Below are 56060 nucleotides of genomic sequence, written 5' to 3'. Positions count from 1 at the left end.
CATGAAGAGGTTCATGGATAAGGGTGAGCAGCCGTAGCAGTGTCGGCGGGGCGGCTCGCCCCACATTTGCTCCTTTCGGATCAAATGCAAGTGTCACAGTGTTAAGGCGCTGCTGGGACATCTGCGTGGCTTGTAATGGATACTCAGGATGCAGCTGCATAGTCACAGCGCTGCCCGACCCCAATTTTTTCTCCAAGGCTCCGATTTTTAAATGAACATGGCCTTCAAGGACCAGCAGCATCAACAAAGGTGCGTGACCCAGTGATACCGATTTGTAGGGCTGGCGGATACTTAGTTGGGAAAAGGTGAACCGGAAGCCGGAGCTCAGAGCGTGCTCGGAGATTTCACCTTCCGCGATGATGGTTTGATCCGACCCGGCCTCGGTTTGCGAGATGTTGGGAAAGTGATAGTCGATGTCGAACTTCGCGCCAATTGCCCGAAAATCGCCAATGCGGTAAGTGCGGTGTTCAGCATGATCGTACATTTTTCCGAGCCTGAGGGATCGATTGCTGGGTCTCAATTTGCGCCATTCGCTCCTTGCGATGAACGCCGCAGGTTCCGCAATATCCTTCTTCTGGCAGTAGATATTTCAGGCAACAGCCCCGACGTTGAGGAATGGCGCACATGTGTTGGCTGAATTCCGCGGGGATCCAGTCAATATGGTTGTTGGCTTCGCAGTTAAACTGCGCTAGCCAGTGATTGGCTTGCTTACACAGAGCTTCTGGGTTCACCTGATTCCATATCATTGAATAGGGCGCGCCAAGCGCCAACCCGAAGCTGCTCCAGTATGCGCCGGGGCTGACTCCTAGCTCGTGGCGAAAAATCGGATACCAGTTCTGCAGCTGTTTGCTTAACCCGTGAATAAATGCGTGCGTCTCTAGCGGCTCAGAACTGTTGGCAAGGTGAAACCAAGTTAGATCATTGTCTTTCCAACATAGGAAAACCTGGTCTGGATTCAGGGCAATGGTATGACCGTCTCGGAACAGTCGGATAACCAAGGGCCAGATAATCTGTAGGGCAAGGTCCTGTTGCAGCACTGAAACCCGGGCTTTTCGGATTCGCGGGTGGTCGGCGTCCGGATAATTGTTCTGGATTGTTTGCCATATAAGGCCGGGGCTTTCTAATAGCTGTGCCAGCGAAAACAGCGTTGACTGAGGGTGGATATCCGATAGCGTGTCGCTTTTAAGCAATGCGCTCGGCTTGATGCCTTCGCTTGCGGCGAGATGGTGGTAGTCTGCCAGCCATTGGTGACCTGCTTCAGTTTTTACCATGACGACCCAGCCCCCAAAGAAAATATAAGCCGCCAACCAGAGCAGCCAGTAGCCCCGCGGGTAGTTGGTTCGGGTAAACCAGAATCCGAGCTAAGTAGTCCGCGATTGCGAGCAATAAACCACCAGCCAGCGCAGCGGCGATCAGCTGCTTCCCCACGGTTTGTTGGCCTAGGACGCGGGCCAGGTGAGGGGCAATGAGCCCCACGAAACTTAAGGGGCCGATGACGACCGTTGCGGCAGCCGTCAATGCGGCCGCGAGCAGCAACAGTAAAAGTCGTGCACGGGGTACCTGAAGGCCAAGAGCGGAAGCGGAGGTTTCCCCCAGAGGTAAGAGGGTCAGGGGGCGAAGAGTGAGCAGAGTCAGGCCACCAAGGCCGACTACCAAAGCTAACAGACCGAATGCCTCCATTTCGGAAATCAACCAAGTGGAGCCGTACATCCAGTTCAATAATTGTGAGGCAACGGTACCGCCGGTGGCCATAACGAGGCGCAGCCCAGCATCCATAAACACGTACAGTGCCAGGCCTCCCAATAGCAGTTGATTACCCGAGAAACGGTGTTTCCGAGCTAGTAGCAATAACAGTCCAAGAGCTCCACATGCACCGAGGGTCGCAGCTGCAAGTTGACCAGCGCGCCCCAAATCCAGTCCCGTCAGGGCGAGTGTCACCATGACTAAGGCGGCGCCACCGCTGATACCAAGCAGTTCGGGGCTACCCATGGGGTTCCCTGTCATTCTCTGGATTAATGTGCCAGCCATTCCTAGCGCCATGCCGGCCAGAATTGCTGCCATTAATCGGGGGCCCCGCCATACCCAAGCATCTGTCCATTGCGCAAAAGGGGTCCAGTTCCAGCTTTCCAATCCCGGTGACCAGCTCATTGAGAGAACAATTGTTATGACCAATAAAGCGGTTAGCAGCCCTGCTACCTGGAACGGATTACGACGAGGGGGTAATAAACCGGTGGGGCTGGCGTCATGGTCCGGCATATGGTGGGCGTTGCGGAATCCTTGTAACGCCAGAAGGATAATTGGTCCGCCTATAAGGGCTGTGGTGGTGCCAGTGGGCACGAGTGAATCGCCACTGAGAGACGTTGTCCAATACGCGAGGGTGTCGGCCGCCAGGAGAATGCCAGCTCCAGCCAGAGTGCTCCAGAATAGCCGTTCTGTTAGCGTTCGGGCGCCTAGCAAGCGCGCCAGCACGGGGGCAGCCAGCCCCACAAATGCGACGACACCTACCCTGCTGACCACGACCGATGTCATGGCCACTACCAGAAACAGGGCTGTTGCGCGTAGCAGTGATACTTTCGCACCTAGTGCGTTTGCTGACGTTTGGCCCAGCTGCAGCAGTTGCAGCGGGCGTATTAAGGTCAGCATCAGTGTGGCAATGATCAGTACCTTGGGTAAAAGGTCGAAGAAGGGAGACCAGTTATTCTGTGCAAGCGAGCCGGCCCCCCAAATAAATAGGTTGCCCAGCCATTCACCTTTGAGTAAAAGCAAGGCCATGTTGATGGCGCCCAGAAAGAACGTCACAACCAGTCCGGCCAGAATGACGCTCACCGGCGAGAAACCCAGTCGCCAGGTAAGAAGAATAACAAGGCCTATAGCAAGAAGGCCGCCGGCCACCGCGGCTATGTCTGGGCTCAAAGCCAGTAGGCCGGGGGCAAACAATGTCGCCATCGTGATTCCAAACTGGCCGCCGGATTCCACCCCCAAAGTGGTAGGCGAGGCAAGGGGATTGCCCAGTACCTGTTGGGTAACCGCCCCTGAAAGGCCGAGTGCGCAGCCGATCAGCAATGCCATGGATATTCTGGGTGCCCAGGAAAAATGCGCCAAGACCGAGGCGTATTGATCGCCGTCGTAGGTCCAAAAAGCCGAGACAAGTTGTAGGGGGGAGAGTTGCTGAAGCCACGGCAGTGCGCTGGCCAGAAAAGCCAATAAGCATAGCAGGACAACGGTTGCCGGAAGCCGGGTGGGCATTTTCGGACGACCCGGTGTTGTCAGGGTTGCTTCACCGGACATTGGTGCTGCCCCCTTTTAGCAGAGCGTCGGTGAGCGTTACGGCCAGGCTTTTGACCTGATGCACGCCACCAAAAGACCAAGCGCTGGGGATCTGATAAATCTGTTGGTTTCTTACTGGCGGAAGATAGGTCCAGAATGGGCTCTCTTCCAGACTATCGGCAAGCCCCGGTACAAGCGGTTCAATGACGACCAAGCGGCTGTTTGGAATTCGTGCCACGGACTCGAGACCAATGGACGCGAAGCCCCAGTAGTTGCCGTGATTCGGCCATGCATTAGTCAGCCCAAGGCTATCCAATGCTGCCTGATACAGGCTGTCTTTGGTGTAGATTCGCACATGACGATTGTCCTGAAAGCTAACGAGTGCAATCGGAATGTCCGTTACGTTTGCACGGTCCAACCGGTCGCGCTGTTGTTCCAATGTTTGGTTGATGTTGGCCAGAACGGTTTTAGCACGGCCTTCCCGGTCAAGAATATCGCTGAGGACCAGAAGCATTTCCCGCGCTTTTTCGAAGGGGCGGGAGTCGGGTTTGTATACGCTGATGACGTAGGTTGGAGCAATTTGCTCCAGCAGCTCGTGGGCGGGTGCGATTTCTGTACTGGTGACAATCAAATCCGGCTTCAGTTCGGCAATCGCTTCCAGGCTAGGCGCAACACGCGTGCCCACGTTGGCGACGTCGTCGGGCAGTTCCGGTTTGCTCACCCAAGTACTGTAACCCGTCTTATCGGCCACGCCGACGGGGGTGATCCCTAGTAAAAGAAGGGTCTCTGTGGCTGCCCAGTTTAGTGCCACAATGCGCTTTGGGGGAGCATCGAGCTTCAGCGTGCCTCCCTCATGATTCCAGGTCTGGCTCATCCCGAAGGCGGGTAGTGCGAGAAAAAGTGCCCCGAGTAGCAGCGTTTTTGGATTAATGGACATAGGAAACCCATTGTCCAGGGGCTCGCTCCATGACACCCATTTGCACACTGTAGATGGTTTCAAGAATTTGGCTGTTCATAACATCGGCCGGGGTTCCATCTGCTACGACTGCGCCTGCTTTCAGAGCAACCAGACGGTCACAGAATCGAGCTGCAAGATCAACATCATGCAGCACAACAATGACCGTCAAAGCTCGCTGTTTGGCCAACCGTTGTACCAATCGTAAGGTTTCCACCTGATGCTTTACGTCCAGCGCCGAAATGGGCTCGTCCAGCAGCAAACAGCGGGTTTGCTGGGCCAGCAGCATAGCGATCCAGGCGCGCTGACGTTCGCCGCCTGAAAGAGTATCCACAGAACGGTGTTCGAAGGGTTTAAGGTCCGTGTCGGCAATGGCCTGATCAACCAGCGTGTGGTCTTCCTCACTTAAACGGCCCAGAGGGCCTCGCCAAGGGTAGCGGCCCAGGGCAATCAGCTCCCTTACTGTAAGGCCATCGGTGCCCGGCGGATGCTGGGGAAGGTAACCCACGATTCGCGCAAAAGCTCGGGCGCCGAGGCTCTTGGCAGTCTTTCCCTCCAGCATGACCTCACCGGCATTGGCCGGGAGTTGTCTGGCCAATGTTTTCAGCAATGTCGATTTGCCCGAGCCGTTGTGGCCAAGCAAAGCGGTAACCTGGCCTTCATCAAAGGCCAGGTTGATTTCCTGGAGAATGGCGGTGGCGCCGATGCGGACGCCAAGATTTCGCACATCAAAAAATGCCGGCATTCAGATCCCCCTGTTCGTGTGCATGGGAGGGTAATCTAAATGATAATTGCTATCAATGAGTTTTAGTGTGAGGTGCTCAAATTTGCCCGGTTTGAACGCGCCACTGAGCCGCATAGGAACCGCCATCAGCGATCAGACTGTTGTGGTTTCCTTGTTCAGTGATCTGCCCGTTCTCGACCACGGCAATGGTGTCGGCATCCACAATTGTAGAAAGCCGGTGAGCGATCATAATAACGGTGCGGTTATGGCCGATGCGTTTTAATGAACGCTGGATGGCGGCTTCGGTTTCGTTGTCGACCGCACTGGTTGCTTCGTCCAGCACCAAAATCGGTGGGTTTTTTAATAGCGCTCTGGCGAGTGAAAGCCGCTGACGCTGGCCACCAGAAAGGCGAATACCACGCTCTCCAACTTGTGTCGCCAAACCGTCAGGCAGGTTCTCGATAAAGGACCATGCTTCCGCCGTACGCGCAGCTTCGATAATCTCGTCGTCGGTGGCGCTGGGCTTGCCATAGGCCAAATTGTCCCGAATGCTTCCTTCAAATAAGTAGACATCCTGACTGACCAGTCCGATGGCCTCACGCAGAGATTTCAAGCTGATCGTGCGAATGGGTTGGCCATCGATACGGATGTTACCGTCAGACGTATCGTAAAAGCGTAGCAGTAGTTTAATCAGCGTTGATTTTCCGGAACCGGTCGCACCGACCAGCGCCAGTGTGTGGCCCGCTGGTATGTTCAGGGTTATGCCGTGAACCCCCGCGCCATTGCTAGTATAACGGAAGCTCACCTGATCGAAGGCGACTTCCCCGCGCACCGGTTGTTGCAAGGGAGTATCAGCTTCATCCTGAACGCTCATTGGCTCAGCGAGCAGGTCGAGAATGCGCCGGGTACTGGCCATGGCCCGTTCAAATAGGTCGATCACTTCTGCAAGGCCGGTCATTGGCCACAACAGGCGTTGAGTAAGAAACACCAGTACCCCGTAAGCGCCCACATTTAGACTGCCTTCCAGTGCCATCATACCGCCCACTGTAAAGGTGGCCAGGAAACCCGCCAGTATTGCCATACGAATCACTGGAATGAACGCAGAACTGACCCGAATGGCGCGTCGGTTGGCTTGCACGTAGGCTTCACTGGCGTCTTTAAGACGCTTTGCTTCCCGTTGCTCTGCGGTGAAACTCTTGATGGTGGCGATGCCACCCAGGTTATTGGCCAGCCGGCTGGACAGATCGCCCACCTTTTCCCGCACGTCGGAGTAGAGAGGGCCGGCCTTGCGCTGAAAATAAAACGCTCCCCATATAATCAGAGGGATTGGGGTGAATGCCAGCAGGGCGATCAATGGTGATAATACGAGGAACACCGCGCCAACTGCCACAACGGTGACCCCTACCTGGATCATCGCATTGGCACCGCCATCCAGAAAACGTTCCAGTTGGTTTACGTCGTCATTCATGGTGGCGACCAGCTGCCCGGAGCTGTTGGCTTCAAAAAAACTCATATCCAGGCGTTGTGCGTGCTCATAGGCATCCTGCCTGAGGTCAGACTGCAGGCGTTGGGACAGGTTGCGCCAGAGAATTTGGTAAAGATATTCAAACAGCGATTCGCCAGCCCAAATAAAGAAGGTGAGCACCGCCAGAATTGTGATCTGCTCTTGTGCGGTGTCGAAGCCTAATCCGGCAACAAAGCTTTCCTCCTGGTTCACCACCACATCGATGGCAACACCGATGAGAATTTCCGGTGCGATATCAAAAAGTTTGTTGATGATGGAGCAAGCGGTGGCGGAAAGAATGTTTCGACGGTAGCCACGCGCGTATCTTAGCAGACGGCCGAGGGCTGAGAAGCTGCTGGAATGGCGGGCGCGTGTGGTCATGATTTGCTTCCTTCTCGGTGTCTGATTTGCAGCGCCGGGAAGCGTAACGAATTCCGCACCCATTTAAAAGAGAATGATTTTCAGTTGCGAGAGTTCCTCTGCAACCAACGATCCAGTTGATTGGCAAACTCCTTGCGATCTGCCTGACCAAACGGTGCCGGGCCGCCGGTCACCTGTCCCGCATCGCGCATTTCTTCCATAAAGTTCCGCATCGCCAAACGCTGGCGAATATTCTCTTTGGTAAAAGCTTGGCCCCGTGGGTTAAACACTGTTGCGCCTTTTTCGATGGCTTCTGCCGCTAGTGGAATGTCTTGAGTGATCACCAGATCACCCGTATTCATCTGATCCATAATCTCGTTATCGGCAACGTCAAAGCCCTGAGGCACCTGCCGACGGCTGATAAACGGGCTGGGTGGTAGGGTAATGGCGTGGTTTGCAATGAAGGTGGTTTGCACCTTCCAGCGGGTAGCCGCGCGGCAGATGATTTCTCTGACGGGCACGGGGCAAGCGTCGGCATCGACCCATATCGGCATGTTGGTTTCCTTTCGTTCATGGGATTACTTGGCAGTTTACCTGTTCCGGCCGCCCCAGTGAGAACAACTTTTGGCGTGATGTTATAATGTGAGTCTCATCCAATTAACAGGAAATGATAATGTCTCAATTGCCACCGTGTCCCCAGTGTAACTCCCAGTTCACCTATGAAGACGGTGTTCAGCTAGTCTGCCCAGAGTGCGCCCATGAATGGACCGAAGCCGAGCAGGCGGAGGCGGAAGTCGAAAAGGTAATTCGGGATGCTAACGGAAACGAACTTCAGGACGGTGATACGGTAACCGTGATTAAAGACCTGAAAGTGAAAGGTTCCAGCTCCGTTGTGAAAGTAGGCACTAAAGTGAAAAACATTCGCCTGGTGGAGGGCGACCACGATATCGATTGTAAAATTGACGGCATCGGACCCATGAAGTTGAAATCCGAGTTCGTCAAGAAAGCCTGACACTCCGCGGTTGAACAATTGCATCCCATCGTCTAAATATTAAACAGAGTGCCGGCTGGCACTCTGTTTGATCCCGCAGCGTGCAACCCACGCTAATAACAAGACGAGTACTCCAACGCTGGAAGTGTCCGCCATAAGCGGGCATAGGTTCAGTCGGGCTGATATCGCACAGCCGGAGGCAGGAGGATGGGATGAAAGAACGGCATGAGTTTCATGTGGATAGCACATGCTATCTGGATGAGGATGGCACACCATTCGGAGAGTTGCCGATCCAGGCCGAGAACACCGACAGGGTTCTGGCTGCCTACCGAAATATGGTGCTTGCACGCACCCTGGATTCCAAAGCGATCGCGCTTCAACGTACCGGGAAATGTGGGACTTACCCTTCTGTGCTGGGCCACGAAGTCATCGGTACGGCCATTGGCCAGAGCATGGCCAAGACCGATGTTTTCGTTCCCTATTACCGTGATCAGGCCGCCCATATTCTTCGTGGTGTGTCTCTGAAAGAGTTGCTGCTTTATTGGGGTGGGGACGAGCGTGGAAGCGCGTGGAAAAACTGCCCTGAAGACCTGCCCATTGCTGTTCCCATCGCCACCCAGTGTGGGCATGCAGTAGGCGTAGCATCGGCGTTCCGGATTCGGGGCGAGGATCGGGCTGTCGTTTGCTGCATTGGCGATGGCGGCACCTCGAAAGGCGACTTCATGGAAAGCCTTAACCTTGCCGGTGCCTGGCATTTGCCGGTGGTCTTCGTTGTTATTAATAACCAGTGGGCCATTTCCACCCCTCGCAGTCTACAAAGCGGGGCTGAAACCATCGCACAGAAAGCCATTGGCGCCGGTTTACCCGGCCACATTGTGGATGGCAACGATTACTTTGCCTGCGCCGAAGCCTTGGATAATGCCATCAAGCGCGCCCACGAAGGCAAAGGGGCGACGGTTATTGAGGCGGTCACGTATCGGCTGGGTGACCACACCACCGCCGATGATGCCACCCGCTACCGCAGTGCCGAAGAGCTCAAGGAGGCGTGGGAAAAGGATGGTGTAAAACGGCTTCAGAATTGGTTGTTCAACAACGAACTTTGGAGCCCCGAACAGGAAAAAGCCCTGCAGGCGGATGCGAAGAAAACCATCGATGAAGCCGTAGAAGCCTACCTGGCGACCGAGGCCGAGCCACCCACCGCGATGCTCGATTACCTTTTCGAAACCCTCCCCGCTGCGCTTGAAGGGCAGCGGGAACAGATCGCCAACAAGTATCGTGGAGGTCCGGCATGAGTAAGTCAGACGTTCGTGATGTGACTTTGGTTGAAGCGGTCAACATGGCCCTGCACTGGGAAATGGCGCAAGACGAAAACGTGGTGGTATTAGGCGAAGATATTGCCACGAATGGCGGGGTGTTCCGGGCAACTCTCGGCCTGAAAGACGCCTTCGGGTTTAAGCGGGTGATGGACACGCCGTTGGCGGAAAACCTGATTGCCGGCACCGCGATTGGCATGGCCACACAGGGCTTAAAGCCGGTGGCGGAATTTCAGTTTATGGGGTTTATCTATCCGGCAATGGAGCAAATCGTTTGCCACGCCAGCCGGATGCGCAACCGGACACGCGGCCGGTTGCATTGCCCGTTGGTGTTCCGCGCTCCGTTTGGCGGAGGTATTCACGCACCTGAGCACCACTCTGAAAGTACCGAAGCACTATTTGCCCATATACCGGGTTTAAGAGTGGTGATCCCCAGTTCTCCCCAACGTGCCTATGGTCTGTTGTTAGCGGCCATTCGGGACCCGGACCCGGTTATCTTCCTTGAGCCTAAACGGATATACCGGGCTGTGACCCAGCGCGTCGAAAACAACGGCGAAGCGCTGCCTCTGGATACCTGTTTTACCTTGCGAGAAGGTGACGATGTCACGCTGATTACCTGGGGCCCTTGTGTCATGGAAACGCTGCAAGCGGCGGATAAGTTGGCTGAACAAGGTGTGGGGTGTGAGGTGATCGACGTGGCGACCATCAGCCCGCTTGACCGGGAAACTTTGCTTTATTCCGTGGCTAAAACCGGCAGGGCGGTGATCGTTCATGAAGCGTGTAGGAACGGCGGTGTTGGGGCCGAGATTGCCGCATCTATTGCGGAATCCGCATTTTTGGATTTGCAGGCACCCGTGATCAGAGTCACCGGGTACGACACGGTAATGCCTTACTACCGGAATGAGCAGAACTACCTGCCAAAAATCGAAGACATCGTACACGCCGTTGAGCAGGTTATTGGGCTGTAGGAGCGACAATTATGAAAAATTTCAGACTCCCAGATCTGGGTGAAGGCCTGCCGGAAGCCGAAATTGTTGAGTGGCATGTAAACGTGGGCGACACCGTGAAAGTGGATCAGGTGTTGGTCAGTGTGGAAACTGCCAAAGCGATCGTAGAAGTACCTTCGCCGCAAGCTGGTGTAATTGCCAAACTCTACGGCGATGCCGGCGATATCATCCATACCGGCGAACCCTTGCTGGCCTATGAAGGTGAAGATGAGGATTCCGGAACCGTTGTGGGTAAACTGGAATCATCCGGTAAGAGTGAAGGGAGAGACGCCCAGCAAGATAGCTTCATTGTTGGTGCCGCTGCGTCCAGCAAACGGGCCCGGTCAAATCGTGCCACCCCGGGCGTTCGGGCACTGGCCCAGCAGCTTGGGGTGAGCCTGGAAAACATAAAAGGCAGTGGCCCCGGTGGTTTGATCACCAATGATGATGTCTACAAGCAAGCCAGCCACCAGAAACAGCTGGGTGATGCGGAAGCATTGCGAGGCACGCGCCGAACCATGGCCAAGAACATGGCGCTGTCCCATGCCCAGGTTGTGCCTGTGTCGATTTTTGAGGATGTGGATGTAGGCGAGTGGAAGAAAGGCACAGACACCACCATGCGGCTGGTGCAAGCTATCGGCAAAGCATGTGCAGCGGTTCCGGAGCTCAATTGTTGGTTTGACGGAGACAATCTGAGCCGACAACTGCTCAATGAGGTGCATGTGGGGATTGCAGTAGACACCCCGGACGGATTGTTTGTGCCGGTGTTGAGAGATATTACGCATCGCAGCTTAAAAGACTTGAGACAAGGCTTGGAGAATCTAAGAGAGTCGGTTGCCTCCCGAAAGATTCCCCCTAAGGAAATGCAGGGCGCGACGATTACTTTATCTAATTTCGGGACCATGACCGGGCAATACGCCAATCCCATTGTCAGCCCGCCCCAAGTGGCGATTGTTGGCGCAGGCCGCATGCGGGAAAAGGTCGTTCCCTATGAAGGGGCTGCGACCATTCGTCGCATTCTGCCCTTGTCGCTGACCTTTGATCACCGCGCAGCGACGGGCGGGGAAGCCTCGCGGTTCTTGGGTGCGTTGGTTGATGCGCTGAGCAAACCTAACTGAGAATCCGGCGAGCAGAGCGCCGTCGGTCAGTGTGCATGTCTTGCCAAATGCGCTGGAGACAACAACACTAGGGGCTCCAATAAAGTTACCTTCGACTGCGCGAGACATCATGATCCAACGGAAGACTCTGACAACCGCTTTTTTGCTGTCCTGTTCAATTCTGTCACCCCAGGCTTCGGCAGCAGATCATCAGCATCATGACGGCCACCAAACAACCGGTGCCATCGAAGTTCATAATGCCTGGAGCCGCCCTACACCTCCGGGCACGCCTATGGGTGTGGGCTACATGACGATCACCAACCACGGAGCCGACGAAGTGCGATTGGTTGCGGCTGAAAGCCCCAGAGCAGGCCATGTCTCTATCCACGAAACCTCCATGCATGACGGTATGATGCGTATGCAGCCCCTTGCCAACGGTTTGGAAATTCCGGCCGGCAGCACGGTGGAGTTAAAACCCCGCAGTTACCACCTGATGCTGGAACAGCTAACAAAGCCCCTGATGGAAGGTGAAACGATTCCGGTCCAGCTGGATTTCGAGGATGCCGAGAATATTACCGTCAAGCTGGTTGTTCAGCCGCTAGACGCTAAGGTTATGGACCACTCGCATCATTCAGGAATGGAGCACTGAGGCGGCAGCTGCGTGCCGCGTTCAAGCCTCAGAACCGTGCTGCCGGGAGTGACCTTCGCTATGCCCCAGAGAATGCTCCGGGGCGATCTGGTCGCGAACCAGCTGCTTCAGTTGCTTGATCTCCGGAAAACCGCCTTGTTCCTTGCGCGACCAGATTCGCGTGTTGTTCACCCAAACCTCGAATATCCCGCCATTGCCCGGTTTAAGGGTCAGCTCGTCAATCATTCCGTTAAAAGTGGTGAGCAGTTCCTGAGCCATCCAGGACGAGCGCAACAGCCAGTTGCAGCCGGTGCAATAATGAAGCGTGACACGCGTTGCCATACGGTAATACTTCCTGCAGGAATTAGTGGGAGATTCATGCTATCAAATAAAGGTGCGGAATTCTTAACAGAGGAGACGTAATGCCCCATTGGCTAGTAGATAGTCCAGAGTCCGGAGACGGGACCCGGAACGCAGATTTCTGGCTTGAACATTTGCGGGCTCAAGGGATTACCGATGTCGAAGTCTGCCACCTGGATGAGCAGCAGCACTGGCGCGAGAGGGTAGCCGAAGGCGATTGTCTGATGGCGGCCGGGGGCGATGGCACGGTTAATAGCGTTGCGAAAATTTGCCTGGAAACCGATGCCGTGTTGGCCGTTTTGCCATCTGGAACTGCCAATGATTTTGCCCGCAACCTGAACATTCCGGAACAGCCGGAACAAGTCGCCAAGCTTGTTGCAGAGCGGCCGGTGCAGCAGATTGATGTGGCAATGGCCGGTGAACGGATGTTTCTGAATGTGGCGCACATTGGTCTGGGTACGTTGCCTGCCCGAGAAGCGGATTCGCCGACTAAAAAATGGTTGGGGAAATTCAGTTACGTGGCGACGCTGTTTCGCCAGATCGGCGAGCAACGAGGATTTCACGCGGAAATACAAACGGATAAATCGGCTATGAAAGGCCGCTGGTTGTCGATTGCCATTGCCTCGGGTGCCTTTTTTGGGGGCGGCCACGAAATCCCGGAAGCCTCAGCCAATGATGGGCAATTGAATATTGTGGCCGTGAAGCCGAGGCCCTTACTGCAATTGCTGTTTGCGTTCTTGATGGTGCGGCTCAATGGGGAAACGCCTAGAAGAACCAGTACCGTGGTGCAGGTCAAAAGCCCGGTGTGTCAGGTGCTCACGCAACAACCCAAGCCAGTCACCGTTGATGGTGACGAAGCCGGCACCACGCCGTTTGAGGCGGTCTGTAAGCAAGGTGTGTTGCGAGTTATCGGTAGGGAGGTAGTGCAGGCCGGAAAGGCAATGTAATGCGCTTTCCGGCCCCAGCGAAGCAGTGCTTACAGACTACAAGCCGGCCGCTTTGGCGCGCGCGGCGTGCAGCTTCTTGTAGCTCTCGATCATCTTCAAGTGCCTGTCCAGACCTTCCAGGTTCATGCTGGTTTCTTCCAGTCCGTAGAAACGTACCGAACCGTCGATGGAGCCAACAACCGCGTCCATGACGTCGTTACCGAACATGCGGCGGAAGTTATAAAGGTAATCGTCCAGTTCCAGCTCTTCGTCCAGCGTTGCCTCCAGAGAAGCTTGCATGGCCTGATAGAACAGGCCGCGCTCGACCGTGTTGTCGTTAAACTGCCGGAACATTTCGACCAGTTCCAGAGCTTCTTCGAGCTCACCCAGTGCCAGATAAATAAGCAGTTTCAGTTCCAGAATGGTGAGCTGGCCCCATACGGTGTTTTCATGAAACTCGATACCGATCAGGGTGACGATCGTCATGTAGACATCCAGCTCGGCTTCTTCCAATCGCTCCACCAGGCTCGCTAACTCGTCGTCGTTCAAGCGGTGCAGATTGAGGATGTCTTTCCGGAAGGCCAGCGCCATGTTGGTGTTGTCCCAGACCAGGTCTTCTACGGGGTACACTTCGGAGTAACCGGGCACCAGAATTCGGCAAACCGGAGCGCCAAGGTCTTCAAAGACGGCCATGTAGCACTCTTTGCCCATGTCCGAGAGAATGCCGAACAGCGCTTTGGCTTCTTCTTCGTTAGTGCCGGAGAAATCCCACTCGACAAAGTCGTAGTCGGATTTGGCACTGAAGAAACGCCAGGACACGACACCGCTGGAATCGATGAAGTGTTCCACATAGTTGTTGGGTTCGGTCACTGCCATGGTGTTAAAGGTAGGCGCGGGCAGGTCGTTCAGGCCTTCGAAGCTTCGGCCCTGCATTAATTCGGTGAGACTGCGCTCCAGCGCCACCTGGAAACTGGGGTGGGCGCCAAAGCAGGCAAATACACCGCCGGTTTTCGGGTTCATCACGGTGACCGAAATCACCGGAAACTGGCCGCCCAGAGAGGCATCTTTAACCAGCACCGGGAAGCCTTGCTCTTCCAGAGCGTTCAGACCTTCCACGATATCCGGGTACTTGGCCAGAACGTCATCCGGCACGTCCGGTAGAGCGATTTCGTTCTCGATGATCTCTTTCTTGACCGCGCGCTCGAGGATTTCTGACAAACATTGAACCTGCGCTTCCTGCAGAGTATTGCCGGCACTCATGCCGTTGCTGAGGAACAGGTTCTCGATCAGGTTAGAGGGGAAGTAAACCGTTTCCCCATCTGACTGGCGCACGTAGGGAATGCTGCAAATGCCACGCTCAGGCGTACCCGAGTTGGTGTCGAACAGGTGCGTACCGAGTAATTCTCCGTCAGGGTTGTAGATGCCCAGGCAGTAGTCATCCAGGATGCCTTCGGGCAGTTCGCCTTCGGGCCCCGGCTGGAACCACTTTTCGTTCGGGTAATGTACAAACTCGCTGTTGCCAACGTCCTGACCGAAGTACTGGTCGTTATAGAAGAAGTTGCAGTTCAAACGCTCGATGAATTCACCCAGTGCGGATGCCAGAGCGGCTTCCTTGGTGGCGCCTTTGCCGTTGGTGAAGCACATGTGCGCAGCGGTATCGCGAACGTGCAAAGACCAGACGTGGGGCACAATGTTGCGCCAGGAGGCAATCTCGATCTTCATGCCCAGATCCGCAAGAATCCCGGTCATATTGGCAATGGTCTGCTCAAGGGGCAGATCTTTACCTTCGATGTAAGTGCTGGTGTTGTCGCTGGCGCCAACGTTGAGCAGGGCCTGAGCGTCTTCATCCAGGTTTTCCACCACTTCAATCTGGAAGTCCGGGCCGGTTTGCACCACCTTTTTCACGGTGCAGCGGTCGATGGAGCGGATAATTCCTTGGCGGTCTTTGTCGGAAATGTCTTCCGGCAATTCCACCTGGATTCTGAAAATCTGTTTGTAGCGGTTTTCCGGGTCTACAATGTTGTTCTGTGACAACCGGATGTTGTCGGTCGGGATATCCCGGGCATTGCAGTAAACCTTCACAAAGTAAGCGGCGCACATGGCTGATGAAGCCAGAAAGTAATCAAACGGGCCGGGGGCAGAACCATCCCCTTTGTAGCGAACGGGTTGGTCTGAGACGACGGTAAAGTCGTCGAATTTGGCCTCGAGCCTCAGGTTGTCGAGATAATTGACTTTGATTTCCATGGGCAGCTTACCGGATTCAGAAATATGAGCAGTTTACGCGGAATAGACGAGGTTATCCCCGATGCGCGGGATGGTCTCACAAAAACAGAGAGGACGATACTCTACGTCCTCAGTGAAACCCAAAAGGAACTGGGCGGGCGCAACGTGCCCACCGTGATGCTTTACGGCCGAGTGCTGGAATACGTGAACATCAGCGAGCAGGAGTTGCACCTGTATCTGGATCGGCTCGGTGTGAAAGGCGATGGTTGTTAATTTAGCGCACCACAAACACCGAGATTTTACTGTGCTTGACGATCTCTGCCGCGTTAGAGCGTAGCAGGTGCAAAGCATCGCCAATTCCCGGCGGGTGTGACGCCATAACCACCAAATCGGTACTCGTGTCTTTTATGGCACCGAGCAACTTGTCATCCAGTTCAACGGCTGTGTCGACAGACTCCAGTACTTTCGCGTAGGTCTGAATACCGTGTGATTTACCTTGTTCCTCGGCGAATGCTTGCAGCTTGTTTGCCAGTTCTTTCGGATTATGCGCGGCAGCACCGGGCGTGCTGTTCGTCACGGTCACGTAACAAAGCCTTGCCCCATAGTGCTTGGCCATATCGATGGCTGTATTGAGCGTTTTCGCCATCTGGTCCAGGTGCGCCAGATCAACAGGAACAAGAATGTTCTTGTACATGATCTAATCTCCTTCTGTTCAAAAAAATGAACTATTGATAGTGAGTCTGGACCATGATCTCCGTTAACCGCAAGTTTGAAGGGCGTTCCCTAGGAACTCGTTTCGAGGTAATGTGCGTGCTACCGAATACAGAGCTGAACACCAGCCAGTAATAAAAACATCTTAGGGACATACCTTTAAAGGAGTCACACCGTGTCGGAACTCGCCACCTACGAAAGCTTTAATATCGAAGTCAAAGACCACGTTGCACACGTTCAGTTCAGTCGCCCGGAGGCGATGAACTCCATGAACAAAGCGTTCTGGTTGGAGCTGCCCCGTTGCGTGCAGGACATCGAAACCAACACCAGTGCCCGGGCGATCGTAATTTCCTCTACCGGAAAGCACTTCTCTGCCGGCATGGATCTGGCGGTGTTTTCTGATCCGAAATCTGTGCCCATGAGTGGCGACCCGGGCCGTATGGCCGAAAATTTGCGCCGCGTGGTTTTACAGCTGCAAGACACGCTGACGTCACTGGAAAAAGTGCGTTTGCCTGTGCTGGCAGCGGTACACGGTGGCTGCATTGGTGGCGCGCTGGATTTGGTGTGTGCTGCCGACAGCCGCTACTGCACCAAAGATGCTTATTTCACGATTAAAGAAACCGAACTGGGTATGACCGCAGACGTGGGCACATTGCAGCGCTTGCCGAAGCTGATGCCTGAAGGCGTGGTGCGCGAACTGGCCTACACCGGCCGGAAGTTTGGTGCCGAAGAAGCCCAGCGTCTTGGTTTTGTGAACAGTGTGTACGACAGTCAGGAAAAAATGGTCGAGGCCGTGCTGGGGATCGCCGCACAAATTGCTGCCAATTCGCCGCTGGCGGTGACCGGCTGTAAAGAAATGCTGAACTTCAGCCGTGACCACAGCGTCGAAGACAGCCTGAAGTACATGGCTACCTGGCAGGCCGGTATGTTCCGCCCAACCGATATGATGAAAACCTTCCAGGCCAAGGCTCAGAAACAGGCTCCGGCCTACGATGACCTGTTTCCGATCAAGGATCTGTTCTCCAGCTGATTTATGACCCAGCGCCAAGGCTCCTCTATCTCGCCTGTCACCGCCTTGTTATTTCAGGGCGGTATTGGCGTCGTTGGAGCCTTCGCGCTTTGGCTGTTTGATATCCCGTTGTCAACGGGCGAGCTGGAATTGGCTAAAGCGGTTTTGTACGGCGTTGTTGGTGCCGCGATCACCTATCTGTTGCTGTTGCAGTTGACCAAACTCACCTGGCTGTTCCCGGATAACCTCAGTGATCAGATGCAGGCTTTGTACGAGTTTGCGGCCAGTTACCGTTGGCCAGCACTGGTGTTGTTGTCGTTACTGGCCGGTGTCGGGGAAGAGTTGTTATTTAGAGGCGCTGTCCAAGGCTGGTTGCTGCAGCACACAGGGCCTTGGACCGCAGTGATTGCCGCGTCACTGTTGTTTGGCTTGGTGCACTACGTTTCTTTAACGTACTTCGTGATGGCCACAGGGCTGGGCCTGATCCTGGGCACCGGTTATCAGCTCAGTGGGAGTATGGCTATGGTCATGGTTTGGCATGCCATTTACGATATGCTCGCCTTGTATTTCTTATTGAATTACCCCTCATGGTTCGGTGTTCGCCGATAATCTCTTTTGACTCGAGACGGTAGAGATAACCTGTGTTTGAAAGCTATGTAACCGGTTTGTTAGTGGGTGGTGGCCTGATCGTGGCCATTGGCGCCCAGAATGCGTATGTGCTCAGCCAGTCCATTCGCCAAGAGCATCACTGGTGGACTGCCGGAGTGTGCATGATCTCGGATATCGTGCTGTTCACTTTGGGGATGTTTGGCGTATCCGCTGCGCTGACTGCGATGCCGCAAGGCTTGGAGATTCTACGCTGGCTGGGTGTGGTGTTCTTGGGCTGGCTGGCGGTTCAGGCGTTCATTCGGGTTGGCTGGGGCCGAGCGGCACTGACCGCAAAGCAGCAAGAGCGACGCAGCTTGCAAGGCGTCCTGCTGACCACGCTGGCCGTGACGTTACTTAATCCACAGGTGTATTTAGACACCTTGCTGCTGGTGCCTTCAGTGGGTGCGCAACAACCAAGTACCAATGGGTTTTTGGTCGGCGCAAGCAGTGCATCTGTGTTGTGGTTCGGGGGGCTGGCGTGGTTTGGATCGTCGATGGCGCCGATTCTTTCACGCCCGAGAGTTTGGCGCGTTATCGATGGCTTGATCGGGTTGATGATGTTGGCTATTGCCCTGCAGCTTGCCTTAGTGGGCCTGGAATAATTCAAACGGTTGTATGAAATTAGGTTGAGTCTTCGATTATCTTGCAGGAAGATAGCGGGCTTTCGAACGCTTGCTAGCTACTCAATTTGTCGAGGAACTCTATGAATTCAACGATTCGCCGCTGGTTTGCCAGTGCCAGCTCGATGCGCCATGTGATGAATACCTTTGCGCCATACCTGGGTGCCGGCATCAAGGCGACCCATATCGCAGATGATTTCTCCACCGCCACGGTCGAAATGAAGCAACGTTGGTACAACACCAATTACGTGGGCACCCATTTCGGCGGTTCGCTCTACAGCATGGTGGACCCCATGTACATGCTTCTGCTCATGCGCAAGTTGGGCAACGACTATGTGGTGTGGGACAAAGCAGCGAGCATCGAATTCGTCAGGCCGGGTAAAGGCCGTGTGACGGCTCATTTTGAGCTGACTGAAGAGAGGCTGGAGGAAATCCGGCAGGCAACGGCAAGCGGTGATAAATACCTGCCGGAGTGGACCCTCGATGTTGTCGATGAATCCGGTGAGGTTGTCGCGAAAGTAAATAAGGTTCTATACGTCCGAAAGAAAAAAGCCCGGGCCAATAGCTGATCCGGGCCTGCTAGTGTCAAAGGCTGGCTACTGAGAGCCTGCCTCGACCCGCTCCAGAAAGTGTGCGATGTCGTCGAAGGCTTCCTCGGCCTGAGGTAACAGCGGGGTGAATATCTGCCAGACATGAACCATGTTCTGCCAGGTGTGCAGCTCCACCGGAGACCCTTCCGATCTGGCTTTTGCGGCGTATCGGGCCGCATTATCCAGCAGCATTTCCGTGGTGCTGGCGTGAATCAGGGTAGGAGGGAGATTCGCAAGACTCCCTCTTAGTGGCGACGCAACGGGATTGGTGGGTGACAGCCGAAAGGCGGCAAGAGTGCCCCACCACAGCACGGGCAGGGGCACTTTCGAAAGTCCCCCAAAAACCGGACCGAGCATGGCATCGCTTCTAATGTTATCCCGGTTGCTGGGTGCGGTTAGCGTGAGGTCTGTGGATGGAGACAGCGCGACCGCGGCGTCGGCTTGGCGTAAACCGCTATCGCGTAACCAGGCAATCAAAGACAGGGTGTGACTGCCACCGGCAGAATCCCCGGCCACAACCATAAACTCCGCTTCGGATTCGTCGTCGGGACCGTGGTGAAGAAGCCAGGTATAGGCTTCCCGACAATCGATGATGCCGTCCATAAAGCGATGTTCCGGCATTAATCGATAATCCACAGCAAACACCGCGGCGTTGGCAATTTGAGAGAATCGATTGGTCACCGCGCGATGGCTGGTCGGGCTACCAACAGACCAAGCGCCGCCATGAATGTAGAGCACTCTGCGTTGGGTGTTCACCCCCGGCGCAATCACCCACTCGCCTTTGGGCTGCTCGCAGGGGCGAACCTCAGACTCGATGTTTGCCTCTGCCCCTATGCGATCAAAATGGTTACGCACCGCTGCTAATCTGGCTTTTCCCTTAAGTCCTTTGGACGCACGCCCCATTTCTTTTATCCGTGAGAGCACTTCGTCGTGTGCGGGGTGAGGGGCGACTTCATGGGTGGCCCACTCGTTGCCGTCAAAGTGCGAAAGATCCTGAACCCGAAATAACAGGAAAGTGGCAACAACGAGCAGTACAACGATGGCGAGCAAGATCCAGAGCATGGGAGTTCCTTATGGGTGCCTCGTGTTTCGATGCATAATATGCTGGCGTTATGTTCTTATTATGGCAACTATTTCAGAGTGGCGATGGCTTGCCATTGGCTCAGTTGCCCAAAGGAGGCCACGTATGCCGAAGGTGTTTTTTGGTGTTGAGATTGCGCCGGACATCAAACGGCGTTTGCTGACTGTGCACACGCCGGTTCAGAGTGCGCGATGGCAAAGTTTTGAACAGCTGCATCTGACCTTGGCGTTTTTAGGAAACGTGCCAGACGAAGCCATGACCCGTTTGTTTGACGCGGCCCAAGCCGTTTCGGAAAAACCATTTGAATTAACGATCAGAGGGCTGGGGTGTTTTGGCACACCACAGCGACCGAAGATCCTCTGGGCAGGAGTGTCTCCGGAAACCCCGGTAGCTCATCTGTACCGGCAGTTGCGGGATAGCTTGCTGGCAATGGGGTTCAGTGTCGAGCATCGAAGTTTTCAGCCACACATTACGCTGAGCCGTTTCGGACGGGATGCCGGCTCGGTTCAACGCTTGATTGACGCGACCGGTGAAAAAGGCTTTGGTACCATGACCGTTCGGGCGTTCGTGCTGTATGACAGTACCCAGGGGCCAGACGGTTCGGTTTATACCGTATTGAACCGATTTCCTTTGAATAAAGAGGGCTCGGGGTCGCCGAGCCCTCTGGCACGAACTTAGTGACCGTAAATCCGCAATTGGGTGTTATCAACCACCAGGTTGTCTAGCATGACGGACCCGATGGAGGTTCCGCCAACCAATACATCACCAATCGACATGTCTGCCGCAAAGGTATTCAGATCGATCGCCAGAGCGTCTTGGGTGGGATCGGCCAAACGGGTGGACTTATACACGTCCATGTCGATATTCGCGCCCAGAGTCAGGACACTTGGGTTCGCTGCAGAACCGTCGAGTTTGGTGCCCATATAGTCAGCACCCGTCATTTTCAGGTCGCGAATACCCAGAGCCAGGAAGTCGACATCGACATCCAGATCAGAGATACCAACCTGAGTCTTCAGGTTAAGCTTGTCGGTGGCGGTATCAACGCGGATACCCACTTTGGTAAACGCACCCACCATGCTGAAGTTGCTGGCGAGCAGAGTGGAATCGGTAGCACCTTGCAGGGTCCAGTCACCCGTGCTTACGCCAAAGTCGATCGGCGCTGCGGTGAGGGGCCAGATGTTGATGACGGCATCACCGTCTGCTTCAACATCGATGTCGATCTTGATGTTATCAATGAGGTCGTTGGCTCCACCGAACATGATGTCACGGAAATCGGTGATTTCTTCAAACAGGTCCGTGCGATTGGCACCCCCGATCTTGATGTCTTTGATCGAGAAGGAGCCTTCATCGGTGTAGATGAATTCATCGATGGAGAGCTTTGTTTCCAGCTCAATGGTCACGCCGGCCTGGCCGGTCACATTGCTCATGTGAGCATCTTCGAGTGGCTTGAGGTCTGCGTGGGCGACTAACGGGAGCCCAGCGACAGCCAGCACTAACGCGGTTTTTTTCAGGCTTTTCATATCAGTATTCCTTGTTTTTTGCTTTTATTGTCGTGCTTGTAGGTCACAACCGGCTATGCCGGTTGTGACCGATTCCCGGCATAGCCGGAACTTTTCGAACTTATTGTGGCGTCAGGTTCAGGTTGATGGTGTTGCCTGGGCCAGACATGAACTTGTTCAACACGCTGGTCAGCAGGCCACAGTTCTCAAGCGGTGGCAGGTCGTAAACACCGGTTACGTTGCCGCCGGTTGCTGGCGAGAAGTTTGAGCCTTCGGGGCTTGTCAGCTGAATATCAACCGGAGTGCTGGTGCGGCACTGATCGCCCCCACCGATGCGCACTGGCAGGCCGAAGAGTTTGATCGCAACCTTGGGCACTTTCACGTAAAGCGGGGAGTTAGCAGTCAGCTTGCCATCGACCAGAGAGCCGGTGGTCAGCCCGGCTTGCTCGAATTCAACGTTGGCCGCTGCGTGCATCTTGCTCCACAGTACCTTGATGGTGAAGTTGCCAGACGTTGGGTTCACCTGAGTGTCTGCTTCGAAAGTACCAGAGGCCAGATCAAGCAACGTGGCGATAGTGCCGTTCAGTGGCAGGCTGCCACCATTCGCGGCGATTAGAGTGGAACCTTCAAGGCCCAATAGCAGCTCAAGCTCAGTGCCGCCTGTGGGTTCTTCAAAGGCTTCAACGGTGACAGGTACAGTCACTTCGGCATTTTCGGTATCGCTGGAGCGGATCACCAGGGCTGCGGTGCTCACGCCAGCAGCGCCCGCTGTGTAGTTCAGCTCGACAGAGCAGCTAGCACCCGCAGCGACCGTGGTGCAGTTGTTGGTTTGGGTGAAGTCGCTGGCATTGGAGCCTGTCAGCGCAATGCTGTCGATCTGCAAAGCGGCGTTGCCGTTGTTGGCAATGCTCACTTGCTCTGATTTGCTGGTGCCAACCTGGACGCGGCCCAAATCTACAGAACCCGGGGTAACGGCAATTTCAGGTGTAGGTGCCAGAGTGCCTCGGCCTGATAGGGCAACGTCGATGCTTGGCTTGTCGGCATCGGTAGACTCAATGGTGAGAGTGGCGTTACGCGTGCCGTCGGTGCTTGGTGCGAAGGTTACGTTAACGCTACAAGATGCATCTGGAGCCAGGGAAGAGCCGCAATCACTGGTTTGGGTAAACAGTTGCGCATCAGGGCCGCTGATGCTGATGTTGTTGATACCCAGCGCGGCACTGCCGGTGCTGAGGATAGAAACAGACTGCTGAGCGCTCAAACCTGCCTGTACGGAACCAAAGGCCAGTTCTTGAGTATCCACGCTGATGCGCGGTGTTTCGACGACCTCACCAGCGACGGTGATGGTTTGTAGAAGGTTGTTCTGGTTCGGCAGCTGCACACAGTCGGTGGTGATTTCACCGATGGGTGCTGGAGCAATGTCACCGTTCGCGGTACGCGCGATCAGCTCGAGCTGTAAAGCGCCAACGCGAATTTCAGCCTGGCCGATGTCATCGGCGGTGAACAGGATTTCGGGCGCCACACCCGAGGCTGGCACATTGAACTCGCCAGTTTCGGCAGGAATAGCGGTAGGCGGAATCTGCAGGGTGACAATTTGCTCCAGAGCACGGCCAGCCGTAATGATGTTGTTTGTGCTTGTGGCGACGCCTTCGACGGTTTCGGAGCCAACGAGTTTCAAACCGGTGCGGGCATCGTCATTGACCACGGTAATCGCAGTCACTTCAAATTGTGGGGTTGGTTCACCCACAGATGCTACGGCGGGAATGTCAGCACTGATTTGCGCGCGAATGGGTTGGGTGCCAATCAGCGGAAACGGACATTCAAAGGCCAGTTCGGTTGAGACTTGTTCTGCTGCTGCGTTGCTCGCACCACCAGCCATCAGTGCTGCAGCGGCTACGGCGGGGCCGAGCTTGCGCACGTTGGTATTGAGGTTACTGAGTTTCATTCATTCGTCCTCTGTCTTGCGGTCATTGTTGTCGTTAGGTTGCAGACATCACCGATGAGGGCATTCGATCGGACTTGCGTAGTTCCCTTGGTCATAGGCGTTGAGCCCACAATTGCAGGGTTATTAGACGGGGAAGGAGGAGGTGCCGTCATTGCGGGTGACGGCACCATTTTTGTCTAAAGCGGTAGTGGGGGCAGGATTTTGCTCAAACCGTGAACGACATCAAGGTGAAGAGACTTTGCTCACTTTTTGTTTCGGGCTTTCTTTCGGACATCACCGGGGGTTTGCCCTGTCCAGGATCGGTACGCTTTGGTGAAGCCGGCTTGATCACTGAACCCCAGTTTTTCAGAGATGGATTCCAGCGATACGTTGGTGTCTTTTAAATACAAAGTGGCAAAGCTTTCACGTATTTCGTTCCGAAGCTCGCGGAATGATGTGCCGGCCTTCGCCAAGTGCTGGCGAAGTGTTCTTGGGCTCATGTCCAGCCGGCGAGCAAGGTTTTGGGTGGTGCAGGGGCGGCCGGGCTGACTCATAATCAGTTCCCGGACCTGTTGCACGGTTTCATCACATTCCACCCGTTTTTGTGACTGGGAGTGGCGGGTTCTCGCGACCAGAAATTCCAGATTAGAATCGTCTTTTCGAACCGGCGCGCCTTTTAAGGGGATGGTGACTTCGTTGGTGTTGGCGTCAAAGATGAACTCGCAATTTGGTGCGAGCAGTTCCCAGTTTTCCAGCGGAAGGTTGCTAGGGAAATCGAACCGGAAGGTGAAGTGGCTACAGACCTGGCACGAAACACGATAAATACTGCCCATGTAGATTTTCACCAGACAGGCTTTAAGATCGTCGACGCCCCAGGTGTCGATCAGCTTCAGGCGAAAGGTGGAGCCCGTAGATGCCAGTTCCATATCCATGAGCGGAAGCCCAACGCGCAAGTATTGTACGATCATGCTAACTAGGCGCCTGGGGTTTTCTTGTTCCAGCATGGCGAACCCTAGAAGTCCGTGGCAGGGCAGGTCCAGTTGTTTGCCAAATTCAAAGGGCGCACGCTCATCGGCCATTAGCCAGTCGGCCTGTCGGAGCAGCTCAAGCACCTGCGTCATAGACAGGCTGGCTTCAGGATTGTTGAGCAGTTCATCGGTAATGCCGGTTTTCGTCAAAATGGTGTTTCGTTTTACGCCGCGCTTTTCCATAAAATGAACAAAACGGCGAGCGTAACGTGCCGAAATGATCGGCACCTCCAATGCGAGGGGCGTCGACATATCCATATGAGTTCTCTTAGGGCGTTCGTCATTAAACAGCGCTTATTATTCAGCCGTGTAAGGCTATTTTTTGCGCAAGTATAGGCAGCTGCTTCGGAGAGCTTTGTAGTGATAAGTCACAATTTGGCGGCATGGCCGGATATGACAAATGGAAAAGCCCAAAACGTGGAAGGGTTAAATGTATTCAGGCTCTGAGGATCTGTTGGTGAATAACATCTCCGGGATATGCCCCGTGTGCGAGCAATCTGTTTTGGAGCCGTTTCGGGAGGTGGAGCAAAAGCGTTACCTAAGGTGTGGCAACTGCCACGCCACGATTATGGCGCCCGAAACCCGGTTAACAGCTGATGAAGAGCGCGCGGTGTATCAGCTGCACAACAACGATCCTGATGACGCTGGCTACCGGCGGTTTTTGTCGAAGCTGGCGGCTCCGATGATAGCAAGGCTGCCGGAAGGTGCAGCGGGGCTGGATTTCGGATGCGGTCCGGGCCCGGCGTTGGCCAGGATCTTCGAAGAGGCCGGGTTTTCGGTCGCTCTCTACGACCTGTATTTCTATCCCGAATCGTCTGTGTTGGAGCAGCGCTACGATTTTATTACCTGTACGGAAGTGGTAGAGCACTTGTTCGAACCGGCTAAGGTGTTTGCGCAATTCGATCGACTGCTGAAGCCCGGTGGCCTTTTAGGCGTGATGACCTGTTTTCAGACGGACGATGATCGCTTTGATAACTGGCACTACCGTCGCGACCCTACGCATGTGGTTTTCTACCGGGAAGCCACCTTTGAGTGGCTAGCCGACCGCTATGGTTGGCAGCTTGAAGTTCCGGCGAAAGACGTTGTGTTGCTTCGGAAGCCGTATTAATCCGCTGGGTTTACTCGGTTTCAATCGGGCAAAGCGGTAATTTTTTGCATGAGGGCTTGGTGTCGGATGAGCGCGCATCCGGGTGGAAGTTCTCGACCGGGAAGCGGTCACCGGCTAACTTGGCAGCGCAGGACATTGCCTGATCAGCCTGTTTGGCGCAGCCCGATGCGGACAAGGCGTAAGCCAGATTATTCCAGCCTTCGGCAAACTCCGGAAACCGTTCGGTGGCAATGCGCAGGTAGTTGGCGGCATCGTTAAAGCGGTTCTGGCCGTAGGCCAGATTCCCCAGAGCCAGAAGCGGCGAAGGCTCGTCCGTCCAGTTTTGTTTGGCTGTTTGGTAGGCCGTTTCCGCAGCAAGTGTATGCCCGGTACTTTCCAGATCGTGGGCGGCCCGTAACCAGGGCAAAAGCTCTGCCGTTGCAGGCAACTGATCAGGCGGCAGGATCACTGCTGCCCAACGTTCGGCACGGCTCCAGGTGGCATCAAATACCTTATAGGGTTGGCGGTGATGTTTGCGTGTGTCGGTATTGAGTATCAGGGTTTCCTCCTGATGGTCGTAACCGACAACCACGGCAAAATGCCACTGTTGCCACCAATCGAACCCCAGGTTCTGCATTACCAGCACCGGGTTGCCGACGGAGACTTCTGCCAGCAGTGTTTCGATGTTTGGTTGTAACGGGTAAACGACCATGTTGTGTGACCGCGCACCGGCGACCATTTCGACTTGCAGCGAGCCTTCCCGGCCCGGCAAATAAACCAGTTCTTTCAGGATTTCCGGGTCGGTGCTCAGGCCTTGGCTATTGAGCATAGTGGCCAAAGAGGCCGGACCACATTGGTATTTTTCCTGCGGATAGAAGGGTACGTCCTGTAGTAACTGCTGACCTGACGCCACCATCTGATTGGCATCGGGCGGGGTGGGCCAGGGCGGTGTGCTTGCGCAGCCGACCAGCAGAAGCAGCCCGAGAAGGGCTGCCAGTCTGCTGCATCGAAAGAGTGCGGTCTTGAAAAGAGGTTGAATTAGCGAATGCAATTGATGAAAGAGAATAGGTTAGTGGCACACAGCATGTCGGTGATGATGAACACCAACAGGAATAAAACAATGATCCCGACCACCCCTTCACCGGTGGGGGCTTCGGCCAGCTGTTGCTCAAAATCGGCCAGTTCGGTGGGCGTAAGGTTCTGAATTCGCTCCGCCACCTGGTCTTCACTGACACCGAGTTCGGCGAGTTTTTCTTTAACGTCCTGCTGTTCCAGCATGTTCAGCAACTGCTGGCGGTCGAGGTTGACCTGTTGTTGCTGGATCAACTCACCGGTCCCGACCATGCCAGCATGGGCAGAGACTGAAAAGGTGGTGGCAAAAGCCATCAGAATGGCCATCACAAGCGAAAACTGCTTGGCATAGCGTCGAATGCCGTTCATTGCAGACCCCTTTCTTGTTTGTTTGGTTTCCTTAACCCTAGAGCGCTCCGGCTTATCATTCAACATACAAAACGTTCATAGATAAGAAGGGTTTCGGTTAAAAGGTTGATAGGCCGGTAGCTTCCATAACGCGGTATTGCCAGTATTTCAGACGGGAGTTATCAGCCCAGTCGGAATAGGGCAAGCTTAGAGGTGCGCTGTTTGCTTGTTCGTTAGCCCAGTGCTGATCGAAATACTCCGAGGCTTTACGGGCGACCGGATGGCCGTTCGGCACGCGCAGCCAGACATTGGATTCAAGATTCAGGTCGTCCAGATTTCTTCGCGTAAAGTTGGCAGAGCCAAGCAGCAGTTCTAGCTGACCATCGTTGCGCGTGTAGGTGAGTAGCTTGCTATGGCACTGTTCCCCTTGGGTATTGCACCAGCGCACGGCAACGCCTGCTTGATGGAGTTCCCGGCCAACGGGGCGATTGGGAATTCCGTTTTTCTCATGGCCGAAAGCATCTTTGTTTGCGTCCAGCAACAGACGGATGGCAACACCACGGCGCTGTGCGGCTTTTAATGCTTCGATGATCGGTCGGTGAGAGAAATAGAACATGGCGATATCCAGCGCTTCGCCAGATTGGCTACGTGCGATCATATCCAGAGCTTGATCGCGAATGGCAGATTCGGTGAGAAGCTTGATCGTTTCTGACGAGGCGGGTTCAGGGCTTTTGGCGGTGGCAATCTCGTTAAGCCAGTGGTCAAACGTTTGTGTGCTGGCGCCGGACATATGGGCGACGGCGCGCTCGCTCTGAATAACATCCTTTATGGCAGGCCCGCTGAACATGAGTCCGATGTTGCTGTGCCGGCTGCTGCCGTCGTGGGGATTGGCTGAGGTAATGAGCGCGCGGAACTGGTCACCCGAGTCGGCGACCAAAACTTTACGATGATTGGCTTTAAAGTTGGGCAGGGCCAGATAGCTGCGCAGTGTCGTTTGTTCGGTGCCCAAGGCGTTTGGTAGCCAACCGCCGTCGGGATTGTTACCAAACCATTGGCAGCAAAGGCGCCACACGGCAGACCAGGCGGGGTTGCTGTCGCGCAAAGGTTTGAGGTTGGTGACGATCAGTTCGATGCCGGCATTTTTCAACGCTTCAAACTCGGGTGAGCGGGTGCCGCCGTAGAAAGTGTTCAGTGGGTCTGAAATCACCACTATATCGATGTCTGGAATGGCCTGTTTCTTTTTGACCAATGCTGTCGTCAATTGGTGGGCCAACGGGCGAAGTTCTACGCTTTCTGCGCCAGTGCTGTTGTAAAGAAACATGTCGATTAAGATGAACTGCTCAGCTTGAGCGATCAGCCTTAAAGCTTCATCGAAGATTTCGTGGTCCAGCTGTGTTTCGCCGTTTGGAAGGTGCCGCGTGATATCGGTTAACAGGCGAGGGGACAGCACAGGGGCTGCGTTTCCTGTATATCGAATGCCCTCCGGGAGAGGTTTGTAGGCATGCCATGCCCCCAGAGCGATCAGAACCAGCAATAAGATACAGGCTACTAACTTCATCGTCATAGTCGCTTCGATCCGTCGAACAGGCCCGAGTTGCGCCGTTTACTCACGTTGTTTATTGATAACCCACTCGGAGAAAAGCTCAAGAAGCCGGGTAGCGTGAGGGGCCGGCGATACGTTGTTCAGGAGTGATTCGGAGTTAAGGCCTTCTTTTTCAAGCTCGGGCTGTTGAACTCGAAGGTAGCTTCTCATTACGTCATCAGAGAACTCGGGGTGGAACTGAACGCCCCAGGCGTTGGTGCCAACACGGAAAGCCTGATGTGGTTCGAAATCCGATGCGCCAAGCAGCACGGCGCCGGGAGGTAGCTCCAGAACGGATTGCTTGTGGGTCAATTGCGCCAGAAATTGCTGGGGAAGGTGGTGAAACAGTGGATCAGATTGCGCGCTGTCGAACAGGCGGACGCTCTGTGTGCCAGTCTCTCGCCCTTGCGGGTGATAACCGACTTTGCCCCCTAAGGCGTGGGCGAGTAATTGGTGGCCGTAGCAGACCCCGAACGTGGGCACGTTTGCCTGTACGGCCTCTTTTAACCATTCGGCCGCGTGCTCACTCCAAGGCTCACGGTCGCTCACCATGGCGGGGGAACCAGTGATGACAACGCCATGCCAATCCTGAGGGCGGCCGGGTGGGAGTGTCTGCGTCACGTCAGCGGTGGTAAGGTCCAGCTGGCTGGACAGTCTAGCGACAAACCAGTCTTCAAAATCTCCGAACTGATCTTTGATTTGAGGGTAGGTTGTGCCCGTTTTCAGGATCACGACACGAGGTTTCATGCCCTCATTTGTACCAGCCATACTGCACCTCATCTGATGCTAAAGCGTTGCGCAGATTATTCCTGCGGCAATTCTGCGTTATGGAAAACGTTCTGAACATCGTCGAGATCGTTCAGCATATCCATAAATTTTTCGAACATCGGAATGTCGTCGCCTTCTACCGGGGTGGTGGTTTTCGGCAAGAACTGGATTTCGTCTACCTCAAACTCGATGCCGTCGAAAGCGTCTTCCAAGGCTTGTTTGGCTTTTGCGTATTCAGTGTTCGGGGTGAAAACGGTGATGGTGTCGTTTTCGTTCTCGATGTCAGTGACATCCACATCGGCTTCCATCAAAGCTTCAAGAACGGCTTCTTCATCCTGGCCTTTAAATACGAAAATGGCGCAGTGGTCGAACATGTGAGCGACGGCGCCAGGGGTGCCGATTTTACATTTGGTTTTGGTGAAAGCCAGGCGAACATCGCCGAAAGTACGGTTTGGGTTATCGGTCAGGCAGTCCACAATGACCATGCAATTGCCCGGGCCGTACCCTTCGTAGCGAGCGGTGGAGTAGTCTTCGCCCGCGCCACCTTTGGCTTTATCAATGGCTTTTTCAATAACGTGGGTGGGAACCTGATCTTTCTTCGCGCGCTCGATCAGCCCTCGCAGAGATAGGTTGGCCTGAGGGTCAACGCCGCCAGACTTGGCCGACATGTAAATTTCCCGACCGTATTTGCTATAAACCTTGGTTTTTGCCGCAGCCGTTTTGGCCATGGACTCTTTGCGATTCTGATAGGCTCTGCCCATAGTTCTGTGCCCCTTGCTTGCTATAAAGAGCGTGATTTTACTGAACCTGACGACAATACAACAGCTTTGTTACGCCAGTTCGGGAACTCGCCGGATTCCGCGGCGCAGGCCCAGCTCAAGTGAGGAGCGAATCAGCTTGCCTGTAAAGGGAACGACATCTTCAAAGCTGATGGTGTACCGAAGGCGAGTTTGGCAGTCACTGGTGTCGCTGAAATGAATGCGCCCCATGTGATTTTTGATCGGGCCGGCGCTGGTGACAGTGTATTCGATCAAGGAGTAGGGCTCGAACTCAAGTACCGTCTCTTCGATACTCAAAGGCCCCAAGCCGACTTTACGAACCGACCCCGCGCCATTCGGGTCAGCCTGATGGCTGTCTTTGATGCGCTTGACCGGCGCACCAATCATTTTGCCAAAGCGGTGGTGATCAGCAAACAGAGCAAAGACCTTCTTGCGCGGCACGTTGAACGTTTCGTCGATTTCGATTCTGTAAACAGCCATTTTTGCTTCTCTTGTTCTTTGGTATTGGCTCAAGAGTAACGGTTCACAGTGTTTAACAAAAGATGCCGGGTGGGCCGCGTGGGAGGTTGGTCTTATGGAGCGCTCTCGTTATAATCGTATTGCTCAGGACGAGCAGGATCTAAATCACACACTTCAGGGACTGAAGTTATGCCCCAGGCAAGCGGATTGCAGTTCACCGCCCGTGTTGGCGAATTCCCCTCAGACCACTTTGTGGTTGCCAGCTTTGTGCTCACCGAAGGTTTGTCCACGCTCTCCCATGGCCGTTTGAAACTGGCCAGCACCGATCCGGACGTGCAAGCCGCGGATGTATTGGAACAGCCGGTGGATCTGGTGGTGTGGCAAGACGGCCAGCCCCTGCGTCGGTTCACCGGCGTGGTGAACGAATTCGTACGAGGCAACACTGGCCACCGCCGCACCCATTACGAAGTGGTGATTCAGCCTCCGGTGTGGCGTTTGGGCTTAATGCACAACAGTCGTATTTTCCAGGCCCAGACCACCGATGCCATTGTGCGCACGCTGTTGGAAGAGCGGGGCATTGTGGATACGGTGTTCGATCTGAAACGCGCGCCCGAAGAGCGGGAATACTGCGTCCAGCACCGCGAAAGCGACCTGAAATTCTTGGAACGACTCGCTGCCGAAGAAGGCTGGCACTACCGCTACCAACACGGCAGCGTGGACGGTGAAGAGCAGCCGGCCTTAGTCATTGCCGATCATCACGGTGATGCGCCCAAATTAGACCCGGTAGAATGCAACACCAAAGCCGGCGGCAGCACCCAGCAGGCCTGCATCTACAGCTTCGCCTACGAAGAAAGGGTGCGCGCTTCATCGGTGGCGATGAAAGACTACACCTTCAAGAACCCCGCCTACGCTCTGATGCACGAACAGAGTGCCGGCGGTGTAAACCACCGGGAAGACTACCAGCACTACGAATACCCCGGTCGCTACAAAGCCGACGCCAGTGGCCAGCCGTTTTCCCAAACCCGATTAGACGCACTCAGAAACGATGCCTCCGTCGCCAAAGGTAAAAGCAACCGCCCGGATTTTGCCGCCGGAGCCAAAGTGGAACTGCAAGACCACGACAGCCAAAGTCTGAACCGGGAATGGCTGCTGACCGCCATCACCCACACCGGTAAACAACCGCAAGCGCTGGAAGAAGAGGGCGGTAGCGAACCGACCAGCTACACCAACGAGTTCACCGCCATCCCCGCCGATAAAACCTGGCGCGCCCTCTGTGAGCACAAACCCGTGATGGACGGCCCCCAGATAGCCATCGTGACCGGCCCCGAAGGGGAAGAGATTCACTGCGACCAATACGGCCGCGTAAAAGTGCGGTTCCCTTGGGACCGCTACTCCAAAAACGATGAACACAGCAGCGCGTGGCTGCGCGTCTCCCAAGGCTGGGCTGGCGGTCAGTATGGCTTTATGGCACTACCGAGAATTGGCAACGAAGTGATTGTCAGCTTCCTCGATGGCGACCCGGACCAGCCCATCATCACCGGCCGAACCTACCACGCCACCAACACACCACCGTACGCGCTGCCGGAACACAAAACCCGCACCACATTAAAAACCAAAACCCATAAGGGTGAGGGCAGCAACGAACTGCGCTTTGAAGACGAAGCTGGTCAGGAGCAAATCTACGTCCATGCCCAAAAAGACTTGGACCTGCTCACGGAAAATAACCGCACCGAAGTCATCAGGAACGACAGCCACCTGACGGTGGTGAACAACCGCTTCAGCCACACCAAAGGCAACAGCCACCACACCACAGATGGCGAACATCGCGAGAGCATCGGTGCCGACTACAGTCTCACCGTAAACGGCAGCCACCACAGTAAGCAGGGCAAAAACCAGCTGGTGGAAGCCGGCACCGAAATCCACCACAAGGCCGGTATGAAAATCGTGATCGAAGCCGGGGCTGAGGTGACGCTTAAGGCCGGTGGCAGCTTTGTGAAGGTAGACCCGAGTGGGGTGACGGTGTCAGGGCCTTTGGTGCGGATGAATTCAGGGGGTGGGCCTGGGAGTGGTAGCGGGGTTGGGGTTACGGGGCCGTTGTTGCCCGAGAGTTTGAGCGAGTTAACGGCCAACGATGAGCCGGTGCAGGTGGCGGAAAATGACACCAGAGCGACAGCGGGCCCTTCTGTAGCCTCGGTGCCCGCGTTGAAGTCCGCAGCTAAAAAGGATGTTGCTCTTGTGAAGCAATGCGGCCGCCAACCGGATGGTTCTTGTGCCATGGAAGCCTGTGCATGTGAGGGTGACATTGCATGATGGGCTTGGATGAGAAGGCCGTTAAGCGAGCTTACATACTGATTGATGGTGCGGTATTTGATGCTCCCAGATTCATCTATGAATACGATGATCAGCCGGAACTAGAATACCTGTACCTTGGTACACCCCATGAGGCGGTCATCGAGGTGAGCCCCTGCCTTGTAAAGCCTTCGCCATCATCACGAATATGGTCAGAGCAGGGAACGTGGCAGGACCATGCCGTTGTCCTGATGGCAGACGAGATACTGCCCGTATTGGCCGATCATTTACGAAGCCTGTTGAGCGTCAAGTTGCCTGATGGGGGTTATTCCTATCTCAGGTTCTATTCCCCAAAACAGCTGGTCAGGTTGATGGGAGCGTTCAGTGATCTGGAGCGAGACCAATTCAGTGGCCCGATAACAGACTGGCTGGCGTTCCAAAATGATGGTCAATGGCGGCGATTCAGTGCAGATGGCCAGAGACCAGCCAGGCAGGCTGCTGAGGAAGGCTGGTTTGTTCTTGCTGATCACCATATTGAGGCCCTGGCAGCGATGGCCAGAGAAGAGTTCGCAACCAGGTTGGCCCGATATCTTTGTCTAAACGATACATCCAGAGTGAACGCGTTGATTCAGCAGGCCAACTCGTTTGGGTTCCATACAGAGAAAGACGTAAGCCGATTTGCAGAGCTAGCTGTAGTGCACGGAGAGCGCATTGAGCATCCAGAATTTCAGGCTATTTTGTCCAGTTCTGAAATGCCAGCAGGTATGCGCTTGAAAGAATTGGATAAACGTTTGGCATATGGAGTTGCCTCATGAGTTCCGAGTATACCGTCAAGTCCGGCGACACCCTCAGTGCAATTGCACAGCGACACCAAACCACGCTAAGCAGCCTCCTGAGACTGAATCCGGATATCGATAATCCTGATCGGATTTTCCCCGGGCAACGGCTCAAACTTCCCGCTGCAAACGATGCCGATTTCTCCAGCTGCGAGGTAGGGCAAATAGCTCAGGAACCACCATGTGCAGAAGAAATTGTGGACGTTGTCCATGTCACCGGCTCTGATGAGTTGATCCTGTTGACGGAAGAGCAACTCTCCGAGTGGCTTGAGGAGGAAGAGTTTGTTTGCGGCCCGATAAACGAGTTTTATGAAAGGCTGGATGAGCTCAACGACGGTGACGAGGTTTCCGAATTGAGTCCGACTGATGGTGAAGGCCGGTTGCTGTCAGAAGTGCAGGAAGAGAAAGAGCGCCTAGTTGAAGAACTGGAAGCTCGCTCCGTTCTTACTAACGATATGCAGAGCATACCGCCGATCACTGAGATCAAAAGATTGGCCGGCAATAGACATGTTACGTTTGTGCGCTCTGACAAAATGAAGAATCACCAGCGACGTTATTCCATAGCGGCAAGAGACCGGGCGCGGAGTGATGGATGGTTAACCGAGAATGGTGTTGATCCGGCAAAGCTTCGAGATGCTATTCGAAGTGAGCTAAACATCAAGTTCAACGCAAAATTGTGGGAGCCTGATCAGAATGGTGCCCTCATGACGACATTGAACAAGTTTTACGATGAGGCGTCCTGGTCGATCTGGGGTGATGCCGAGGCAAGACAAAAAGCGATCGACGAAACTGGCTTTGATGCTTCGGCAGAGGCTCAGTTTATGCGTTTTGCTGCGGGGGGAAGTGCTTCTGGTGAGTTTGATCCGCGAAAAGGCAAAGTTCACTTTCAAGCGAAGTTAGAAGGGCAGTTTGCTCTGGCTCAAGGAAAAGTGGGTATAGAGCAGGCGTTTCCTGTGAATAATCGGTCTGAAATTCACATCCCTTACCGGGTTGGCGGTTGGGACGGCGAGCGGAGAACTGCTTCGCTGGGGCATTTTCAGGCGGCGATTATGGCTTCGCTTTCGGGATTTGCCGGAGCCTCAGCACTTGTTGCCGGTAATGTTCATGTATCTACTACCGATGGCCTCCCGACTATAAAGGGAATTGCTGCTAGGCAGAACGGGCAGAAAGCAGAGATAGAAGGTGGTGTATTTGCGGGTATCCGAGGCGGGTGTGAAGTTTCAGGTGAGCTGCGCTGGAGAGATGTTCTAACTGAAGCGCGAGAGTGGGATAAGCTCTGCAGTATCGGGAAGAAGGTCGAGGCTGCGTTTGGTGCAGGAGCTGAGTTTAATATTCGATTGCACTTCAGTGAAACCACAGGAAAGTTTTATTGCAATGCCCACGCAGGGCTCGTTTTGGGTGCCGGAGCCGCAGGAAGTTTTCTTCTCGAAGTAGAAACACAGAAAATTATGCGGATGCTTCATTTTGTCTATAACGCATTGCTTGATGTGGACTTCAGGTATTTGGAGTTATTTGATCCTGATACGGAAGCGTTCGACTGGTATAAACGAATGAGTTTGTTCGCATTGGGGCGTGGCCTCACTGCTGCTGCGGCAGCTCATGAGTTTGCGACGAGCGTGGTGACCGCGCTTGCAGAGTTTGTGGATGATGTATTCGTAGGACGAAAGCGCGAGCGGGGTGGGGCTGAGCTTGCCCAAAACGTTGTCAATGATCTCGCTCTTAAGGAAGACGCCGTGTTCTTGCATTCCCCTCCTGAAGTCAAAGGCACTGTCTTGGACAATATTCTCTATGATTGGTGGGTTACACCTGATATCTGGAGTAGTAACGACATAAAGATTCAGGCTGTGAGCGAGATCCTTGCTTCATTTCAAAGTTGGCGTGATTTCGAAGAAACGGTGTTTCGGATGAATCCTGAGGGTGTTGCCAATCGGGAGGATTTTCAAGAGAACCTTGATCGCCTATTTGAGTTCGTTGGAAAAGGTGAAACTGATCAGAGGTTATTCATTTATGAGCTGAGGAGTAAAGTCGCGATCGCGGGTAGACCAGTGCAAATGGACCCGTTTAATGCCTGTCGAATATGCGGGATAGCTTAGGAGGCTTTGATTAATGTCGGGTGTTGATCCACTAAAAGTAGTTTGTTTGGTAGTAGTGCAAGCGCTTATTTCGGGCTGTGGCGAGGATGAAGTGGTATCCCAAGTCCTAACGCAAGCTATAGATAATCAGGTGTTCGTGCAAGGTGGTGAGTTTGCTCTTGGAGATGTTGGGAAGCCTGATGGCACTCCTTACGTGACTCTGACGGATCATAGCCGCCCAGTGGTTAACGTTAGGATCGATAGTTACTCGGTATCGCGGTTCGAGACGACTTGGGGTGAAATGGCAGTTTACTACGAAGATCTTGAGCGAGCTCACCTATATGCAGACCAGTTCAGCTTAAAAAAGTACCTGATGGTTTCGGATGACCCCTTGTCACCCAACTATTACCGAAAGCCCGCCCGAGTACCAAATTACGGAGAGGCTGAGGGGTATTGCGCCTGGCTTGCAGAACGCACCGGGCTGCCTTTTGCTTTGCCTACGGAGGCTCAGTGGGAGTATGCGGCTCGAAGCCGGGGGAGGGAGGTGCCCTATGCCACCGATACAGGCGATGTCGAGAGGGATCCCTACCTTCGCCGCCCGAAAGAGTATGTTGACCCTTCGATACCGCCTTCTGGCAACACCCTGATGCACTCTTCGCTGAAGTTCGAGCGGCGCCCGGTTGGGAGCTACCCACCAAATCCGCTAGGCCTTTATGACATGACTGGAAATGTAGCGGAATGGACGCAGGATTGGTTTCAAAGCGACTATTACAGGAACGCACCCAAGGAAAATCCAAAAGGTCCTGACGGTCCGCTTGATACCGACAATCCTGAAAAAACCGTGAGGGACTGGGCCGGTAGAGGGGAGCACATTGGCGGTGGCGGCACCGTGTTTGCTCGAAGTGGTCAGCACATTGATTCTTCGGGGAATGGTTTCCGTTGTGTCGTTAACCACTCTGAGCCTGTTAACTGATTAACGGAGTGCAATACTCTGACGCTGTACGACAAGTAATTCCGACGATAAATATGTGAGGTTTTCAAGTTCAGAGGAAGAGCTCAGCACTTTAATAAGAGTTGATAAAACACGGACGTTACTGAAGTCGTCCAAGAACGCCTGGATCCAAACGGCCCCACAACCCGCCTGATCGATATCGAAGAAGACTACATGGCGCAAAAACAGAAGGAGCTGGACGAGCTTCATGAAAGAATGCGCAAAACTCATCCCCGGTAGGTCTTTTCTCAGCAGAGCCAATCGTTTGCTGCGTTGATAACCAACCTCAACCCATTAACTAACCTCCCAGCGCCGGAAAAATGCTCAGAAAAAACCACATTGATTGGCCGCTCCTGTGGTCAGCAATAAAATCTGACCTAGGCATTATGCTAACGATGCTGTGCGTAGGAATAATCACCACCGCTGTGGGTGGTGGCATTTTCTACGTCGACTTTGGCGACTGGGGTGCCATGATTGCGGGAGGTTTCTTCGCATTGATGGGCGCTGGGATGGTTCTGCTTGCTATCGTCACGACTTACTCAGGTACCAGCTACCTCTACGGCCAGGCCTTGCTACGGAAGCACGGTGTAGAGGTGGACGGCGTACTGACCAAAAAAGAAGCGGATTGTCAGTTTCATCAGGAATACGATCATCGAAATGAGCCTCAGGGGGAAGGGCATTATCAGTGTAACCTTATGATTGAGTTTGATTTTCAGTTTGATGGCCAAAATCACAGTGGGGCCTTCTATCTGAGTAAGCTGGCGACGTTCGACAAGTTGCAGGAGGGTGACCCGGTGCCCCTCAAGGTACTCAGGTTTGATTCCTCCGTTCACAAGGTACGAGAGCGGCGTCTGGCAAATATCTTGAAGGGGCGTGAGCCCCAAATGCCTTCTCTCGTTCCCGAAGGCGCCGAAATTGGTCAGATGGCTTAAGGAAAGAGACCCCAAAACACAAGGAATGAACCATTGAAAACCCTGAATATCCTCAAATACGTCTTCACACTCATTGGCGCCGGTATGCTTGTTGGTGCGGTGATGAGTTACAGCAGTACGGTGTCATTTATCGAGCGAGCCACGGAAGCCACGGGCACGGTCACTGACCTGGAGCGCTCTCGCTCCAGCGATTCGACAACCTATTATCCGGTGGTGGTTTTCGAGGATATCCGTGGTAGGGAGATCGAGTTCCGGTCGCGTTCCGGCTCAAATCCGCCGTCGTTCAGTCGCGGCGAGCGTGTGTCTGTGTTTTACGAGCCGTCGGTTCCGGAGAGTGCTCGCATCAACAGTTTCTTCTCGCTGTGGGGGCTGCCCATGATTCTTGGAGGTATGGGGCTCGTGTTTGGCGCCATTGGCGGCGGGATGCTGTTGTTTGGTTGGAAGAAGAGCCGCTCACAGGCTTACCTGAAAGATCACGGCACCGAGGTGCTCGCAACATTTTCGTCGGTTGAGCAAAACACCAGTCTGACCGTGAACGGTCGTAACCCGTTCCGCATTGTCTGCCAGTGGCAGCACCCTCAAACCGGTGAGCTTCATGTATTCCGAAGCGATAACCTGTGGTTTGATCCAACTAATCATATTCACCAGGAAACAATGCCCGTACTGGTCGATGAGGCCAATCTCAAGCGCTATTGGATGGATACATCGTTTTTGCCCAGGCTGGCCGGTTAGCAAAAATCAACAATGCGTTAAACCCCCGAGGGCGTTAGACTGTGTTTTCACTCGAGAATTCACTACAGGAGAGCGCGCCCCATGGAGGAGTCGCCGCAAACGGAAAATGCCCCCGAGTCTGAACAGGAAGGCAGCGTTTTTGCCGGGCTGTCTACGCCTATCTATGGGCTGTTCGCATTGGGTGTTCTTTATACACTTTATATCGCGCATCAAATCATACTGCCGATTGTATTGGCGGTACTTGCCAGTTTGTTTTTGTCTCCTTTCGTCCAGCGCGCTTACCTTAAATTTCGCATTCCGAAAGCCGTCAGTTCGTTGTTTCTCGTGTTGCTGGTTTTGGTGGGGATTGTCGGCGTTGGCGCAGCGGTTGCCACGCCGGCTCTGGAATGGGCGCAGAAAGCGCCGCAGGGCATTTCACGTTTATTGGTGGGAGACAGCCAAATCAAGCGCCAGATCGATAAGGTGAGCCGGTCAGCTGAGCAAGTGGAGAAATCGGTAGAAGGCTTGTCGGACAGTGGCGAAGAAAAGCCTAAAACGGTGGTGTTGGCCACGGATTCCTGGCGAAGCCAAATGGTTTCGAAAGTCCGAGACGGCGTGGCCGGTTTGGCATTGGCTTTGGCTTTAACCTATTTTTTGCTCGTAAGTGGCGACCGCTTGATTCGAAACTTTGCTCGGCAATTGCCGGCATCTCAGCGTCGAAGAGTGTTGCGCATTACCCATTACTCCCAGCGTGAAATCGCGCAATATTTGGCGGTTTTAGGGGTAAGTAATACATCCGTTGGCGTGCTGACCGCTCTGATTTGTTGGGCTATTGGTTTGCCTGACCCGGCCATGTGGGGGTTGGTGGCCGGCTTAGCCAGATTCATTCCCTATCTCGGAAACATGCTGACCATTGCGCTGTTAGCCTTAGTGTCCGCTGTGACCCTAGACACGCTTTGGATGATGGCGTTAGCGCCCTTAAGCTTTATCCTGCTCACGACCATTGTCGGGTTTTTTCTCGAGCCGTGGATTCATGGTTTTCGTATGGCAATTAATCCCGTCATTATTTTTATCTCGATTTTCTTCTGGGGCTGGTTGTGGGGGCCGGTCGGGGTTCTTCTAGCGGTCCCGTTGATGACCGTCATCCAAGTCGTTCTAAAACAGATTCCTAAGCTTCGTCCCGTATACAAAGTTATTGCTCGATGATCGATAAGGCTAGGCCGGATAGCATGGCCTAGCCTCCCTCCGCTAAGCTAGATGCAATGCAGGCGCCGTAACCCCCTCGCGCACACGAACAACGTCCGCCATCACCGAAAGGGCAATCTCGGCGGGCGTTTTACTTCCAATGTTCAGGCCGATAGGCATGTGAATGCGGTCGGCTTGGGCTTCCGTTAAGCCGCCAATTCGCAACAGGCGTTCCCGACGTTTTTCGGAGGTCCGTTGGGAGCCCATAACGCCTATATAGAACGCGTCGGTTTTGATCGCTTCAATAAGGGCGGTATCGTCAATCTTGGGGTCGTGGGTGAGGGCAACCACAGCTGTGGCCCGGTGGCAGCCTTCACGGGCAATCCAAACCGACGGGAGTTCCTGGCGTAAGGTCACGCCCGGCACATTGAAATGCCGAACCTCCTCGGGCCGGGGGTCACACACAATCACTTCAAATCCAAGGCTGTGGGCAAAGCTGGCGCACACGGTTGAGACTGGCGACAGACCGGCAATCACCAGACGTGACACCGGGCCCACGCGCAGGCGCACTCGTTGTCCGTTCTGGTCTTCTTCCACTTTGCTGCCCAGACTGTCATCCGGGATGAGTTCAACCTCGCCGGTTTTCAGGCACAGATTGCGCACCAGTGCGCCGGCCCCCGCCAAAGCTTTCTGTAGTGACTGAAAGTGTTCGAAAGTGTGGTTATTGGCGGGCCAGTGTTCCACCAGCACATCCAGAACACCGCCGCAGGGGAGGCTAACGCGAGGGTTGTCCGGGCCATCTGAGGCACCGTAGCGGACCCGGTTCAGGCGGTTCCGGAATTCTCCGTCACTTAGTCGTGCCAGAAAATCTTCCTCGACACAGCCGCCGGAAAGCGAGCCGCAATGGTCGCCATCGGCTTTTGCGATTAACCAGGAGCCGGGTGCTCGCGGCGATGAGCCAAAGGTGCTCAGTACGGTGCACAGCCAGAAACCTTCGCCGGCCTTGCACCAGTGCATGGCTTGCTCAACCACCTGAATATCCAACGGCTGCATTGATCTCTCCTGACAGGTTGTTCGATTCGTCTTGTTATAGGTTGGTATAGGCTGCGCCAACTATATCAGGGCACAGCTGCAATGTGATGCGCCTGCTATTCAATGCCTTGCGGTATGGCGATAGTCGCTGGGAGATTTCCCCATGACTTTTTTAAACAGGCGAGAGAAATAATAGGCATCGTCGTAACCCAGCTGTCGGCTGATATCCGCAAACGTTTGGCTGGTGGTGTCCAGCAGTTCGCACGCCCGTTCCACCTTCAGGTGCAAAAAATGCTGGATGGGAGCAGTGCCGGTTTGCTCGCGATAGCGGGTGGCAAAATGTGCGGGTGACAGGCCGGCGAGTTCCGCCAACTCATTCAGTGTCAGCCGTTCTTCAAGGTGTTCCCGCATGTAGTTGTGAATAACCTCAAGCTCAGCCTGCCGGGCTTGCCCGGTTTCGTCAGCATTGATCGGAACCGCTGCCAGCAGTTGTCGTAATCGGTTGCTGGCATGAATCAGGCCTTGGGTGCGAAACCCGGTTTGGCGCACCGACAACAAGCCGTTGAAATCCACCAGCAAACGCGGTTGCCGGCCCAAATGGCGAATGTAGGTGCCGTTGGTGAAGCCCATGTGCTGCCGAAACGCTTCCGCTAACGGGCCAGAGTAGTGGACCCAGTGAATGGACCACGGGTTGTTCGGGTCTGCGGTGTACCGGTGGCTGGCTCCGGCGGGCAAGAGCAGCAAATCGCCAGAGCCAACGGTGTGGGGTACACCTTCTACGTTAAGGAACGCGTTTCCATCCGTGCAATAGATCAAAAGATTGTCGCGGTGATGCTCCCGGTGCATATGATGCCCGATGGCCTTTCGGTAGTGGCCAAAAGCAAGGGGGTAAAGCTCTCGGGTCAGGTCATGACTGGCGAGCAGGCGCACGATAGGCTCAGGAATAACGTATCGAACGCTGTCCGCGGGCACCGGCCATTGCGAGGTTTGTGTTGATTGAGACAGATCTGTTTTTCTTGGCATCGAAAAATAATCCATCAAGAGCGAAATTTAGTCAATCACCTATTGTTGGGGTGCGTGCTAGTCTGTGGGTAAATCATCGCCTTGGTGTGGCTGGCAGACGACCACCGAGGCGTTCCGGACAACAACAACCACGGGACAGCATCATGAAGAAAGTACCTCAGTATATTGCCGGTGAATTTGCGCAGAGCCAGACTCAGAACTGGATCGATGTAACCAACCCGGCAACCAACGAAGTGATCGCCCAAGTGCCTTGTGCGACTACTGATGAAATGCGTCAGGCCATCGACAACGCCGGCGAAGTGTTCAAAAGCTGGAAAGAAACGCCGATTTCCGAGCGAGCGCGGGTGATGCTCCGTTACCAGGCATTGCTGAAAGAACATCACGACGAGATTGCCGAAATCCTGTCACAGGAAACCGGCAAGACGTTTGATGATGCCAAGGGTGATGTGTGGCGCGGTATTGAAGTGGTTGAGCACGCCGCGAACGTCGCTTCCATGATGATGGGTGAAACGGTTGAAAACGTGGCCCGCGAAGTAGACACCCACTCCTGGATTCAGCCTCTGGGCGTGTGTGCCGGTATCACACCGTTCAACTTCCCGGCCATGATTCCGCTGTGGATGTTCCCCATGGCCATTGCCTGCGGCAATACCTTCATTCTCAAGCCGTCCGAGCAAGACCCCCTCACGCCCATGCGTTTGGCGGAACTGTTTGAAGAAGCCGGTGCCCCTAAAGGTGTTCTGCAGGTGGTCCACGGTGCCAAAGAACAGGTAGATACGCTCCTGCACGACCCGGCCATCAAAGCCATTTCGTTCGTAGGCTCTGTACCTGTTGGTCGTTATATCTATGAAACCGGTACCAGCAACATGAAGCGTGTACAGAGCTTCGCCGGTGCCAAGAACCACATGGTTATCATGCCGGATGCAGACAAGCAACAAGTATTGAACGCGCTTGTGGGTGCCTCTGTGGGCGCGGCCGGTCAGCGTTGCATGGCGATCTCCGTTGCGGTGTTCGTGGGCGCAGCCCAAGAGTGGATTCCGGAACTGAAAGAAGCCATGGCCAAGATTCGTCCGGGCGCCTGGAACGATTCCGGCGCCAGCTACGGCCCGGTTATCAGTGCCAAAGCCAAAGAGCGGGTTGAATCTCTGATCGCCACGGGTGAAGCCCAGGGTGCGAAGCTGATGCTGGATGGCCGTGGATGCACCGTTGAAGGTTTCCCAGATGGCCATTGGGTTGGGCCAACGCTGTTCAGTGAAGTAACCACCGAGATGGATATCTACAACGAAGAAATCTTCGGTCCTGTGCTGTGCTGCATGAACGCAGACTCGCTGGGCGATGCGATTGAGCTGATTAACAACAGCCCCTACGGTAACGGCACGTCTATCTTTACCAACCATGGTGGTGCGGCACGCCGCTTCCAGCACGAAATTGAGGTTGGTCAGGTGGGTGTGAACATCCCCATCCCGGTACCCCTCCCGTTCTTCTCGTTCACCGGTTGGAAAGGTTCTTTCTACGGCGATCAGCACGCCTACGGAAAGCAGGCGGTACGTTTCTATACTGAAACCAAAACCGTGACCTCCCGCTGGTTCAACAGCGAAGCCACGTCGTCAGAAGCCAACTTCTCTATTCAGCTGCGCTAATCGCGCAGCCAGGAGTCGAGCTATGGATTTCAACCTGACGGAAGACCAGCTGGCGTTTCGCGAGGCCGCTCGGGCCTTTGCCGAGAAAACCATGGCCCCGTTCGCGGGGCAGTGGGATGTGGACCACACCTTCCCGGTAGAGGTGATGAAACAAGCGGGCGAGATGGGTTTCATGGGGATTTACACCCCGGAAGCCCTCGGTGGCATGGGGCTGTCCCGAATGGACACCTCCGTGATTGTGGAAGAGCTGGCCATGGCTTGCCCTTCCACGGCCGCCTTTATCACCATTCACAACATGGCCACCTGGATGGTCGCCAGCTTTTCCGATGACGCGCTGAAACAAAAGTTTGTGCCGAAGATGGCGAGTGGTGAGTGGCTGGCATCGTACTGTCTGACCGAACCGGGTGCCGGTTCGGACGCGGCAAACCTGCGAACCAAAGCAGTTCGCGATGGCGATAGCTATGTGATCAACGGCAGCAAGATGTTTATCTCCGGGGCCGGAGACACCGATGTGCTGGTGCTGATGGCCCGAACAGGCGATGCAGACAGCGGTGCGAAAGGCATATCCACCTTTGTGATTCCGGCGGATGCTGAAGGCGTCTCTTACGGAAAGAATGAAGAAAAAATGGGTTGGCACAGTCAGCCTACCCGAATGGTCACACTCGAAGACGTTCGCATTCCAGCCAGCAACCGCGTGGGCGAAGAAGGCGACGGTTTTGCCATCGCCATGAAAGGGTTGGATGGTGGTCGTTTGAATATTGCTACCTGTTCTCTAGGTGGGGCTCAGGCAGCGCTTCTCCGAGCCCGTAATTACCTGCACGAACGCCAGCAATTCGGCAAGCCATTGGCGGCCTTTCAGGCGCTGCAGTTCAAGCTGGCGGATATGGCCACTAATCTTGTGGCGGCACGGCAAATGGTGCGTTTGGGGGCGTTCAAACTGGACAGTAAAGACCCGGAAGCCACGCTTCACTGCGCCATGGCCAAACGCTTTGCCACAGACGCTTGCTTTGACGTGGCCAACGAGGCGCTGCAGTTGCATGGCGGGTATGGTTATATTCGGGAATACCCTCTGGAGCGGTATGTCAGAGATTTGCGAGTGCACCAGATTCTGGAAGGCACTAATGAAATCATGCGCATGATCATTGCTCGCCGATTGCTGGATGATGGCGTGGCCGAAGCCATCCAGTAACGGGCAAATCGATAACACAAGGATTCAATCATGAGTGAACTGATCCAACTCGAAAAACGCGACCACATTGCGATTCTTACCATTGCCAATCCACCGGCGAACACCTGGACGGTAGATTCGTTAGTTGCTCTGAAAAAGACCATCGCAGAGCTGAACGACGACCAGAACATCTATGCGTTGGTGGTCACAGGGCAGGGCGAGAAGTTCTTCTCCGCCGGTGCGGACCTAAAAACCTTCGCGGACGGTGACCGCGCAAAAGCCAACGAAATGGCTCAACGCTTTGGTGAGGCGTTCGCGGCTTTGACCGGCTTCCGGGGCGTTTCTATTGCGGCCATTAACGGCTATGCCATGGGTGGCGGCCTGGAGTGTGCGTTGTCCTGCGATATCCGTGTTGCTGAAGAACACGCGCAAATGGCACTGCCGGAAGCCAGTGTTGGCCTGTTGCCCTGTGCCGGTGGTACCCAAAACCTGCCGTGGTTGGTCGGTGAAGGCTGGGCCAAGCGCATGATCCTGTGTGGCGAGCGCGTGACAGCAGAAAAAGCGCAGCAAATTGGATTAGTTGAAGAAGTTGTGCCGTCTGGCCAATCACTGGAAAAAGCTCTGAAGCTGGCCGAAGGTGCCTGCAAACAAAGCCCATCGTCTATCGCTCGCTGCAAACAGTTGGTGATGAGTGCTCGCGATGGCCGTAGCCACAGTGACGGTTGGCGCATGGAGCGAGAGTTGTTTGTTGAACTGTTCCATACCGAAGACCAAAAAGAAGGCGTTAATGCGTTTCTCGAGAAACGTAAGCCGGAATGGAAAAACCAATAACCGGGGCCGTTATGAGCGATCAACCAATAGTCTTTGAAGAGTGGAACACCAGCGACGGCGCGCGCATTGCGTTGGCCCGGCTGAACACGCCGCGCAACCTCAACTCGCTGTCGATGGACATGATCCGTCTGCTAACGCCGCAGCTTGAGCGCTGGGCCGACGACCCGAGTGTCCGTGCGGTTTGGTTGGAAGCAGAGGGTGAAAAAGCCTTCTGCGCGGGCGGGGATATTGTTTCTCTGTACCGGAGCATGACCGAATCCGGAAAACTGAGCGAGGGTGAGCAGTTTTTTACCGAAGAATACGAGCTGGATTACCTGATCCATACCTTCCCCAAGCCCATCGTGTGCTGGGGCAACGGCATCATTATGGGTGGCGGTATTGGCTTGATGGTAGGGGCTTCTCACCGAGTGGTGACAGAAAACTCCAAGTTGGCCATGCCGGAAGTCAGCATTGGCTTATATCCGGATATCGGTGCCGGCTGGTTCCTGAACCGGATGCCAGTGCGAACCGGACTGTTTCTCGGATTGACCGGCGCCCGCATGAATGCAGCCGATGCGCTGTTTGTGAACATGGCTGATCGGTTCATCACTCAAGACCGAAAAGCAAAAGTGATCGACGCACTGAAAGCCGTCAGTTGGCAGAACGATGATAACCATCATGTGGTCAGTGGCGTGCTCAAACAGTTTGAACAACAAAGCGCCGAGGCATTGCCGGAATCGCCGGTTCGCAAGCACTTTGATGAAATCCAGCAAGTAACCGATGCGGGCTCATTAGAGCAAGTCGTCGCACAGTTGCAGGAACTCGGCAGCCGTGACGATTGGCTGGGCAAAACCGTCAAGGCTGTGGCAAAAGCCTCGCCAACGTCACTCGCATTGACTTGGCGGCACTACCACCGAAGCAAGCTGGATGGTTTGAAACAGGTGTTGGATAACGAGTTGGTGTTGTCCAAGAACTGCTTGAAGAAAGGTGAGTTTGCCGAAGGCATTCGGGCCTTGTTGATTGATAAAGATATGCAACCACGGTGGCGCTACGCCTCATTGGCGGAGATGGACAGCCAGTGGATTGATGAATTTTTCAGCCTGAACGCCGGCTAATACACCGGCGGCATGCAACAATAACAAGGAGAAGCACTATGGCGAAGATCACGTTTATCGGCCTCGGCAACATGGGGGCGCCCATGGCCTCCAATCTGGTTAAAGCCGGGCATCAGGTGACAGTCTTTGATTTGTCTGCCTCGGCTGTTGAGGCTCTGGTTTCCGAAGGTGCCAGCAGCGCCGAGAGCGGGAAAGCGGCTGCCGAGGGCGCCGAGTGCGTCATCACCATGTTGCCCGCAGGCAAGCATGTAGAAGCCGTTTATCTGGGAGAAGACGGGCTGCTGTCGGCGTTACCCGAAGGCACGCTGGTGATTGATTCTTCAACCATCGCGCCGGAAACAGCCCGCAGTGTCGCCGAAGAGGCAACCGCCAAAGGCTTGGCGTTCATCGATGCGCCCGTCTCCGGCGGCGTGGGTGGTGCGAAAGCCGGCACCTTGACCTTTATCTGTGGTGGTGAAGCCGACACCTTCGAAAAGGCCAAGCCGATTCTCGAAGATATGGGCAAAAACATCTTCCACGCCGGGCCATTTGGCGCCGGGCAAGTGGCCAAAATCTGTAACAACATGCTGTTGGCCATCCTGATGGCGGGCACCAGCGAAGCCTTGGCACTGGGTGTCAAAAACGGTCTGGACCCCGCTGTTCTGTCAGAGGTAATGAAGCAGAGTTCAGGTGGTAACTGGGCCTTGAACGTCTACAACCCCTGGCCGGGCGTAATGGAAGGCGTGCCAGCGTCCCGTAACTATGAGGGCGGCTTTCTGGTGAATCTGATGGCCAAGGATCTGGGCTTGGCGTTTGATAACGCCGTCACGAATCAGGCATCGATTCCCATGGGATCTTTAGCCCGCAACTTGTTCCAGTTGCATGCCGGGCAAGGCAACGGGGAGCTGGACTTCTCCAGCATCTTGAGGCTGTTTCAGCCAGAGTAATTCGGGGAGGGCGGCTTTGTTTCGCCCTTTTCTTTTAGCCTAAAGTTTACCTTTACGTAAAATGTACGTCGTGCTAAATCTGTACGAAGCATGTGAACGTGAACACAACAACAATAGGAGAGGACGATGAGTCTTCCGAACTACAATGATGTGTACAGCAACTTCGATGCGGCCGCACTGGAGGCAGAGGTCCTGGACGGCCGATTGGATAGTGGCTTGAACGTCTGCCACGAAATTTGTGACAAGTGGGCCACCGACCCGAAAAAGGTTGCGCTCTACTACGAGAAAACCGATGGCGGCGATGGAGCGCTCACGTTCGCCGAGCTTAAGGCGGCTTCCGCGCGTTTCGCAAACTATCTTCAGTCTCTCGGTGTCAGCAAAGGCGACCGCGTCGCGGGCTTGTTGCCACGCGGCCCCGAGTTGTTGATCGTCATTGCCGGTACTTTACGTTTGGGTGCCGTGTATCAACCGCTGTTTACCGCCTTTGGCTCTGGTGCAATTGAATATCGGCTGGAAAGAGCCGGTACCCGTCTGGTGGTCACCGACCCGGATAACTACCCCAAGCTGGGCGATGTGAAAGGCTGCCCGCCCGTGCTGTGCCGCAACGCAGCGGCAACCGGCGACGATGTGCCCGATTTCGAACAAGTGCTGAGCGCTCAGTCCGATCAATTCGAACCGGTGATGATCACCGGCAACGATCCCTTCTTGCAGATGTTTACCTCCGGAACCGTGGGTAAAGCCAAAGGCGTTGCCGTGCCTGCAAAAGCGCTGCTGGCCTTCTACGTGTACATGAAGTACGCCATCGACCTGCGCGAAGACGATGTCTTCTGGAACGTGGCTGACCCCGGCTGGGCATACGGCCTGTACTACGCCGTGACCGGTCCGCTGCTAATGGGCCATACCACTCACTTCAATCCGAACGCCTTCACGCCGGAATCCACCTACGACATGATCCGCAAATACGGGATCACCAACCTGGCGGCCGCTCCAACAGCTTATCGCTTGCTGAAAGCCAACGACCAAGTTCTGCCGGAAGGAGAAACGCTTGGTTTGCGTGTGTGCAGCAGCGCCGGCGAGCCATTAAACCCTGAGGTAGTGAACTGGATCGACCGCCGTTTTGGCTGCCCGGTGAAAGACCATTACGGTCAGACCGAAACCGGTATGACTTGCTGTAATTTCCACGCGATGGAGCACCCGATGCGAGACGGTGCCATGGGGTATGCCTCCCCGGGTCATCGTGTGGTTGCGCTGAACACCAAATACGAAGAAGTGGCTGCCGGTGAAATCGGCCAGCTGGCTGTTGATACCAAAGCCTCGCCACTCTTCCATTTCGACGGTTACACCTGGGGTGAAAAAGATCCGTTCGCCAATGGGTATTACCTGACGGGCGACATGGTGGTTTGCCATGGCGATGGCAGTTTCTCCTTCAGCGGCCGGGACGATGACATCATCACCACCGCCGGTTACCGGGTTGGCCCGGCCGATGTAGAAAGCACCTTGCTGGAACATGCCGCCGTGGCCGAATCCGGCGTGGTTGCGAAACCGGATGAAAAGCGTGGGTCCATCATCAAAGCCTATGTGGTGATCAAAGCAGGCCAGGAGCCAGCCGACGAACAAAGCCTGAAGGACGAGCTGAAGGAACTGGTGCGTACACGCTTATCAACCCACGCCTTCCCTCGGGAAATCGAGTTCGTGGACGAGCTGCCCAAAACGCCCAGCGGCAAGATTCAGCGCTTTATGCTGAGAAATCGGGCTGAGGAAGAGGTATCGGCATGAAAGTCAGCTTCGAGGAACTGAACGCCTTCCTCGTGGACCATTTTCCCCAAGGCGCCGCTTACGGCGCTTTGGTGGATCTTGGGGATGGCTGGGCGGAGATGGTGCTGAACGTGGACGAGGTTCATCTGCGCCCGGGTGGCACGGTTTCCGGGCCCGCGATGATGGCGCTGGCGGATGTGGCCATGTATGCCGCGCTGTTAGGCAAAATTGGACTGGTGCCTTTGGCGGTAACGACTAATCTGAATATTAACTTCCTGCGAAAACCGGTTGCCCATGTGCCTATCCGCGCCAGAGCATCGTTGCTAAAGGTCGGCCGGACCATGGCGGTTGGTGACGTTTTTATCTATTCGGAAGGTATGAAAGAACCGGTGGCCCACTCCACCCTGACGTATTCGATTCCGCCAAATAAAAACGAAAATTAGTTCTTGACGTTTACGTGCACGTAAATCTAACCTGTGGTTAGTTCATAAAGACAACAATAAAAAGGTCAAGTGGCTCATGAGTGAACCGTACGTTCTCGAGACCCGCAACCTGATCAAGGAATTCAAGGGCTTCGTTGCCGTCAATGACGTCAACCTGAAGATCCGCCAGGGGGACATCCATGCTCTGATCGGCCCTAATGGGGCTGGTAAGACCACGGTATTCAACCTGCTCACCAAATTCCTGATCCCTACCCGCGGTCAGATTCTCTACAAGGGTGAAGACATCACATCGTTGAAATCACCCGCCATTGCCCGCAAGGGCATCATCCGTTCCTTCCAGATTTCTGCAGTATTTCCGCACATGACGGCATTGGAGAATATCCGGGTTGCACTGCAAACCGCCGAAGGTACGTCTTTCAGTTTTTGGAAAAGCGGCCATTCTCTGAACAAACTCAACGAACGCAGCATGGAATTGCTGGAGTCGGTTGGTTTGGCGGAGTACGCCAACACCACGACCGTGGAACTGGCCTACGGCCGAAAAAGGGCGTTGGAGCTGGCCACCACCTTGGCGATGGAGCCGCAGCTTCTGCTGCTGGATGAGCCAACGCAGGGCATGGGTTCCGAAGATGTAGACAGAGTTGTTGAACTCGTCCGTAAGGCCGCCCAAGGCCGCACCGTATTGATGGTGGAGCACAACCTTAGCGTAGTGAGCAAGTTGTGTGACCGGATCACCGTGCTTGCCCAAGGTGCCGTTTTAACCGAAGGCGATTACCAGACCGTTTCCGCAGACCCACAAGTCAGAGAAGTCTATATGGGCAGCGATGGCAGTGGTGAACGCGGCGTTGCCAGTGCCGAAGACGACAATCTGGAGGCGGCCCAATGAGTCATTCTGATCGCGACTACGAACAACTGCGCCTTTCAGGGTTACACGCGTTTTACGGCGAATCGCACATTCTGCACGGCATCGACATGGTGGTGAACCGGGGCGAACTGGTAACACTGCTTGGCCGCAATGGGGCAGGGCGCAGCACCACCCTGAAGGCCATTATGAATATGGTCGGGCGCCGCACTGGCACCATTTCAATCAACGGTGAGGAAACCATGCAGTGCGCACCTCATCACATTGCCCGGTTGGGCGTGGGGTATTGTCCTGAACACAGGGGCATCTTCGCGTCGCTCAGCGTGCAGGAGAACCTGACGCTGCCACCAGTTGTGCGCAGTGGCGGGTTAAGTCTGGAAGAAATTTACACCATGTTCCCGAACCTCTATGAACGCAGGTTCAGCCAGGGAACGAAACTGTCTGGTGGTGAACAGCAGATGCTGGCCATGGCGCGAATTCTGCGCACAGGGGCGAACATGCTGTTGCTGGACGAAATCACCGAAGGGCTCGCCCCCGTCATCGTCGAAAAACTGGGCGAGGTGTTAATCGCGCTTAAAAACAAAGGCCTGACCATCGTTCTGGTGGAGCAAAACTTCCATTTTGCCGCGCCGCTGGCGGACCGACATTACGTAATGGAGCATGGCCAGATTGTAGAAGAAATTCACGCCAACGAACTCGCTGCCAAGCAGTCGGTGCTGGATGGCTATCTGGGGGTCTGAACCCGGAAAGATCGAGAGCAACAAAAGCAACAACAAATCGAAACAACGCAAGACAGTATCGGAGATATAACAATGACAATGATGAAAAAACTTCTTGCTTCAGCCGTTGCATCCACCTTGATGGTGGGTGGCGCGCAGGCGGAAATCTCGAACAACACGGTAAAGATCGGCTATCTGGCCGATATGTCTGGCACCTACCGCGATCTGGCTGGCCCGAACGGCCTGAAAGCGCTGGAGATGGCCATCAAAGACTTCGGCGGCAAAGTAAACGGCGCCAAAATCGAAGTGGTGAGTGCGGACGACCGCAACAGCCCGGATACCTCGTCAAGCACCGTTAGGCGCTGGGTAGAGAACGAAGACGTGGATATGGTTGCCGGTATGGTGGCCTCCTCGGTATCCATCGCCGTCAGTAAGATTCTGGAAGAGAACGACCGGCTGGGCATTATTTCCGGCTCGGCCGCCTCCAGCATCACCAACGAACACTGTACGCCGAACCACATCCACTACGTGTACGACACCTATCCGCTGGCCAACGGTACCGCCAGTGCCGTGGTCAAAGAAGGTGGTAAAACCTGGTACATGCTGACCGCCGATTACGCCTTTGGTCAGGCGTTGGAGAGCGATGTCCGACAAGTGGTTGAAGCCAACGGGGGAGAAGTGATTGGCGCGGTGCGCCATCCATTCCCGACTCAGGATTTCTCATCCTTCATTCTGCAGGCTCAGGCATCTGGCGCAGATGTGGTCGGCCTGGCCAACGCCGGTTCGGACACCACCAACGCCATCACCACCGCCAGTGAATTTGGTTTGACCCAGTCGGGCCAGACCTTGGCGGCACTGCTACTGTTCCTGACCGACGTTCACGCGTTGGGCGCTGAAACGGCACAGGGCATCCAGCTGACAACCGGTTGGTACTGGGACATGAACGATGAAACTCGCGAATGGTCTGATCGCTTCATGGACGAAACCGGTGTACGCCCGACCATGGTTCACGCAGGTATCTATTCCAGCACACTGCATTACCTGAATTCGGTGGCGGCAGCTGGCTCCGACGATGCCCAAACCGTGCGTAAACAAATGATGGATACCCCCATCAACGATATGTTTGCTAAGAACGGAACCATTCGAGTTGATGGCCGCATGGTGCACGACATGTACCTGGCGGAAGTGAAGACACCGGCGGAATCCAAGTCTGAGTGGGATCTGTACAAGATTCTGCGGACCATCCCGGCTGATGAAGCTTACCGCCCGCTCTCCGAGAGCAAGTGCAAACTGGTGAAAATGTAAGTTAGCTCATGGTACCCGGCAGGCCTTATTAAAGGCTTGCCGGGTCATGACCGACTGACAGACAGAATAACAACAACGCCTGCACTGCTTGTGGAGAAAGCAATATGACCATGATTTTCGGCGTCCCCCTTGCTGTGCTTTCCGGCCAGCTATTGATCGGCGTTATCAACGGCGCGTTTTACGCACTGTTGAGCCTTGGCCTCGCAGTTATTTTTGGCCTGCTCAAGATTATCAACTTTGCCCACGGTGCCATGTACATGCTTGGTGCCTTGGTGACCGTCGTCCTGTTTGACCTGATGGGCGTTAATTACTGGGTAGCGCTGTTCGTTGCCCCCTTGCTGGTGGGTGCCTTCGGCATACTCATCGAATATTTTCTGCTTCGGCGCATCGCCGGCCAGGACCACATCTACAGCCTGCTCCTGACCTTTGGTGTCGCGCTGATTATTCAGGGCGTATTAACCAACATCTACGGCGTGTCGGGCTTGCGTTACAGCATGCCCGATCTGTTTAAGGGTGGCATGAACCTAGGCTTCATGTTTTTACCTTACTACCGCGCATGGGTGATCGTGGTGGCCTTGCTGGTGTGCTTCGGAACCTGGTTTGTTATCGAAAAAACCAAACTTGGCGCCTATCTGAGAGCCGGCACCGAAGATTCTCAGCTCATGCAGGGCTTTGGTATTAACGTACCGCTTCTGGTGAGCCTGACCTACGGATTTGGCGTGATGCTTGCGGCCTTCGCGGGTGTACTTGCCGCGCCGATATACTCCGTAACGCCGGTGATGGGCTCCAATACACTCATTGTGGTATTTGCGGTGGTGGTTATCGGTGGCATGGGGTCCATAGGTGGCGCCATTATCACCGGCATATTGATGGGTGTTATTGAAGGCTTAACCAAAACCTTCTACCCGCCTGCATCCTCGGCTGTCATCTTCCTTGTGATGGTTGTGGTACTGATGTTCCGCCCCAACGGCCTGTTCGGTAAGGAGGCATAGCCATGAATAACTCTGTTAACTCTACCGACATCCATAAGGCCATTGTTGCGGAACAAAAAGCCCAGGATCGCAAAAAGATGATGGTGAACGGTGTCTTGCTGTTGCTGTTGTTGGCTGCGCCTTTCGTGCTGTACCCGGTCTTTCTGATGAAGATCTTGTGCTTCGCGCTGTTTGCGGTGGCCTTTAACCTGCTGTTCGGGTTCACCGGCTTGTTGTCGTTTGGCCATGCCGCATTCCTGGCCACCGGGGGATACACCACCGGCTATCTGCTAAGTAACTACTCGGGCCTGACCACCGAGTTGGGGATCATCGCCGGCACCTTGGCGGCCACCGTGATGGGCACGGCGTTCGCATTGCTGTCCATCCGCCGACAGGGCATCTACTTCGCGATGGTTACATTGGCGTTGGCGCAGCTTGTGTTCTTTTTCTACGTGCAGTCGGATTTCACCGGCGGTGAAGACGGCATGCACGGTATCCCGAGAGGCAAGTTACTCGGGGTGCTGGATCTGGAAGACAACATGAACATGTACTACGTCGTGCTGGCGGTGTTCATTGGCTGTTATCTGCTGGTGCAACGCATTGTCAGTAGCCCCTTCGGGCAGGTGCTTAAGGCGATCAAACAGAACGAGCCGCGCGCGGTATCCCTCGGGTACAATGTGGATCGCTATAAAATCCTCGCCTTCGTGATCTCGGCTGCACTGGCCGGGCTGGCCGGCTCCATGAAATCGGTGGTGTTCCAGCTCGCCTCCCTGAACGACGCTCACTGGCACATGTCCGGCGAAGTCATCCTGATGACACTGGTGGGTGGCATGGGTACGCTGCTCGGCCCGGTTGTTGGCGCCACCTTCGTGGTCAACGTGGAGTACCAGTTGGCTCAAGGCCCGCTTCGGGATTGGGTAGACCCGATACTGGGCGGCATCTTCGTGCTCACCGTGTTGGCTTTCCGCAGCGGTATCGTGGGTGAGATTCAGAAGTTTATGAAGAAAAATCTTGGCTAAATAGAACTGCCAGGCCCTGTCCTCTCCGGCACGCGATGATGTGCCGGTGGGGCAGCGTCACTAGGCAACCCGCCTTCGCAAAAGATCGACCCCTACCCAATTCACGGAATTATACGAACGCGTTCGCAAAACTCCGTGAACCTCACGGAAAACATTGCTAACCTTCTGATAAGTTTGAAAACGAAATGATGGCCATGGGAGTTATACGCCCGGGTTTTGGAGCGTTTGTGGCTTGAATGGGGGCGTATAGCTCCGAGCTTTGCTTTGGCGGGATCAGGTAAGATTATGATATTTATTTATAAATTTAACCTTTCCATTGCCCGGGCAAGTGGAGTTATACGAATGAGTGATATACGAACGCGTTCGTATAATTAGCTGTTATAAGCCAAGGCTTCGGTAGGTTTTTGATGGTTGAGTGCATGGGCCTTGGCGGAAAATTAGGCGGTGATTTCTGATTCCCGGTTATGGCCAAGGCCAGCAATTTCGTCGTCCAATTTGGAAGCCAACATCGGCATATTTCGGGTTATCACCAGGGTGCCCAGGTTGTGGGGCAATTCGCCGAAAGTTCCAAGCGCGCCGGGTAGTCTGGTCGTTTGTATCGGTGCCGGATCGGGAGCAAGTGCGGGGCTTCTTTGGAGTTCGCATGCGAGCTGAGGAGTAGGAGTGGAACCATCGGGTGAACCGGCTTCTAACCAGTCGCTGTAGTACGTTCCCGGCCCGGAGGGCCGTCCACCGGACGCCACTGACGTGGCGCCGCTAAGCTCAGCGTTAAAAGGTAAAGCATGAACTCACAGCAAGTCACAGCAATCGCGCTAAGGATTATCTCGATCTGGCTGCTGATTGAGGTTGTCTTAAATTTACCGAGCATTTTTCTGGCTTACTCGAGTATCGAGCAGTATCAACGAAAAGAAATGCCCCTAGTCGCTTACATCGGCCTTATTGGATCTTTCCTTCTCATCGGTATTGTTGCCGTATTCTTAATCAACAAAGCGGCGAAATCTGTTCTTTCACGCGCCCAGACGGATTCAGAAAGTTCCTTAAGTAGTGATTCTCAGAAGGCGCTTTTTCAACTGGTTGGCTTGTACTTCGTTGTTGATGCAATCGTTTACCTACCGCGTTCCTTGGGGTTTATCCCAAATACAGCAGACATCTCAGTTTCTAGTTTGCTTTGGGCGGTGGGTCTGGCGTTTCAGCTTGCAGTTGGGTTGTGGCTTGTAACCAACTCGTCTTTTTGGCTGAAGCTATTCCAGAAACTTAGGGGGCGGGCCTGATGCCTTTTAACAAGTCGCTTAAGTTCGTTCCCGGCCTTTCGGCCGTCCACCGGACGGCTTTCAGCCGCCGCTTAGCTATGCGTTAAGCTTGGTTGTTGCGCGGTGCGCAACATGCTAGCATTCCCTCATGATTAAATCATTCCGTCACAAAGGACTGAAGCGGTTCTACTCGACCGGCAGCACGTCTGGCATACAGCCCGATCATGAAAAGAAACTGCGCATGCAGCTGGCAGCGCTGGATACCGCCACTTCGGTGGATGATATGGATATCCCTGGTTTTCGGCTTCACTCATTGAAGGGGCGAGACAAAGGGCGGTGGTCGATTCGTGTTAACGGAAATTGGCGCATGACGTTCGAATTTCAGGACGGCAACGCCTACATTCTTGATTATGAGGATTATCACTAATGACTATGCATAATCCGCCGCATCCTGGTGAATTCATTCGCGAGGTGTAC

Annotated in this window: 56 protein-coding genes (1 of these 56 running past the window's edge); 34 read left to right on the top strand and 22 right to left on the bottom strand. The window is 54.6% G+C overall.

What is annotated here, in order from left to right:
* The 7 genes from MWU64_RS06745 to MWU64_RS06715 form a co-directional block, all read right to left on the bottom strand.
* Nucleotides 1–484 carry the 5' portion of a helix-turn-helix transcriptional regulator gene (locus MWU64_RS06745; protein ID WP_247062796.1) on the bottom strand. The gene continues 476 nt to the left of window position 1, outside the view, so the window shows 484 of its 960 coding nt (coding positions 1–484); it begins with the start codon at nucleotides 482–484; its stop codon lies off the left edge, out of view.
* Entirely contained in the window at nucleotides 468–1271 is an 804-nt protein-coding gene (locus tag MWU64_RS06740) for a (2Fe-2S)-binding protein (protein ID WP_247062794.1), read from the bottom strand. Before MWU64_RS06740 ends, MWU64_RS06745 begins: the two co-directional genes overlap by 17 nt.
* The gene (gene fhuB, locus MWU64_RS06735) at nucleotides 1258–3288 is read right to left on the bottom strand and encodes a Fe(3+)-hydroxamate ABC transporter permease FhuB (RefSeq protein WP_247062793.1); all 2031 of its coding nucleotides are present in this window, start codon (nucleotides 3286–3288) and stop codon (nucleotides 1258–1260) included. The genes MWU64_RS06740 and fhuB overlap by 14 nt, the downstream gene beginning before the upstream one ends.
* The gene (locus MWU64_RS06730; protein ID WP_247062792.1) at nucleotides 3278–4204 is read right to left on the bottom strand and encodes an iron-siderophore ABC transporter substrate-binding protein; all 927 of its coding nucleotides are present in this window, start codon (nucleotides 4202–4204) and stop codon (nucleotides 3278–3280) included. Before MWU64_RS06730 ends, fhuB begins: the two co-directional genes overlap by 11 nt.
* On the bottom strand, nucleotides 4194–4967 hold the full coding sequence (locus MWU64_RS06725; protein ID WP_247062791.1) for an ATP-binding cassette domain-containing protein: 774 nt from the start codon (nucleotides 4965–4967) through the stop codon (nucleotides 4194–4196). The genes MWU64_RS06730 and MWU64_RS06725 overlap by 11 nt, the downstream gene beginning before the upstream one ends.
* 76 nt (nucleotides 4968–5043) lie before the next feature.
* Complete coding sequence (locus MWU64_RS06720) at nucleotides 5044–6831, bottom strand: ABC transporter ATP-binding protein (RefSeq protein WP_247062786.1); 1788 nt, start codon at nucleotides 6829–6831, stop codon at nucleotides 5044–5046.
* Nucleotides 6832–6911: 80 nt separating this feature from the next.
* Nucleotides 6912–7364, bottom strand: coding sequence for a YaiI/YqxD family protein (locus tag MWU64_RS06715; protein WP_247062785.1), 453 nt, complete (start codon nucleotides 7362–7364; stop codon nucleotides 6912–6914).
* Nucleotides 7365–7483: 119 nt separating this feature from the next.
* Between MWU64_RS06715 and MWU64_RS06710 the strand changes: the two genes are divergently transcribed.
* From MWU64_RS06710 to MWU64_RS06690, 5 genes are all read left to right on the top strand, one after another.
* Nucleotides 7484–7822, top strand: a complete 339-nt coding sequence (locus MWU64_RS06710) for a zinc ribbon domain-containing protein YjdM (RefSeq protein WP_247062784.1) — start codon at nucleotides 7484–7486, stop codon at nucleotides 7820–7822.
* A 191-nt stretch (nucleotides 7823–8013) separates the two neighbouring features.
* Nucleotides 8014–9093: a pyruvate dehydrogenase (acetyl-transferring) E1 component subunit alpha gene (pdhA, locus tag MWU64_RS06705; RefSeq protein ID WP_247062783.1), complete on the top strand. Its 1080-nt coding sequence runs from the start codon at nucleotides 8014–8016 to the stop codon at nucleotides 9091–9093.
* Complete coding sequence (locus MWU64_RS06700; RefSeq protein WP_247062782.1) at nucleotides 9090–10082, top strand: alpha-ketoacid dehydrogenase subunit beta; 993 nt, start codon at nucleotides 9090–9092, stop codon at nucleotides 10080–10082. The genes pdhA and MWU64_RS06700 overlap by 4 nt, the downstream gene beginning before the upstream one ends.
* An 11-nt stretch (nucleotides 10083–10093) precedes the next feature.
* Complete coding sequence (locus MWU64_RS06695) at nucleotides 10094–11218, top strand: dihydrolipoamide acetyltransferase family protein (RefSeq protein ID WP_247062781.1); 1125 nt, start codon at nucleotides 10094–10096, stop codon at nucleotides 11216–11218.
* A 109-nt stretch (nucleotides 11219–11327) separates the two neighbouring features.
* A complete protein-coding gene (locus tag MWU64_RS06690; RefSeq protein WP_247062779.1) occupies nucleotides 11328–11846 on the top strand; it encodes a copper chaperone PCu(A)C in 519 nt (172 codons plus the stop codon).
* A 21-nt stretch (nucleotides 11847–11867) separates the two neighbouring features.
* Here MWU64_RS06690 and MWU64_RS06685 read toward each other — a convergent pair whose 3' ends face one another.
* Nucleotides 11868–12167: a SelT/SelW/SelH family protein gene (locus MWU64_RS06685; protein WP_247062772.1), complete on the bottom strand. Its 300-nt coding sequence runs from the start codon at nucleotides 12165–12167 to the stop codon at nucleotides 11868–11870.
* Between the two features lie 80 nt (nucleotides 12168–12247).
* Between MWU64_RS06685 and MWU64_RS06680 the strand changes: the two genes are divergently transcribed.
* A complete protein-coding gene (locus MWU64_RS06680) occupies nucleotides 12248–13132 on the top strand; it encodes a YegS/Rv2252/BmrU family lipid kinase (protein WP_247062770.1) in 885 nt (294 codons plus the stop codon).
* A gap of 36 nt (nucleotides 13133–13168) precedes the next feature.
* Here the strand turns inward: MWU64_RS06680 and MWU64_RS06675 are convergent, their stop codons facing one another.
* Complete coding sequence (locus tag MWU64_RS06675; RefSeq protein ID WP_247062768.1) at nucleotides 13169–15355, bottom strand: OsmC domain/YcaO domain-containing protein; 2187 nt, start codon at nucleotides 15353–15355, stop codon at nucleotides 13169–13171.
* Between the two features lie 24 nt (nucleotides 15356–15379).
* Here MWU64_RS06675 and MWU64_RS06670 point away from each other — a divergent pair, with 24 nt between their 5' ends.
* Nucleotides 15380–15607 (top strand): hypothetical protein, encoded by a 228-nt coding sequence (locus tag MWU64_RS06670; RefSeq protein ID WP_199008221.1) that lies wholly within the window; start codon nucleotides 15380–15382, stop codon nucleotides 15605–15607.
* A gap of 1 nt (nucleotide 15608) precedes the next feature.
* Here the strand turns inward: MWU64_RS06670 and MWU64_RS06665 are convergent, their stop codons facing one another.
* A complete protein-coding gene (locus MWU64_RS06665; RefSeq protein WP_247062766.1) occupies nucleotides 15609–16028 on the bottom strand; it encodes a universal stress protein in 420 nt (139 codons plus the stop codon).
* A gap of 192 nt (nucleotides 16029–16220) precedes the next feature.
* Between MWU64_RS06665 and MWU64_RS06660 the strand changes: the two genes are divergently transcribed.
* The 4 genes from MWU64_RS06660 to MWU64_RS06645 all read left to right on the top strand — a co-directional run bounded on the left by MWU64_RS06660 (nucleotide 16221) and on the right by MWU64_RS06645 (nucleotide 18891).
* Complete coding sequence (locus tag MWU64_RS06660) at nucleotides 16221–17075, top strand: crotonase/enoyl-CoA hydratase family protein (RefSeq protein ID WP_247062765.1); 855 nt, start codon at nucleotides 16221–16223, stop codon at nucleotides 17073–17075.
* Nucleotides 17076–17078: 3 nt separating this feature from the next.
* Nucleotides 17079–17663, top strand: a complete 585-nt coding sequence (locus tag MWU64_RS06655; RefSeq protein WP_247062764.1) for a CPBP family intramembrane glutamic endopeptidase — start codon at nucleotides 17079–17081, stop codon at nucleotides 17661–17663.
* 32 nt (nucleotides 17664–17695) lie between these two features.
* A complete protein-coding gene (locus MWU64_RS06650; protein ID WP_247062760.1) occupies nucleotides 17696–18304 on the top strand; it encodes a LysE family transporter in 609 nt (202 codons plus the stop codon).
* Nucleotides 18305–18405: 101 nt separating this feature from the next.
* Nucleotides 18406–18891 carry a DUF4442 domain-containing protein gene (locus tag MWU64_RS06645; protein ID WP_247062759.1) on the top strand — a complete coding sequence of 162 codons (486 nt, stop codon included), beginning with the start codon at nucleotides 18406–18408 and terminating at the stop codon, nucleotides 18889–18891.
* 27 nt (nucleotides 18892–18918) lie between these two features.
* On the opposite strand, the gene MWU64_RS06640 is transcribed toward MWU64_RS06645, so the two are convergent.
* Entirely contained in the window at nucleotides 18919–19974 is a 1056-nt protein-coding gene (locus MWU64_RS06640) for an alpha/beta hydrolase (RefSeq protein ID WP_247062757.1), read from the bottom strand.
* Nucleotides 19975–20098: 124 nt separating this feature from the next.
* Between MWU64_RS06640 and thpR the strand changes: the two genes are divergently transcribed.
* The gene (gene thpR, locus MWU64_RS06635) at nucleotides 20099–20671 is read left to right on the top strand and encodes an RNA 2',3'-cyclic phosphodiesterase (protein WP_247062755.1); all 573 of its coding nucleotides are present in this window, start codon (nucleotides 20099–20101) and stop codon (nucleotides 20669–20671) included.
* On the opposite strand, the gene MWU64_RS06630 is transcribed toward thpR, so the two are convergent.
* The 3 genes from MWU64_RS06630 to MWU64_RS06620 form a co-directional block, all read right to left on the bottom strand.
* On the bottom strand, nucleotides 20668–21513 hold the full coding sequence (locus tag MWU64_RS06630) for a DUF6160 family protein (RefSeq protein ID WP_247062753.1): 846 nt from the start codon (nucleotides 21511–21513) through the stop codon (nucleotides 20668–20670). The genes thpR and MWU64_RS06630 overlap by 4 nt on opposite strands.
* Before the next feature lie 100 nt (nucleotides 21514–21613).
* Nucleotides 21614–23434 carry a choice-of-anchor D domain-containing protein gene (locus tag MWU64_RS06625; protein WP_247062751.1) on the bottom strand — a complete coding sequence of 607 codons (1821 nt, stop codon included), beginning with the start codon at nucleotides 23432–23434 and terminating at the stop codon, nucleotides 21614–21616.
* 242 nt (nucleotides 23435–23676) lie between these two features.
* On the bottom strand, nucleotides 23677–24699 hold the full coding sequence (locus MWU64_RS06620; RefSeq protein ID WP_247062750.1) for an AraC family transcriptional regulator: 1023 nt from the start codon (nucleotides 24697–24699) through the stop codon (nucleotides 23677–23679).
* A 172-nt stretch (nucleotides 24700–24871) separates the two neighbouring features.
* Between MWU64_RS06620 and MWU64_RS06615 the strand changes: the two genes are divergently transcribed.
* On the top strand, nucleotides 24872–25549 hold the full coding sequence (locus tag MWU64_RS06615) for a class I SAM-dependent methyltransferase (protein ID WP_247062749.1): 678 nt from the start codon (nucleotides 24872–24874) through the stop codon (nucleotides 25547–25549).
* 10 nt (nucleotides 25550–25559) lie between these two features.
* Here the strand turns inward: MWU64_RS06615 and MWU64_RS06610 are convergent, their stop codons facing one another.
* The 6 genes from MWU64_RS06610 to MWU64_RS06585 form a co-directional block, all read right to left on the bottom strand.
* A complete protein-coding gene (locus MWU64_RS06610; RefSeq protein WP_247062748.1) occupies nucleotides 25560–26444 on the bottom strand; it encodes a PA2778 family cysteine peptidase in 885 nt (294 codons plus the stop codon).
* Between the two features lie 122 nt (nucleotides 26445–26566).
* Nucleotides 26567–26968, bottom strand: coding sequence for a PA2779 family protein (locus tag MWU64_RS06605; protein WP_247062747.1), 402 nt, complete (start codon nucleotides 26966–26968; stop codon nucleotides 26567–26569).
* Between the two features lie 97 nt (nucleotides 26969–27065).
* Complete coding sequence (locus tag MWU64_RS06600; protein WP_247062746.1) at nucleotides 27066–28511, bottom strand: phospholipase D family protein; 1446 nt, start codon at nucleotides 28509–28511, stop codon at nucleotides 27066–27068.
* A 39-nt stretch (nucleotides 28512–28550) separates the two neighbouring features.
* Nucleotides 28551–29297 carry a glutamine amidotransferase gene (locus MWU64_RS06595; RefSeq protein WP_247062745.1) on the bottom strand — a complete coding sequence of 249 codons (747 nt, stop codon included), beginning with the start codon at nucleotides 29295–29297 and terminating at the stop codon, nucleotides 28551–28553.
* A gap of 35 nt (nucleotides 29298–29332) precedes the next feature.
* On the bottom strand, nucleotides 29333–30058 hold the full coding sequence (locus tag MWU64_RS06590) for a YebC/PmpR family DNA-binding transcriptional regulator (RefSeq protein ID WP_247062743.1): 726 nt from the start codon (nucleotides 30056–30058) through the stop codon (nucleotides 29333–29335).
* A 69-nt stretch (nucleotides 30059–30127) separates the two neighbouring features.
* Nucleotides 30128–30556, bottom strand: coding sequence for an SRPBCC family protein (locus MWU64_RS06585; protein WP_247062741.1), 429 nt, complete (start codon nucleotides 30554–30556; stop codon nucleotides 30128–30130).
* A gap of 168 nt (nucleotides 30557–30724) precedes the next feature.
* On the opposite strand from MWU64_RS06585, the gene tssI reads away from it, so the two are divergent.
* The 7 genes from tssI (at nucleotide 30725) to MWU64_RS06550 (ending at nucleotide 39572) form a co-directional block, all read left to right on the top strand.
* Entirely contained in the window at nucleotides 30725–32845 is a 2121-nt protein-coding gene (tssI, locus tag MWU64_RS06580; protein WP_247062740.1) for a type VI secretion system tip protein TssI/VgrG, read from the top strand.
* Nucleotides 32842–33639, top strand: coding sequence for a DUF4123 domain-containing protein (locus tag MWU64_RS06575; protein ID WP_247062737.1), 798 nt, complete (start codon nucleotides 32842–32844; stop codon nucleotides 33637–33639). The genes tssI and MWU64_RS06575 overlap by 4 nt, the downstream gene beginning before the upstream one ends.
* Nucleotides 33636–35753, top strand: a complete 2118-nt coding sequence (locus MWU64_RS06570; protein ID WP_247062736.1) for a LysM domain-containing protein — start codon at nucleotides 33636–33638, stop codon at nucleotides 35751–35753. Before MWU64_RS06575 ends, MWU64_RS06570 begins: the two co-directional genes overlap by 4 nt.
* Nucleotides 35754–35766: 13 nt before the next feature.
* Nucleotides 35767–36705 (top strand): SUMF1/EgtB/PvdO family nonheme iron enzyme, encoded by a 939-nt coding sequence (locus MWU64_RS06565; RefSeq protein WP_247062735.1) that lies wholly within the window; start codon nucleotides 35767–35769, stop codon nucleotides 36703–36705.
* A 404-nt stretch (nucleotides 36706–37109) separates the two neighbouring features.
* Entirely contained in the window at nucleotides 37110–37655 is a 546-nt protein-coding gene (locus MWU64_RS06560; protein WP_247062734.1) for a DUF3592 domain-containing protein, read from the top strand.
* A gap of 33 nt (nucleotides 37656–37688) precedes the next feature.
* Complete coding sequence (locus tag MWU64_RS06555) at nucleotides 37689–38387, top strand: DUF3592 domain-containing protein (RefSeq protein WP_247062733.1); 699 nt, start codon at nucleotides 37689–37691, stop codon at nucleotides 38385–38387.
* A gap of 81 nt (nucleotides 38388–38468) precedes the next feature.
* Nucleotides 38469–39572, top strand: coding sequence for an AI-2E family transporter (locus MWU64_RS06550; RefSeq protein ID WP_247062732.1), 1104 nt, complete (start codon nucleotides 38469–38471; stop codon nucleotides 39570–39572).
* A gap of 42 nt (nucleotides 39573–39614) precedes the next feature.
* On the opposite strand, the gene MWU64_RS06545 is transcribed toward MWU64_RS06550, so the two are convergent.
* A complete protein-coding gene (locus MWU64_RS06545; RefSeq protein ID WP_247062730.1) occupies nucleotides 39615–40604 on the bottom strand; it encodes an XdhC family protein in 990 nt (329 codons plus the stop codon).
* A 99-nt stretch (nucleotides 40605–40703) separates the two neighbouring features.
* Entirely contained in the window at nucleotides 40704–41606 is a 903-nt protein-coding gene (locus MWU64_RS06540; RefSeq protein WP_281496287.1) for an AraC family transcriptional regulator, read from the bottom strand.
* A gap of 143 nt (nucleotides 41607–41749) precedes the next feature.
* On the opposite strand from MWU64_RS06540, the gene MWU64_RS06535 reads away from it, so the two are divergent.
* The 14 genes from MWU64_RS06535 to MWU64_RS06470 all read left to right on the top strand — a co-directional run bounded on the left by MWU64_RS06535 (nucleotide 41750) and on the right by MWU64_RS06470 (nucleotide 56010).
* Nucleotides 41750–43243 carry a CoA-acylating methylmalonate-semialdehyde dehydrogenase gene (locus MWU64_RS06535; protein WP_247062726.1) on the top strand — a complete coding sequence of 498 codons (1494 nt, stop codon included), beginning with the start codon at nucleotides 41750–41752 and terminating at the stop codon, nucleotides 43241–43243.
* A gap of 22 nt (nucleotides 43244–43265) precedes the next feature.
* Nucleotides 43266–44432, top strand: a complete 1167-nt coding sequence (locus tag MWU64_RS06530) for an acyl-CoA dehydrogenase family protein (RefSeq protein WP_247062724.1) — start codon at nucleotides 43266–43268, stop codon at nucleotides 44430–44432.
* A gap of 30 nt (nucleotides 44433–44462) precedes the next feature.
* Complete coding sequence (locus MWU64_RS06525) at nucleotides 44463–45242, top strand: enoyl-CoA hydratase (RefSeq protein ID WP_247062722.1); 780 nt, start codon at nucleotides 44463–44465, stop codon at nucleotides 45240–45242.
* 11 nt (nucleotides 45243–45253) lie between these two features.
* Nucleotides 45254–46336, top strand: a complete 1083-nt coding sequence (locus tag MWU64_RS06520) for an enoyl-CoA hydratase/isomerase family protein (protein WP_247062720.1) — start codon at nucleotides 45254–45256, stop codon at nucleotides 46334–46336.
* 38 nt (nucleotides 46337–46374) lie between these two features.
* Nucleotides 46375–47262: a 3-hydroxyisobutyrate dehydrogenase gene (gene mmsB / locus MWU64_RS06515; RefSeq protein ID WP_199007845.1), complete on the top strand. Its 888-nt coding sequence runs from the start codon at nucleotides 46375–46377 to the stop codon at nucleotides 47260–47262.
* A 126-nt stretch (nucleotides 47263–47388) separates the two neighbouring features.
* Nucleotides 47389–49038, top strand: coding sequence for an AMP-binding protein (locus tag MWU64_RS06510; protein ID WP_247062719.1), 1650 nt, complete (start codon nucleotides 47389–47391; stop codon nucleotides 49036–49038).
* Nucleotides 49035–49460: a PaaI family thioesterase gene (locus MWU64_RS06505; protein WP_247062717.1), complete on the top strand. Its 426-nt coding sequence runs from the start codon at nucleotides 49035–49037 to the stop codon at nucleotides 49458–49460. The genes MWU64_RS06510 and MWU64_RS06505 overlap by 4 nt, the downstream gene beginning before the upstream one ends.
* A 76-nt stretch (nucleotides 49461–49536) precedes the next feature.
* A complete protein-coding gene (locus MWU64_RS06500) occupies nucleotides 49537–50343 on the top strand; it encodes an ABC transporter ATP-binding protein (protein ID WP_247062715.1) in 807 nt (268 codons plus the stop codon).
* Nucleotides 50340–51059 carry an ABC transporter ATP-binding protein gene (locus tag MWU64_RS06495; RefSeq protein WP_247062713.1) on the top strand — a complete coding sequence of 240 codons (720 nt, stop codon included), beginning with the start codon at nucleotides 50340–50342 and terminating at the stop codon, nucleotides 51057–51059. Before MWU64_RS06500 ends, MWU64_RS06495 begins: the two co-directional genes overlap by 4 nt.
* Before the next feature lie 72 nt (nucleotides 51060–51131).
* A complete protein-coding gene (locus MWU64_RS06490; RefSeq protein ID WP_247062711.1) occupies nucleotides 51132–52343 on the top strand; it encodes an ABC transporter substrate-binding protein in 1212 nt (403 codons plus the stop codon).
* A gap of 104 nt (nucleotides 52344–52447) precedes the next feature.
* On the top strand, nucleotides 52448–53335 hold the full coding sequence (locus tag MWU64_RS06485) for a branched-chain amino acid ABC transporter permease (protein ID WP_247062709.1): 888 nt from the start codon (nucleotides 52448–52450) through the stop codon (nucleotides 53333–53335).
* Between the two features lie 2 nt (nucleotides 53336–53337).
* The gene (locus tag MWU64_RS06480) at nucleotides 53338–54333 is read left to right on the top strand and encodes a branched-chain amino acid ABC transporter permease (RefSeq protein WP_247062707.1); all 996 of its coding nucleotides are present in this window, start codon (nucleotides 53338–53340) and stop codon (nucleotides 54331–54333) included.
* Nucleotides 54334–55115: 782 nt separating this feature from the next.
* Nucleotides 55116–55604: a hypothetical protein gene (locus MWU64_RS06475; protein ID WP_247062706.1), complete on the top strand. Its 489-nt coding sequence runs from the start codon at nucleotides 55116–55118 to the stop codon at nucleotides 55602–55604.
* Between the two features lie 127 nt (nucleotides 55605–55731).
* Complete coding sequence (locus MWU64_RS06470) at nucleotides 55732–56010, top strand: type II toxin-antitoxin system RelE/ParE family toxin (RefSeq protein ID WP_247062703.1); 279 nt, start codon at nucleotides 55732–55734, stop codon at nucleotides 56008–56010.
* The last annotated feature ends 50 nt before the right edge of the window (nucleotides 56011–56060 follow it).

It is taken from the genome of Marinobacter sp. S0848L (assembly GCF_023016065.1).
In the GTDB taxonomy this organism is placed as follows: Bacteria; Pseudomonadota; Gammaproteobacteria; order Pseudomonadales; family Oleiphilaceae; genus Marinobacter.
Note: the sequence above shows the minus strand (reverse complement) of the source record. Positions and strands in the feature narration are given on the sequence as shown.

Bases quoted from the DNA above. Each gene is read 5' to 3' on its own strand.
- MWU64_RS06740 (WP_247062794.1), bottom strand. From the start codon at position 1,271: ATGGTAAAAACTGAAGCAGGTCACCAATGGCTGGCAGACTACCACCAT.
- fhuB (WP_247062793.1), bottom strand. From the start codon at position 3,288: ATGTCCGGTGAAGCAACCCTGACAACACCGGGTCGTCCGAAAATGCCC.
- MWU64_RS06730 (WP_247062792.1), bottom strand. From the start codon at position 4,204: ATGTCCATTAATCCAAAAACGCTGCTACTCGGGGCACTTTTTCTCGCA.
- MWU64_RS06725 (WP_247062791.1), bottom strand. From the start codon at position 4,967: ATGCCGGCATTTTTTGATGTGCGAAATCTTGGCGTCCGCATCGGCGCC.
- MWU64_RS06720 (WP_247062786.1), bottom strand. From the start codon at position 6,831: ATGACCACACGCGCCCGCCATTCCAGCAGCTTCTCAGCCCTCGGCCGT.
- MWU64_RS06715 (WP_247062785.1), bottom strand. From the start codon at position 7,364: ATGCCGATATGGGTCGATGCCGACGCTTGCCCCGTGCCCGTCAGAGAA.
- MWU64_RS06710 (WP_247062784.1), top strand. From the start codon at position 7,484: ATGTCTCAATTGCCACCGTGTCCCCAGTGTAACTCCCAGTTCACCTAT.
- pdhA (WP_247062783.1), top strand. From the start codon at position 8,014: ATGAAAGAACGGCATGAGTTTCATGTGGATAGCACATGCTATCTGGAT.
- MWU64_RS06700 (WP_247062782.1), top strand. From the start codon at position 9,090: ATGAGTAAGTCAGACGTTCGTGATGTGACTTTGGTTGAAGCGGTCAAC.
- MWU64_RS06695 (WP_247062781.1), top strand. From the start codon at position 10,094: ATGAAAAATTTCAGACTCCCAGATCTGGGTGAAGGCCTGCCGGAAGCC.
- MWU64_RS06690 (WP_247062779.1), top strand. From the start codon at position 11,328: ATGATCCAACGGAAGACTCTGACAACCGCTTTTTTGCTGTCCTGTTCA.
- MWU64_RS06685 (WP_247062772.1), bottom strand. From the start codon at position 12,167: ATGGCAACGCGTGTCACGCTTCATTATTGCACCGGCTGCAACTGGCTG.
- MWU64_RS06680 (WP_247062770.1), top strand. From the start codon at position 12,248: ATGCCCCATTGGCTAGTAGATAGTCCAGAGTCCGGAGACGGGACCCGG.
- MWU64_RS06675 (WP_247062768.1), bottom strand. From the start codon at position 15,355: ATGGAAATCAAAGTCAATTATCTCGACAACCTGAGGCTCGAGGCCAAA.
- MWU64_RS06670 (WP_199008221.1), top strand. From the start codon at position 15,380: ATGAGCAGTTTACGCGGAATAGACGAGGTTATCCCCGATGCGCGGGAT.
- MWU64_RS06665 (WP_247062766.1), bottom strand. From the start codon at position 16,028: ATGTACAAGAACATTCTTGTTCCTGTTGATCTGGCGCACCTGGACCAG.
- MWU64_RS06655 (WP_247062764.1), top strand. From the start codon at position 17,079: ATGACCCAGCGCCAAGGCTCCTCTATCTCGCCTGTCACCGCCTTGTTA.
- MWU64_RS06645 (WP_247062759.1), top strand. From the start codon at position 18,406: ATGAATTCAACGATTCGCCGCTGGTTTGCCAGTGCCAGCTCGATGCGC.
- MWU64_RS06640 (WP_247062757.1), bottom strand. From the start codon at position 19,974: ATGCTCTGGATCTTGCTCGCCATCGTTGTACTGCTCGTTGTTGCCACT.
- thpR (WP_247062755.1), top strand. From the start codon at position 20,099: ATGCCGAAGGTGTTTTTTGGTGTTGAGATTGCGCCGGACATCAAACGG.
- MWU64_RS06630 (WP_247062753.1), bottom strand. From the start codon at position 21,513: ATGAAAAGCCTGAAAAAAACCGCGTTAGTGCTGGCTGTCGCTGGGCTC.
- MWU64_RS06625 (WP_247062751.1), bottom strand. From the start codon at position 23,434: ATGAAACTCAGTAACCTCAATACCAACGTGCGCAAGCTCGGCCCCGCC.
- MWU64_RS06620 (WP_247062750.1), bottom strand. From the start codon at position 24,699: ATGGATATGTCGACGCCCCTCGCATTGGAGGTGCCGATCATTTCGGCA.
- MWU64_RS06615 (WP_247062749.1), top strand. From the start codon at position 24,872: ATGTATTCAGGCTCTGAGGATCTGTTGGTGAATAACATCTCCGGGATA.
- MWU64_RS06610 (WP_247062748.1), bottom strand. From the start codon at position 26,444: ATGGTGGCGTCAGGTCAGCAGTTACTACAGGACGTACCCTTCTATCCG.
- MWU64_RS06605 (WP_247062747.1), bottom strand. From the start codon at position 26,968: ATGAACGGCATTCGACGCTATGCCAAGCAGTTTTCGCTTGTGATGGCC.
- MWU64_RS06600 (WP_247062746.1), bottom strand. From the start codon at position 28,511: ATGACGATGAAGTTAGTAGCCTGTATCTTATTGCTGGTTCTGATCGCT.
- MWU64_RS06595 (WP_247062745.1), bottom strand. From the start codon at position 29,297: ATGGCTGGTACAAATGAGGGCATGAAACCTCGTGTCGTGATCCTGAAA.
- MWU64_RS06590 (WP_247062743.1), bottom strand. From the start codon at position 30,058: ATGGGCAGAGCCTATCAGAATCGCAAAGAGTCCATGGCCAAAACGGCT.
- MWU64_RS06585 (WP_247062741.1), bottom strand. From the start codon at position 30,556: ATGGCTGTTTACAGAATCGAAATCGACGAAACGTTCAACGTGCCGCGC.
- tssI (WP_247062740.1), top strand. From the start codon at position 30,725: ATGCCCCAGGCAAGCGGATTGCAGTTCACCGCCCGTGTTGGCGAATTC.
- MWU64_RS06575 (WP_247062737.1), top strand. From the start codon at position 32,842: ATGATGGGCTTGGATGAGAAGGCCGTTAAGCGAGCTTACATACTGATT.
- MWU64_RS06570 (WP_247062736.1), top strand. From the start codon at position 33,636: ATGAGTTCCGAGTATACCGTCAAGTCCGGCGACACCCTCAGTGCAATT.
- MWU64_RS06565 (WP_247062735.1), top strand. From the start codon at position 35,767: ATGTCGGGTGTTGATCCACTAAAAGTAGTTTGTTTGGTAGTAGTGCAA.
- MWU64_RS06560 (WP_247062734.1), top strand. From the start codon at position 37,110: ATGCTAACGATGCTGTGCGTAGGAATAATCACCACCGCTGTGGGTGGT.
- MWU64_RS06550 (WP_247062732.1), top strand. From the start codon at position 38,469: ATGGAGGAGTCGCCGCAAACGGAAAATGCCCCCGAGTCTGAACAGGAA.
- MWU64_RS06545 (WP_247062730.1), bottom strand. From the start codon at position 40,604: ATGCAGCCGTTGGATATTCAGGTGGTTGAGCAAGCCATGCACTGGTGC.
- MWU64_RS06540 (WP_281496287.1), bottom strand. From the start codon at position 41,606: ATGCCAAGAAAAACAGATCTGTCTCAATCAACACAAACCTCGCAATGG.
- MWU64_RS06535 (WP_247062726.1), top strand. From the start codon at position 41,750: ATGAAGAAAGTACCTCAGTATATTGCCGGTGAATTTGCGCAGAGCCAG.
- MWU64_RS06530 (WP_247062724.1), top strand. From the start codon at position 43,266: ATGGATTTCAACCTGACGGAAGACCAGCTGGCGTTTCGCGAGGCCGCT.
- MWU64_RS06525 (WP_247062722.1), top strand. From the start codon at position 44,463: ATGAGTGAACTGATCCAACTCGAAAAACGCGACCACATTGCGATTCTT.
- MWU64_RS06520 (WP_247062720.1), top strand. From the start codon at position 45,254: ATGAGCGATCAACCAATAGTCTTTGAAGAGTGGAACACCAGCGACGGC.
- mmsB (WP_199007845.1), top strand. From the start codon at position 46,375: ATGGCGAAGATCACGTTTATCGGCCTCGGCAACATGGGGGCGCCCATG.
- MWU64_RS06510 (WP_247062719.1), top strand. From the start codon at position 47,389: ATGAGTCTTCCGAACTACAATGATGTGTACAGCAACTTCGATGCGGCC.
- MWU64_RS06505 (WP_247062717.1), top strand. From the start codon at position 49,035: ATGAAAGTCAGCTTCGAGGAACTGAACGCCTTCCTCGTGGACCATTTT.
- MWU64_RS06500 (WP_247062715.1), top strand. From the start codon at position 49,537: ATGAGTGAACCGTACGTTCTCGAGACCCGCAACCTGATCAAGGAATTC.
- MWU64_RS06495 (WP_247062713.1), top strand. From the start codon at position 50,340: ATGAGTCATTCTGATCGCGACTACGAACAACTGCGCCTTTCAGGGTTA.
- MWU64_RS06490 (WP_247062711.1), top strand. From the start codon at position 51,132: ATGACAATGATGAAAAAACTTCTTGCTTCAGCCGTTGCATCCACCTTG.
- MWU64_RS06485 (WP_247062709.1), top strand. From the start codon at position 52,448: ATGACCATGATTTTCGGCGTCCCCCTTGCTGTGCTTTCCGGCCAGCTA.
- MWU64_RS06480 (WP_247062707.1), top strand. From the start codon at position 53,338: ATGAATAACTCTGTTAACTCTACCGACATCCATAAGGCCATTGTTGCG.
- MWU64_RS06475 (WP_247062706.1), top strand. From the start codon at position 55,116: ATGAACTCACAGCAAGTCACAGCAATCGCGCTAAGGATTATCTCGATC.
- MWU64_RS06470 (WP_247062703.1), top strand. From the start codon at position 55,732: ATGATTAAATCATTCCGTCACAAAGGACTGAAGCGGTTCTACTCGACC.